Origin of the sequence: Kribbella orskensis (genome assembly GCF_004342085.1) — a bacterium.
GTDB classification, from domain to species: Bacteria; Actinomycetota; Actinomycetes; order Propionibacteriales; family Kribbellaceae; genus Kribbella; species Kribbella orskensis.
Window position 1 is genome coordinate 451,170 of record NZ_SLWM01000006.1, and the last position, 42,916, is coordinate 494,085.

At 68.7% G+C, this 42,916-nt stretch carries 47 protein-coding genes, 2 tRNA genes, 1 pseudogene and 1 other annotated feature (2 of these 51 only partly in view); of the genes and pseudogenes, 34 read left to right on the plus strand and 16 right to left on the minus strand.

Annotated elements, in window-relative coordinates; genetic code table 11:
* On the minus strand, window positions 1-3 hold the beginning of the coding sequence (locus EV644_RS20020; RefSeq protein ID WP_132189802.1) for a nucleoside triphosphate pyrophosphohydrolase. It extends 315 nt beyond the left edge of the window; 3 of the gene's 318 nt are visible here — the first part of the coding sequence; it begins with the start codon at window positions 1-3; its stop codon lies beyond the left edge, outside the window.
* Window positions 1-434, minus strand: partial view of a MarR family winged helix-turn-helix transcriptional regulator gene (locus tag EV644_RS20025; protein ID WP_241998395.1) — the 5' portion only. 1 nt of this gene lie to the left of the window's left edge; the window shows 434 of its 435 coding nt (coding positions 1-434); its start codon is at window positions 432-434; the stop codon is cut by the window's left edge — 2 of its three bases fall inside, at window positions 1-2. The genes EV644_RS20020 and EV644_RS20025 overlap by 4 nt, the downstream gene beginning before the upstream one ends.
* A 92-nt stretch (window positions 435-526) precedes the next feature.
* Between EV644_RS20025 and EV644_RS20030 the strand changes: the two genes are divergently transcribed.
* Entirely contained in the window at window positions 527-1,405 is an 879-nt protein-coding gene (locus tag EV644_RS20030) for an LLM class flavin-dependent oxidoreductase (protein ID WP_132189803.1), read from the plus strand.
* Window positions 1,406-1,432: 27 nt separating this feature from the next.
* On the opposite strand, the gene EV644_RS20035 is transcribed toward EV644_RS20030, so the two are convergent.
* The 3 genes from EV644_RS20035 to EV644_RS20045 form a co-directional block, all read right to left on the minus strand.
* Window positions 1,433-2,323: an aldo/keto reductase gene (locus tag EV644_RS20035; protein WP_305000080.1), complete on the minus strand. Its 891-nt coding sequence runs from the start codon at window positions 2,321-2,323 to the stop codon at window positions 1,433-1,435.
* Between the two features lie 8 nt (window positions 2,324-2,331).
* On the minus strand, window positions 2,332-3,024 hold the full coding sequence (locus EV644_RS20040; protein ID WP_132189804.1) for an RraA family protein: 693 nt from the start codon (window positions 3,022-3,024) through the stop codon (window positions 2,332-2,334).
* Between the two features lie 90 nt (window positions 3,025-3,114).
* Complete coding sequence (locus EV644_RS20045; protein WP_241998396.1) at window positions 3,115-3,660, minus strand: P-loop nucleotide/nucleoside kinase family protein; 546 nt, start codon at window positions 3,658-3,660, stop codon at window positions 3,115-3,117.
* Window positions 3,661-3,739: 79 nt separating this feature from the next.
* Here EV644_RS20045 and EV644_RS20050 point away from each other — a divergent pair, with 79 nt between their 5' ends.
* Window positions 3,740-5,062: a DNA-3-methyladenine glycosylase 2 gene (locus EV644_RS20050; RefSeq protein ID WP_132189805.1), complete on the plus strand. Its 1,323-nt coding sequence runs from the start codon at window positions 3,740-3,742 to the stop codon at window positions 5,060-5,062.
* On the opposite strand, the gene EV644_RS20055 is transcribed toward EV644_RS20050, so the two are convergent.
* Both EV644_RS20055 and EV644_RS20060 read right to left on the minus strand, forming a co-directional pair.
* Window positions 5,044-5,817, minus strand: coding sequence for an isocitrate lyase/PEP mutase family protein (locus EV644_RS20055; protein ID WP_241998398.1), 774 nt, complete (start codon window positions 5,815-5,817; stop codon window positions 5,044-5,046). The two genes, EV644_RS20050 and EV644_RS20055, sit on opposite strands and share 19 nt — an antisense overlap.
* The gene (locus tag EV644_RS20060; RefSeq protein WP_158292883.1) at window positions 5,814-6,110 is read right to left on the minus strand and encodes a putative quinol monooxygenase; all 297 of its coding nucleotides are present in this window, start codon (window positions 6,108-6,110) and stop codon (window positions 5,814-5,816) included. Before EV644_RS20060 ends, EV644_RS20055 begins: the two co-directional genes overlap by 4 nt.
* A 169-nt stretch (window positions 6,111-6,279) precedes the next feature.
* Between EV644_RS20060 and EV644_RS20065 the strand changes: the two genes are divergently transcribed.
* Window positions 6,280-7,074, plus strand: coding sequence for a class I SAM-dependent methyltransferase (locus tag EV644_RS20065; RefSeq protein ID WP_132189807.1), 795 nt, complete (start codon window positions 6,280-6,282; stop codon window positions 7,072-7,074).
* Between the two features lie 35 nt (window positions 7,075-7,109).
* Complete coding sequence (locus EV644_RS20070; protein ID WP_132189808.1) at window positions 7,110-7,910, plus strand: transglutaminase-like domain-containing protein; 801 nt, start codon at window positions 7,110-7,112, stop codon at window positions 7,908-7,910.
* On the opposite strand, the gene EV644_RS20075 is transcribed toward EV644_RS20070, so the two are convergent.
* The 4 genes from EV644_RS20075 to EV644_RS20090 form a co-directional block, all read right to left on the minus strand.
* A complete protein-coding gene (locus EV644_RS20075; protein WP_241998400.1) occupies window positions 7,903-8,328 on the minus strand; it encodes a VOC family protein in 426 nt (141 codons plus the stop codon). The two genes, EV644_RS20070 and EV644_RS20075, sit on opposite strands and share 8 nt — an antisense overlap.
* A gap of 10 nt (window positions 8,329-8,338) precedes the next feature.
* Window positions 8,339-9,190, minus strand: coding sequence for a TrmH family RNA methyltransferase (locus EV644_RS20080; protein WP_132189809.1), 852 nt, complete (start codon window positions 9,188-9,190; stop codon window positions 8,339-8,341).
* Window positions 9,165-10,358, minus strand: a complete 1,194-nt coding sequence (locus EV644_RS44645) for a hypothetical protein (RefSeq protein WP_158292884.1) — start codon at window positions 10,356-10,358, stop codon at window positions 9,165-9,167. The genes EV644_RS20080 and EV644_RS44645 overlap by 26 nt, the downstream gene beginning before the upstream one ends.
* A gap of 69 nt (window positions 10,359-10,427) precedes the next feature.
* Window positions 10,428-10,775: a VOC family protein gene (locus EV644_RS20090; protein ID WP_199239899.1), complete on the minus strand. Its 348-nt coding sequence runs from the start codon at window positions 10,773-10,775 to the stop codon at window positions 10,428-10,430.
* Between the two features lie 177 nt (window positions 10,776-10,952).
* Between EV644_RS20090 and EV644_RS20095 the strand changes: the two genes are divergently transcribed.
* Entirely contained in the window at window positions 10,953-13,214 is a 2,262-nt protein-coding gene (locus EV644_RS20095; protein ID WP_132189811.1) for a glycoside hydrolase family 3 C-terminal domain-containing protein, read from the plus strand.
* Here EV644_RS20095 and EV644_RS20100 read toward each other — a convergent pair.
* Entirely contained in the window at window positions 13,197-14,198 is a 1,002-nt protein-coding gene (locus EV644_RS20100; protein ID WP_132189812.1) for a LacI family DNA-binding transcriptional regulator, read from the minus strand. The two genes, EV644_RS20095 and EV644_RS20100, sit on opposite strands and share 18 nt — an antisense overlap.
* Before the next feature lie 188 nt (window positions 14,199-14,386).
* Here EV644_RS20100 and EV644_RS20105 point away from each other — a divergent pair, with 188 nt between their 5' ends.
* The 3 genes from EV644_RS20105 to EV644_RS20115 all read left to right on the plus strand — a co-directional run bounded on the left by EV644_RS20105 (window position 14,387) and on the right by EV644_RS20115 (window position 18,081).
* On the plus strand, window positions 14,387-16,291 hold the full coding sequence (locus tag EV644_RS20105; RefSeq protein WP_132189813.1) for a glycoside hydrolase family 127 protein: 1,905 nt from the start codon (window positions 14,387-14,389) through the stop codon (window positions 16,289-16,291).
* Between the two features lie 77 nt (window positions 16,292-16,368).
* On the plus strand, window positions 16,369-16,815 hold the full coding sequence (locus tag EV644_RS20110) for an RrF2 family transcriptional regulator (RefSeq protein ID WP_132189814.1): 447 nt from the start codon (window positions 16,369-16,371) through the stop codon (window positions 16,813-16,815).
* A 45-nt stretch (window positions 16,816-16,860) separates the two neighbouring features.
* Window positions 16,861-18,081: a globin domain-containing protein gene (locus tag EV644_RS20115; protein WP_132189815.1), complete on the plus strand. Its 1,221-nt coding sequence runs from the start codon at window positions 16,861-16,863 to the stop codon at window positions 18,079-18,081.
* Between the two features lie 7 nt (window positions 18,082-18,088).
* Here EV644_RS20115 and EV644_RS20120 read toward each other — a convergent pair whose 3' ends face one another.
* Window positions 18,089-19,297, minus strand: coding sequence for a TerC family protein (locus tag EV644_RS20120; protein WP_132189816.1), 1,209 nt, complete (start codon window positions 19,295-19,297; stop codon window positions 18,089-18,091).
* 173 nt (window positions 19,298-19,470) lie between these two features.
* Between EV644_RS20120 and EV644_RS20125 the strand changes: the two genes are divergently transcribed.
* On the plus strand, window positions 19,471-20,082 hold the full coding sequence (locus EV644_RS20125) for a TetR/AcrR family transcriptional regulator (RefSeq protein ID WP_132189817.1): 612 nt from the start codon (window positions 19,471-19,473) through the stop codon (window positions 20,080-20,082).
* A 94-nt stretch (window positions 20,083-20,176) separates the two neighbouring features.
* On the plus strand, window positions 20,177-21,739 hold the full coding sequence (locus tag EV644_RS20130; RefSeq protein WP_132189818.1) for an FAD-dependent monooxygenase: 1,563 nt from the start codon (window positions 20,177-20,179) through the stop codon (window positions 21,737-21,739).
* On the opposite strand, the gene EV644_RS20135 is transcribed toward EV644_RS20130, so the two are convergent.
* Entirely contained in the window at window positions 21,706-22,272 is a 567-nt protein-coding gene (locus EV644_RS20135; protein ID WP_241998401.1) for a helix-turn-helix domain-containing protein, read from the minus strand. The two genes, EV644_RS20130 and EV644_RS20135, sit on opposite strands and share 34 nt — an antisense overlap.
* Window positions 22,273-22,312: 40 nt before the next feature.
* Here EV644_RS20135 and EV644_RS20140 point away from each other — a divergent pair, with 40 nt between their 5' ends.
* The gene (locus EV644_RS20140) at window positions 22,313-22,831 is read left to right on the plus strand and encodes an arsinothricin resistance N-acetyltransferase ArsN1 family B (RefSeq protein WP_199239900.1); all 519 of its coding nucleotides are present in this window, start codon (window positions 22,313-22,315) and stop codon (window positions 22,829-22,831) included.
* 164 nt (window positions 22,832-22,995) lie between these two features.
* Window positions 22,996-23,520 (plus strand): GNAT family N-acetyltransferase, encoded by a 525-nt coding sequence (locus EV644_RS20145; RefSeq protein WP_241998402.1) that lies wholly within the window; start codon window positions 22,996-22,998, stop codon window positions 23,518-23,520.
* A gap of 102 nt (window positions 23,521-23,622) precedes the next feature.
* Here the strand turns inward: EV644_RS20145 and EV644_RS47225 are convergent, their stop codons facing one another.
* A complete protein-coding gene (locus EV644_RS47225) occupies window positions 23,623-24,615 on the minus strand; it encodes a M23 family metallopeptidase (RefSeq protein ID WP_199239901.1) in 993 nt (330 codons plus the stop codon).
* 302 nt (window positions 24,616-24,917) lie between these two features.
* Here EV644_RS47225 and EV644_RS47830 point away from each other — a divergent pair, with 302 nt between their 5' ends.
* From EV644_RS47830 to EV644_RS20245, 22 genes and pseudogenes are all read left to right on the plus strand, one after another.
* Complete coding sequence (locus EV644_RS47830) at window positions 24,918-25,004, plus strand: putative leader peptide (protein ID WP_369410507.1); 87 nt, start codon at window positions 24,918-24,920, stop codon at window positions 25,002-25,004.
* Between the two features lie 120 nt (window positions 25,005-25,124).
* On the plus strand, window positions 25,125-26,120 hold the full coding sequence (locus tag EV644_RS20155) for an amino acid ABC transporter permease (RefSeq protein WP_199239902.1): 996 nt from the start codon (window positions 25,125-25,127) through the stop codon (window positions 26,118-26,120).
* Window positions 26,117-26,881 carry an amino acid ABC transporter ATP-binding protein gene (locus EV644_RS20160; RefSeq protein WP_132189820.1) on the plus strand — a complete coding sequence of 255 codons (765 nt, stop codon included), beginning with the start codon at window positions 26,117-26,119 and terminating at the stop codon, window positions 26,879-26,881. Before EV644_RS20155 ends, EV644_RS20160 begins: the two co-directional genes overlap by 4 nt.
* Window positions 26,881-27,828, plus strand: coding sequence for an ABC transporter substrate-binding protein (locus EV644_RS20165; RefSeq protein WP_132189821.1), 948 nt, complete (start codon window positions 26,881-26,883; stop codon window positions 27,826-27,828). The genes EV644_RS20160 and EV644_RS20165 overlap by 1 nt, the downstream gene beginning before the upstream one ends.
* Before the next feature lie 9 nt (window positions 27,829-27,837).
* Window positions 27,838-28,806 carry a transporter substrate-binding domain-containing protein gene (locus tag EV644_RS20170; protein WP_132189822.1) on the plus strand — a complete coding sequence of 323 codons (969 nt, stop codon included), beginning with the start codon at window positions 27,838-27,840 and terminating at the stop codon, window positions 28,804-28,806.
* A 16-nt stretch (window positions 28,807-28,822) separates the two neighbouring features.
* On the plus strand, window positions 28,823-29,878 hold the full coding sequence (ssuE, locus tag EV644_RS47540; protein WP_132189823.1) for an NADPH-dependent FMN reductase: 1,056 nt from the start codon (window positions 28,823-28,825) through the stop codon (window positions 29,876-29,878).
* Window positions 29,875-30,963, plus strand: a complete 1,089-nt coding sequence (locus tag EV644_RS20180; RefSeq protein ID WP_132189824.1) for an LLM class flavin-dependent oxidoreductase — start codon at window positions 29,875-29,877, stop codon at window positions 30,961-30,963. The genes ssuE and EV644_RS20180 overlap by 4 nt, the downstream gene beginning before the upstream one ends.
* Entirely contained in the window at window positions 30,960-32,279 is a 1,320-nt protein-coding gene (locus EV644_RS20185; protein ID WP_132189825.1) for an NtaA/DmoA family FMN-dependent monooxygenase, read from the plus strand. Before EV644_RS20180 ends, EV644_RS20185 begins: the two co-directional genes overlap by 4 nt.
* 50 nt (window positions 32,280-32,329) lie before the next feature.
* Window positions 32,330-34,201, plus strand: coding sequence for an FAD/NAD(P)-binding protein (locus tag EV644_RS20190; RefSeq protein WP_241998403.1), 1,872 nt, complete (start codon window positions 32,330-32,332; stop codon window positions 34,199-34,201).
* Window positions 34,191-35,303, plus strand: a complete 1,113-nt coding sequence (locus EV644_RS20195) for an LLM class flavin-dependent oxidoreductase (protein ID WP_132189827.1) — start codon at window positions 34,191-34,193, stop codon at window positions 35,301-35,303. Before EV644_RS20190 ends, EV644_RS20195 begins: the two co-directional genes overlap by 11 nt.
* Window positions 35,300-35,635 carry a hypothetical protein gene (locus tag EV644_RS45405; protein WP_199239903.1) on the plus strand — a complete coding sequence of 112 codons (336 nt, stop codon included), beginning with the start codon at window positions 35,300-35,302 and terminating at the stop codon, window positions 35,633-35,635. The genes EV644_RS20195 and EV644_RS45405 overlap by 4 nt, the downstream gene beginning before the upstream one ends.
* Window positions 35,636-35,669: 34 nt before the next feature.
* A complete protein-coding gene (locus EV644_RS45410) occupies window positions 35,670-36,077 on the plus strand; it encodes a DUF1684 domain-containing protein (protein ID WP_199239904.1) in 408 nt (135 codons plus the stop codon).
* The gene (locus EV644_RS20205) at window positions 36,074-36,796 is read left to right on the plus strand and encodes an LLM class flavin-dependent oxidoreductase (RefSeq protein ID WP_199239905.1); all 723 of its coding nucleotides are present in this window, start codon (window positions 36,074-36,076) and stop codon (window positions 36,794-36,796) included. The genes EV644_RS45410 and EV644_RS20205 overlap by 4 nt, the downstream gene beginning before the upstream one ends.
* 20 nt (window positions 36,797-36,816) lie before the next feature.
* The gene (locus EV644_RS45415) at window positions 36,817-37,122 is read left to right on the plus strand and encodes a hypothetical protein (protein ID WP_199239906.1); all 306 of its coding nucleotides are present in this window, start codon (window positions 36,817-36,819) and stop codon (window positions 37,120-37,122) included.
* A gap of 47 nt (window positions 37,123-37,169) precedes the next feature.
* On the plus strand, window positions 37,170-38,114 hold the full coding sequence (locus EV644_RS20210) for an NAD-dependent epimerase/dehydratase family protein (RefSeq protein ID WP_132189828.1): 945 nt from the start codon (window positions 37,170-37,172) through the stop codon (window positions 38,112-38,114).
* Window positions 38,115-38,260: 146 nt separating this feature from the next.
* Window positions 38,261-38,333, plus strand: a tRNA-Thr gene (locus EV644_RS20215).
* Window positions 38,334-38,383: 50 nt separating this feature from the next.
* Window positions 38,384-38,457: transfer RNA gene (locus EV644_RS20220), tRNA-Met, on the plus strand.
* A gap of 68 nt (window positions 38,458-38,525) precedes the next feature.
* Window positions 38,526-38,693, plus strand: coding sequence for a 50S ribosomal protein L33 (gene rpmG / locus EV644_RS20225; RefSeq protein WP_020388160.1), 168 nt, complete (start codon window positions 38,526-38,528; stop codon window positions 38,691-38,693).
* A 375-nt stretch (window positions 38,694-39,068) separates the two neighbouring features.
* Entirely contained in the window at window positions 39,069-39,491 is a 423-nt protein-coding gene (locus tag EV644_RS20230; RefSeq protein WP_132189829.1) for an FAS1-like dehydratase domain-containing protein, read from the plus strand.
* Complete coding sequence (locus tag EV644_RS20235; protein WP_132189830.1) at window positions 39,488-39,895, plus strand: MaoC family dehydratase; 408 nt, start codon at window positions 39,488-39,490, stop codon at window positions 39,893-39,895. Before EV644_RS20230 ends, EV644_RS20235 begins: the two co-directional genes overlap by 4 nt.
* The gene (locus EV644_RS20240; RefSeq protein ID WP_132189831.1) at window positions 39,892-40,965 is read left to right on the plus strand and encodes a UDP-N-acetylmuramate dehydrogenase; all 1,074 of its coding nucleotides are present in this window, start codon (window positions 39,892-39,894) and stop codon (window positions 40,963-40,965) included. The genes EV644_RS20235 and EV644_RS20240 overlap by 4 nt, the downstream gene beginning before the upstream one ends.
* Before the next feature lie 291 nt (window positions 40,966-41,256).
* Window positions 41,257-42,492, plus strand: a pseudogene (locus EV644_RS20245) (IS3 family transposase).
* Window positions 41,535-41,666 (plus strand) — a sequence feature (AL1L pseudoknot). Its footprint overlaps the pseudogene before it by 132 nt.
* Window positions 42,493-42,526: 34 nt before the next feature.
* On the opposite strand, the gene EV644_RS20250 reads toward EV644_RS20245, so the two are convergent.
* Window positions 42,527-42,916, minus strand: a 390-nt coding sequence (locus EV644_RS20250) for a transposase (RefSeq protein ID WP_132189832.1), incomplete at its 5' end; no start/stop codon positions are given.

Genomic DNA, 42,916 nt, shown 5'->3' on the forward strand with positions numbered 1-42,916 from the left:
CAACTCTTTCCTCCATTGGCGGTGATGCCGGTGAGGGCGGTGACCAGGGTGGTGCGGGTTGACGCGGACAGGTCGGAGGTCAGGGCGTCGATGCGGGTGGTGAAGGCGTTGTGGGCTTCGTGGGCGAGGGCCAGGCCCTCGGTGGTGAGGGCGATCTGGCAGGCGCGGCGGTCGGTCGGGTGAGCCGTGCGGGCGACCAGTGAGCGACGTTCCAGGCGGTCGACCATGCTGGTCAGGCTGGAACGTTCGATGCTGAGTATGCGGCTGAGATCGGTCATGCCGAGCGGGCCGCCGAGGAGTACGCAGAGCAGGTGCGCCTGCTGGGGAGTCAGCCCGAGCGGGCGGCTCGTCTCGGCGTACAGGTCCTGGAGGACGTGCATCAGGCTGACCAGGGAGCCGACCAGCTCCGTGTCGCTCGCTGTCTTGGTGGCCACCACCCCACTGTAGTCCGAAGGGCGGAAAGTTTGGTCTCCTGATACTTAGTAGAGCTAGTATTTAGGTCTACGAAGTAAATGGGAGGCAGACGATGAACGTGCGTTTCGGCTACGGCTCACCCAACGGCGTCCGCGACGTCGCGGAGATCCTCGACCTCGCCGTGAAGGCGGACCGGGCCGGGCTCGACGTCTTCTCGGTCTCGGACCATCCGTACCTGGCGGACCACCTCGACGGCTACGCCCTGATCAGCTATGTCCTCGGCCGCACCGAGCGGATCTCCGCGCTTGTGAACGTGACCAATCTCCCGCTCAGACCCGCGCCGATGCTCGCCCGTACTGCGACCTCGCTGACCGCGCTCTCCGGCGGCAGATTCGTCCTCGGCCTGGGTGCGGGTGGTGCCTGGGACCGCATCACCACGATGGGGGTGCCTAGAATCCGCCCCGCCGAGGCGGTCGAGAAGTTCGAGGAGGCGATGGTGCTCATCCACGAACTGTCAGGCGGGGGTCCGGCCGTCACCAACGACACGGTTCGAGGCATCGTCCCCGCGGCCGTCCCGGCCCCATTGATCTGGACAGGCTCGAACGGCCCGAAGTCTCTCGCCGCGACCGGCCGCCAGGCAGACGGCTGGATTCCCGGCCATGCCGCCGACTGGATCAGCGAAGTCTACAGAGACGGCCGCCGCATCATCGACGAGGCCGCGCTGAGCGTCGGCCGCAAACCGTCGGACGTCGCGACGATCTTCAACCTGCCCGGCGTCATCACGTCCCAGCCGCGCAGCCGGGTCCGCGACGCCGACGGCCGCTGGATCGGCGGATCACCGGCGCAGTGGATCGAGGAGCTGACCACCGCCGTCCTCCAGTACGGCGCCGCCGGGTTCACGCTGTTCGCCCGCGGCACCGAGCCGCTCGAGCACACCCTCGACCTCTGGGCCCAGGAGATCGCCCCCGCAGTACGAGCCGCGACTTCGTAACTGCAGCCATGGGGTCTCGCGTCGGGTTCAGGTGAGGGTTGCGAGCTCTTCAGGAGTGAGGGTTAGGGCGCCGGCGGCGATGTTCTCGTCCAAGTGGGCGGGGTTGCCGGTGCCGGGGATGGCCAGGACGTTGGGGGATTGGTGGAGGGTCCAGGCCAGGCGGATCTGCTGGGTGGTGGCGTTGTGGGCTGCGGCGAGCGCCTGTACTGCGGCCGAGGAGGCGGGCATGGCGCCGCGTCCGCCCGAGGCGCCGGCTATTGCGAAGAAGGGGACGTAGGCGATTCCGCGGTCCGCGCAGGTGCGGAGGAAGGTGTCGTCGGAACGGTGGGTGTCCAGGGAGTAGCTGTTCTGGACGCAGACCAACGGGGCGATCGGCTCGGCCTCGTCGAGGTGGTCGGGGCGGACGTTGGAGATCCCGAGGTGGCGGATCAGGCCGGCGTCGCGGAGTTCGGCGAGCCAGCCGAAGCGTTCCGCGATAGAGCCGGAGCCGTCCATGACCCGCAGGTTCACCACGTCGAGGTGGTCGCGGCCCAGCTGACGGAGGTTCTCCTCGACCTGGGTCCGCAGCTCGGCAGCCGTGGTCGCGTTGTAGAACCCGCGCTCCGGGTTGACCCCGGGCCCGACCTTGGTGGTGATCACCAGGTCCTCCGGGTACGGCGCGAGCGCCTCCCGGATCAGCTCGTTCGCGTACCGCGTCGGCCCCTCGTCGCTGATCCCGGGCGTCCCGCCGGGCGTGGCGTAGAACGCGGCGGTGTCGAGGTGGTTCACGCCCAGCTCGACCGCGCGGCGCAGTACGCGGATGGCGACGGAGCGGTCCGGGTTCGCCGTGATGCGCATGGCGCCGAAGCCCATCCGGTTGACGGTGAGGTCGCCTAGCTTCCAGGTACCCGCGGCTGCCGCGGTGATGTCAGAGGGCACTAGTTCGGTCACTCCTCGATCGCGCCGCCGACGCCACGCAGATGCTCGCGGAACGTCAAGGACGGCCGCTTCTTCCGCTCCGCGAGATAGATGTCGAACCGCACCTGCTCGCGCAACGACGTACCGGCGTTGATCTGCGCGGCCTGGCGCCGTTCGGTGTCGCGGATCGACTCGGCGAGGTCGAGCAGTTCGTCGACGCGCGCCGCGGGGATGAAGACGACGCCGTCCTCGTCGCCCACTACTACGTCGTCGGACGTGACGGTCCACTCGCCCACAGTGGCGGACTGCAGCGCATCGGCGGGCAGGGTCCGCATCTCCAGCGGGCCGGTCGGCATGGCGCCCAGGCTGTAGACCGGCAGCCCGATCGCCTGGATGTCGACGGTGTCGCGATGCAGGCCCCAGACGACCAGCCCGGCGAGTCCTGCCGCCTTCGCCTCCAACGTGACCAGATCACCCACGCACGCCTCGTCGCGCCGGCCGCCGTTGTCGACCACGAGCACGTCGCCCGGCAAGGCCGATTCGAATGCCTCGAGGAAGATGTCGACGCTCCCGACATGCTGCGCGGGCAGCACCCGGCCGGCGACCCGCGCGGCGACCACCGGGCGCAGCGAGACCGTACGGACGGGCAACCCAGCCCGCAGGCAGGCGTCGGCGACGTGAGCAGTGGCGAGGTTCCCGAACCGCATCTGAAGATCAGCCATTCCCTGACCATAGTCAGAGAATGGAAACCCCACCACCGGTACGCCGTACTGCGGGTCGCCCGGCGCGACGCAGTACTGCGCTCCGGGTGGTCAGCGGGAGAGGAAGGTGATGATCTCGGGGAGGCCGGGGTGGTAGCCGTCAGTGGTGTCGACGGCGAGTTCGGGGACCGGCAGGGCGACGCGGTTGAAGGCGTCGTGGCGGCGGCGCCAGTTGTCGTTCGGGGTGTGGCCGTCCTCGTGCGCCTTGCGGAGTTCGTTGCCGGCGGCACGTTCGGTGATGCGGGCCTGCGCGACCTCGGCCGAGACGGTGCAATGGACGATGCGGAGCTCGGCGAGGTCCATGAACGGCGTGAGCCGCGGACCCCAGATGTGGTCCTGGAACGCGGCCTCCACTACGACCGTCGTACCCCGGCCGATCAGCAAGCCGATCACGTCGAAGAACGTGGACAGCGTGCGCATCGTCAGCGGATCCGACGGCCCGGGCACGAACCCGGGGTTCGCGTGCACCATGCCTTCCTTGATCTCGTCGCGGCAGATCGCCGGACAGCCGACCGCCGCGGCGACCTGGTGGGCGAGCGTGGTCTTGCCCGTGCCCGGGGGACCGCTGATCACGATGAGCATGGGTTTCGCCGGCACCGGGGCACCCTAGCCTGTAGCTGGTCCCCGTGTCCGGATATGGCTGGACGTGGGGCGAACGGGTTCGCAGGATGAGTCAGTGACCACGTACTCCGCTGTCCGCACCACCGGCATCTACTGCCGGCCCGGCTGCGGCGCGAAGCCCCTCGCGGAGAATGTGCGGACCTTCGAGTTGGCGGCCGCGGCCGAGGCGGCGGGGTATCGCGCGTGTCTGCGGTGCAGGCCGTACCGGGTCGCCGGGACCGTCGCCGACGATGCGCCCGAACTCGTCTGCCGAGCGGTCCAGTTGATCATCGGGGGAGCACTCGACGAGGCGGACGAGTCGGCGCTGGGAGCGCGGTTGGGGTTGTCGGCGCGACATCTGCGGCGGATGTTCAACGATCACCTCGGCGTCACGCCGGACCAGTTCGCGCGGTCGCGGCGGGCGCACTTCGCGCGGCGGTTGCTGGACGACTCGGAGTTGACGATCGCGGATGTCGCCTTCGCTTCCGGGTTCGGGAGTCTGCGGCAGTTCAATCGGGCGATGCGGGAGGTGTTCCGGTCGACGCCGCGCGAACTCCGGGAACGCCGTCGCCGCACCGATCGCCTGGTCGCGGACGGTGGACTCGTACTGCGGATGCCGTTCACCCCGCCGTACGACTGGCACGCGATGGTCGGGTTCCTCGCCGAACGCGCGATTCCAGGCGTGGAGTCGGTGGTGGACGGGGTCTACCGCCGCACGATCGGCCTGGACGGCGAACCGGGTCTGCTCGAGATCGCTCCCGGCGGCACCGACCACCTGCTCCTGCGCGCCCATCTCCCTTACTGGGAAGGCGTCATCCACGTCGTCGAACGAGCCGCTCGCCTGGTCGGCCTGGAAACAGAACCCCTGCTCGCCGCCGCCCAACTCGCTCGCGACCCGGTGATCGGCCCGCTGATCGAAGCCCGCCCGGGCGTCCGCGTCCCCGGCGCCTGGGCCCCCTTCGAGATCGCCGTCCAGGCAGTCATCCGAGACCAATCACCCACAGACGCCGATGAGCTACTCGCCCGCTTGATCCAAGTCGCAGGAACCCGCGTGCCCGGCCTCGACCACGGCCTCACCCACGCCTTCCCGTCCGCGGAAGCCCTGTACTCCGCGCCGCACGGTGCCGGCGACACCGTGCAGGCTCTCGCCGCAGAAGTTGCTGCGGGCAACATCAGGCTAGACGGCGCGGAGGCCCTCGAGGAACTGGTCGCCTCCCTCACCGCGATCCGCGGCATCACCGAACAGGCCGCCCACGAAATCGCCCTCCGCCTGGGTGCCAGAGATGCCTTCCCCCGCACCCCAACCCGGGAGTCCGAATCCTGGCACCCTTGGCGAGCCTTAGCCAGCATCCACCTCCTGACCGCCGATCGTGAGGGCGGTCAGATGAGTGTGGTGTAGGTGCCAGCTGCCAGTAGCTCGCGGGTGGTTGCGGCGGCGAGGTTGTAGGCGGCGGTGGTGATGGCGGGGCCGAGGCTGATTCGGGCTACGCCGAGTGAGGTGAGGTCTCCGACAGTGGGGGCTCCTGGGCCGACCATGATGTTGAGAGGGAGTGGTGATCCAGCCACGAGTTCCTGGATGGTGGGTGGGTCGGTGACGCCTGGTATGAAGAGCACGTCGGCACCCGCCTCGGCGTACAGCTTGGCTCTTTGCAGGGTGCCTGTTCCGTCGCCGAAGAGGTAGGTGTCGGTGCGGGCGTTGATGCAGAGGTCGAGGCCGGCGGCGACGGCCGCCTCGCGGGCGGCGGCGATGCGTTCTGCCTGAGCGGTCGCCTCCAGCAGGGAACCGTTGGAACTGTCCTCCAGATTGATGCCGACAATGCCGATCTCGATGACCTCGGCAACTGTCGACGCCACGTCGGCCGGCGTCGCGCCGTACCCGGCTTCGATGTCGGCGGTGACTGGCACGGAGACGACGGCGACGATGCGTCGCAGGGCGTCGAGCGCGTCGGCACGGCTCAGCCCGCCGCCGTCCTCGACGCCAAGAGCCCACGACACCCCGGCGCTCGTCGTCGCGATCGCTCGAGCACCGGCCGCCTCGATCGCCTTCGCAGAGCCTGCGTCCCACGCGTTCGGCAGTACCAACGGAGCCGATCCGTGGTGCAGAGCCCGGAAGGCGCGAGCCTGCGCCTTCTGGTCGATGGCCGCGCCGCTCACAGGCTGACCAGCAATTCGTGGTCGATCTCGACGAACTCCACGATCAGGTCCGCGAACTGACCCGCGATCAGTTCCTTGTATGCCGCCGATCCCGTGTGCGAGTCGTACGCCGCCTGGTCGGCGAAGTGCTCCACGAACAGCAGGTAGTCGGGGTTCGCCGGATCCCGGTAGACACGGAACGACAGTGTGCCTTCCTCCTGCCCCGGGCCCTGCGGAGCGAAGGCCCGGACGAGTTCCTCCGCGTTTGCCTGGTTGCCGTCCTTGAGCTTGATGGGGAACACCTTTGCGAGCACTTTCTTCCTCCTGGCTGAGTGGTGAGGAATCAAGCGTCACCCGCACCGGCACGCCGGGTCTGGCCACATTCGGCCATCGTGGTTCGTCTCATTATCCAAGATGATATGTCTCATCACGCAAGATCTTGGTCTAGCCTGAAGCGTGTCGACGAGGACGAAGGAGTCCGGGATGAACAACGTGTACACCCACGGCCACCATGAATCGGTACTGCGCTCGCACAGCTGGCGCACCGCGGAGAACTCGGCCGGGTATCTCCTCCCGCAGCTCCGGCCAGGCAGGTCCCTGCTCGACATCGGCGCCGGCCCCGGCACGATCACCGCCGACCTCGCGGCTCTGGTCCAGCCGGGCCGGACGACCGCGCTCGAGGCGAACGAAGCCGCCCTCGACATCACCCGCGCCACCTTCGCCAAGCTCGACATCGAGGTGGACTTCGTCGTCGGCGACGTGCACCGGCTCGAACTCCCGGACGACTCGTACGACGTGGTGCACGCGCACCAGGTCCTGCAGCACGTCGGTGATCCCGTGCAGGCGCTGAAGGAGATGCGCCGGGTCTGCAAGCCCGGCGGGATCGTCGCCGCGCGGGACTCGGACTATCACGCATTCACCTGGTTCCCGGAGTTGCCTGAGCTCGACGAGTGGATGGACCTCTACCAGCGGATGGCGCGGGCGAACGGCGGCGAACCTGACGCAGGCAGGCGCTTGTTGGCGTGGGCACTGGCCGCCGGGTTCGAGAGGGTTGAGACGACGGCGAGCAACTGGACCTTCGCGAACCAGCCGGACCGGGACTGGTGGGGTGGCATGTGGGCCGACCGCATCCTGCAGTCCGACCTCGCCCGCCAGGCGCGCGCCGCCGGCGTACCGGAGGGAGATCTGCAGCGGATCTCCGACGCCTGGCGCACCTGGTCAGCGGCCCCCGACGGCTTCATCTCCTTGCTCCACGGCGAAATCCTGGCGACTGCCTGAACTTTTGTCGGTGGGCCCTGCCTAGCATCGGCGGCATGATCGACTACAGCGTGCCTGGGCCTCTGACCGAACTTCGCCCTGACCAGGTTCACCTGGCCGATAGCCTGCCGACGGACCCGCGCGCTATCTGCAAAGCCGTGCAGAGCTTGGTGATCCAGCCACGCGATGCGCCCGCGGCCGGCATCCCCGACGAGCGCATCCCGGAGAAGAACCTGCGCTCGGCCGCCGCCCTAGTCGACGCCCTGATCGCCCAGGATCCACGACCCTTGAGCGAGGCCCGCACTGCGGAACGCCGCGTGGTCGGGACATGCCGTCACTTCGCGACGCTGGCCACGGCTCTGCTGCGGTTCCGGGGGGTGCCGGCCCGGGCGCGCTGCGGGTTCGGCGCCTACTTCGTGAAAGGGCGGAACCTCGACCATTGGGTGATCGAGTACAGACCGGCCCAGGGCGATCGCTGGATCCGGCTCGACGTCGAGAACCTCGACCGGCACTGGCCCGCACACCTCGACGATCTCCAGCCCGGGGAGTTCCTGACCGGCGGCGAGGCCTGGCAGTGGTACCGGACGGGTGAGGTCGACGGCGACCTCTTCGGCGTCGGGGGACCCGATCCGGTCTGGGGGCCGGGGGAGATCCGTGGCAACGCGATCCGCGATCTCGCCGCGCTGAACAAGGTGGAGATGCTGCCGTGGGACGAGTGGAGCCGGATGGACGACTCCTACCAGGGCAGGACCGGTCCGGACTTCGATGCGCTGATGGACGAGATCGTCGCCACGACCGACCCCGAAAGCCTTTACCGGAAGGAGGATCTGGCCGTACCCGAGGAGCTGATCAACTAGCCAGCACGACGAGGTAGCCGTCCGGGTCGCGAAGCCAGAGTTCGTGGTGGTGCGCGTTCGGGTTGAGGTGCACGCCGGTCTGGATCGTCGCGCCCATTGCCGCCGCCCGAGCAGCCGCCTCCCTGAGCGAGGCTGGCGAGCCGGCCGAGTCGAGGGGGCCGGTCGAGTCGGGGGAGGCGAGACCGAACCACAGGGCGACGCCGTTGCCCAGAGGTTGATCGGGATCGCCGATCGTGCCGTGGTGGTGCTCCGACTCCTTCCGGTGCAGCTGGAGGATCAGCTCTCCGTCGACGACGATCTGCTCGTACTCCGGTCCGCCGTGGCCGCTCGCCGCGCCCAGCAGTTCGCAGTACCAGGCGCTGCTCTTCTCCACGTCGGTCACCGCGATCATGGTTTGGGGTCGCACAGAAACAGTCATGGTGACGACGCTAGGCGCCCGCGCCGCCGCCCGTCTTGGACGAATGGGCACGCTGCCGGGAAACCTCGTAAAGCACAGCAGTCGCGGCGTTGGCCGCGTTGAGCGAGCTCGCCGAGCCGGTCATCGGGATGCGGACCAGGTGATCGGCGAGGTCCTTCCAGGCTGCGCTCAGGCCGGAGGTCTCGTTGCCGATCAGCAGCAACGTCGGGCCGGTCAGGTCGAAGTCGTAGATGTCGGCCTCGCCGTGCTCGTCCGTGCCGACGACCACGATCGGTACGCCGTGCGCGCGCTGCGTCTCGACCCACTCCATCACCTCGTGCTGCGAGGGGACCCGGACCGCGGGCAGCGCGAAGAGTGATCCCGTGCTCGCTCGCACCGACTTCGGGTCGTACACGTCGGCCGCGTGGCCCGTGACGATCAGCCCGTCGGCGCCGAACGCGTCGGCGGACCGGATGATCGAGCCGATGTTGCCCGGCCCGGTCGGCCGGTCGAAGACGACACCGAGGAAGTAGGGCCCGACCTGGATCCGGTTCAGGTCGTCGGCCGGCATCTCGAGTACGGCGACCACCTCGGGCGCGGCCTCCTCCTTCTCGCCCAGTTCCGCGAGCAACTCCGGCGCCATGCTGACCCGCTCGGTCAAGGGCAGTCGCTGCAGCAGATCCTGCGCCCAATGCGACAGCGGCCGCGCGGAACCGTAGATGAACGCGCGGACCGGCCAGCCGTGATCCACCGCGAGGGTGATCGGCCGGACGCCCTGGACCAGGAACTCCCCGGCCCGCTGCCGCTTGTTCCGGTTGGACAGCAACGCCTGCCACACCTGGAACCGGGCATTCCGGCTACTGATCCGCTGCACCGCGGCCATCGGTCCTCCGTGAAGTCAGCCGAACGAACCCCCACACTACGAGGGCCGGCAGCCAGGCGAGGAACAGCCAGGGCACCCGCCACCACCAGCCGACGTCGACGCCCGCCTCAGGTTGCTCCGCTGCGACCAGGGGCCGGGCCGTCGCCGACCATGCCAGGAACGCGTCACCGATCGGCACCAGGCCGAGGGCGTAGCGCTTGCTGTGCAGACCATGCAGAGGTACGCCGAGCAGGTCTCCTTCCCGCGCGAGGACATCCGCCAGCGGATCGTGCTGGACACGCGAGGCTCCCAGCGTGACAGCCGTCGCCGACAAGCTGACCCCGAACACCAACGGCCCCGAGTCGACATCACCCGCGCCGTCCACCCCGTGCGGAAACTCGCGCACGGCCGGCCCCAGCGAGGTCACGAACCTCTCCCGGAAGATCCCGTACTGCGAACGCGCGAAGTCCGGGTCGATCTCCACCAGGAACCGGTGGATCATGCTCTGCGAAGTCGCTCGTGCGCCGGTGGAGACCGGGGTCACCTGATGCGGCATCAACCCGGTCGCCGGGTCCAGCCGGGTCTTCACACCATCCAGCCACCGCGACACCGTCGGCTGGAACCGCGGAGTCACCAGGTGGTCGTGCAGCCGGAGCGACGCGATCGCCACGGTGGAGTCGACCGGCCACGCCTGACCCGGATACGCCTGCAGATAAGGGGTTTCTGAGGTATCGAAGGCCTTCGTGAGTTCCTCGGACTCCCGGGTGAACTCCGTCGGATCCCGCGAGTCCGCAGGCTCGAGCGCCAGGATTCCGCCGCGCAACCAGTTGGTCCACCCGGCGTGGAAGACGCCGTACCGGGGTGTCAGGGCGGCATCGAAAGGAGCTGTTCCGTCGGGGGACTGGATGCGTTGGAGCGCCCAGTTCGCCTCGCGCAGCGCTTCCGGCGCGCGGGCGGGCGAGTCGAGCCCGACCTGAACCCAGGTCAGGCCGTAGAGCACGTTCACGAAGAAATAACCCTCGGGGAAGAGTTGCTGGGCGTCGTGGTCCGCCCCGTCATCGATCGCGGCGCGGAGGAACGCCAACTGCTTCACGGCTCCCTCGCGCGGATCCGGCCGGGGCAGTACCAGGCGCGCGGTACCGGCCACCGCGAACAGCACAGCGAGAACCACCAGCACCTTGCGCAGCATGGTCGGCCCCCGCGGTTCGTCGAAGTACTGCCTCGAAGTACTGCGTTGAACCGTAGAACCCCGCGGAGGTCAGGCGACGGATTCGAGCAGGCCCAGCTGGTTTCCGTCCGCGTCGGTCACGGTGACCAGGCGCTGGCGGCCGCTCGCGACGATCTGGGGGTCGGTGCTGGTGATGCCGTGGGTGGCGAGTTCGGCCAGTGCCGGGTCGAGTTCGTCGACGGTGAAGTTGACCGCGGTCCGGCCGGCCCGGTCCGGGTCCTGGAAGACCTGGACGACGCCGCGGTCGCTCAGGTGCCACTCGGCCAGCGAGTCCATCGGCCGGGTGTCGGCCGGGCGGCCGAAGAACGACTCGTACCAGTCGCACGCCGGACCGAAGTCCGTCACCGGGATCACCGCGAGCACTGCCTTGATCGTCACCGTTCGTCGCCTACTTCCCATCAGGGTCGCCCTGGGCGGCCGACCTCCCCTTCACCCGTCGGTGCCCAGTTCCCTGCTCCGCCACACCGAGCATGCCGAGATGGTTATCTGCATGCCGAGATCGGACAGGGGACTGCGAAGTTCTGCAAATCGCTCCGCGGGAGTACGGTCGCGAGCATGGACGTCGACGCGGTGGTCGCGGGGTTGTCGCTGGCGGAGAAGGCTTCGTTGTGCCGGGGGTCCGGGTTCTGGCATACGCAGGCGATCGAGCGGGCCGGGATCCCGCGGGTGATGGTCACCGACGGGCCGCACGGACTGCGGAAGCAACCCGGTGACGCCGACCACGTGGGGTTGTCCGGCAGCGTCCCCGCGACCTGCTTCCCGACGGCCTCCGCGCTGGCCTCGTCGTTCGACACCGACCTGCTGTACCGCGTGGGCGAGGCGCTGGGCCGCGAGTGCCGGGCCGAGCAGGTCGGAGTACTGCTCGGGCCGGGGGTGAACATCAAGAGGTCGCCGCTCTGCGGGCGCAACTTCGAGTACTTCTCCGAGGATCCGCTGGTCGCCGGAGTGCTCGCCGCCGCGGCGGTGCGCGGAGTACAGAGCCAAGGCGTCGGGACGTCGCTCAAGCATTTCGCGGCCAACAACCAGGAGACCGACCGGCTCCGGGTCAGCGCCGACGTCGACGAGCGCACCCTGCGGGAGATCTACCTGCCCGCGTTCGAACGGGTGGTGACCGAGGCCCAGCCGTGGACCGTGATGTGCTCCTACAACAAGATCAACGGCACGTACGCCTCCCAGCACCACTGGCTGCTCACCGAGGTACTCCGCGACGAGTGGGGCTTCGAAGGCATGGTGGTCTCGGACTGGGGTGCCGTGGCCGACCGGGTGGCCGCGCTGGCTGCCGGACTCGACCTGGAGATGCCGCCGAACCTCCAGACCAGCGACGCGCAGATCATCGAGGCAGTGCAGAGCGGAGCCCTCGACGAGGCCGTGCTCGACACCGCGGTCACCCGGGTGCTCAACCTGGTCGACCGAACCACCACAGACAAAGGTGACCCACTGGACCTCGAGGCGCACCACGCGTTGGCCCGCGCGGCCGCTCGCGACTGCCTCGTGCTCCTCCGCAACGACGACACCATCCTGCCGCTCACGCCCGAACCGGGCAGCACGCTCGCCGTCATCGGCGAGTTCGCCCGGACCCCGCGGTACCAGGGCGCCGGCAGTTCCCAGGTGAACCCGACCAAGGTCGAGACAGCGCTCGACGAACTCACCCGTGCGGCCGAAGGCGTGACGGTCGCGTTCGCGGCGGGCTTCGGCCTCGGCACAACCGCCGACGACGAGTCGCTGGCTCAGGAAGCAGTGGAGCTGGCGAGCCGGGCCCACACGGTTGTCGCCTTCCTAGGGCTCCCGGCGAGCGACGAGTCCGAAGGTTTCGACCGCGACCACCTCGACCTCCCCGCCTCGCAGACCGCCCTGGTCGTCCGGCTGGTGGCGGCGAACCCGCGCCTCGTCGTCGTCCTGGCGAACGGCTCAGCGATCAGGCTGGACGGCTGGGAGCACCACGCCAAGGCCGTGCTCGAGACCTGGCTCGGTGGCCAGGCCGCAGGCGGCGCGATCGCCGACGTCCTGCTCGGTACTGCGAACCCGTCCGGCCGCCTGGCGGAGACCCTCCCGCTGCGATTGGAGGACAATCCGTCATACCTCAACTTCCCCGGCGACTCGGGCCACGTCCGGTACGGCGAGGGCGTGTTCGTGGGTTACCGCGGGTACGACGCACTCGCCCGCGAGGTGAGCTACCCGTTCGGGCACGGCCTCTCGTACACGACCTTCGAGTACGCCGACCTCGTCGTCGAGCAGACCGGCAGCCACGCGGCCGGCGACCTCGCGATCAGCGTGAAGTGCAACGTGACGAACACCGGGCAGCGAGCCGGCAAAGAGGTCGTCCAGCTGTACGTCGGTGCCCCCGACGCATCCGTCGCCCGGCCGATCCGGGAGCTGAAGAGTTTCGCCAAGGTCGACCTCGCGCCGGGCGAGACCACGCAGGTCGAGCTCATGCTGGGAAGCCGCGACCTGTCCTACTGGTCCGAGCTCCACCATCGCTGGGTGCTCGAAGCAGGCCGCTTCGACCTCGCCGTCGGGGCGTCTTCGCGCGACCTGCGCCTCACCACGTCGCTCGACGTCGACACACCGCCGGTGGCCGCGCCGCTCGACGACTCGTCCAGCCTGCAGGAGTGGCTGGCCGACCCGATCGGAGGTCCGTTGCTCTTGGCAAGCATTGGCGCGAGCGACGCCGGTACTCCGAACGGCGTGCTCGGCGACGCGGAACTCCTCCAGGTGATCGGCAACTTCCCGCTCAGACGACTGTGCGCGTTCCCCGGCATGGTCGTCGACAACAAGACGCTAGACGGCCTCCTCGAACAACTAGGTGCCCAGCGTTGACTCCCGGGTGACCAGCCGGGTCGGCATCTCCACCAGGCCAGGGTGCGGGTTGTCGGCGATCGCGTCGAGCAGGAGCTGCGCAGTACGGCGGCCGAGTTCTTCGAGCTCCAGATCGACCGTGGTGAGGGGCGGGCGGCTCGCCAGCGCCATCACGCTCCAGTTGTCGTAACCGGTCACGGCGAGGTCGTCCGGCACGGACCGGCCGAGCTCGCGCAGGCGGTCGCACACCCCGCGGGCGATCTGGTCGCTGCCGCACGAGATCGCGTCCACCTCGTCGCCGCAGCAGCGGAGCAGGACGTCGACCGCGTGGCGGCCCCAGCGTTCGCTCCACTCCCCGTGCATCGGCTCACCCACGAAGGCATCGCCGGCTGACTCGATAGTCGCGGCCGCTCGTGCCCGCGCGCTGTTGTGGGTCGCGGGCCCGGTGACATGGGCGATCCGCCGGCGGCCGAGGCTGAGCAGATGCCGGACCGTGGAGGACGCGCCGCCGTGGTCGTCGACGATCACCGAGGTATCGGCCGGATCGGTCGACGGGCTGAAGGCGTAGACCACGGGGATCGGTACGTCGATCGGCTCGCGCGCCTCGGTCCGCCGGCCGGTGACGATGATCCCGTCGACCCGCCGGGACACCAGTGATCGCAGGTAGTGCTGCTCGCGCAGGGGATCGTCCCGGGTGTCGCACAGCACGAGCGCCATCTCGCCGGCGCTGAGCGCGTCCTCCGCGCCGAGCATGATCGGGATGCTGAACCGGCCCGAGCTGTCGGTGGTGATCAGGCCGACGGTGTAGCTGCGGCCCGACGACAGGGCGCGGCCGCGGCTGTCCGGCGTGAAGCCCAGTTGTTCGGCGGCCCGGCGGACCCGTTCGCGGGTCTCCTCACGGAGCTGGCCGGTGTCGTTCAGCGCCTTCGACGCGGTGCTCGTGGAGACGCCCGCGAGCGCGGCGACATCGGTGATCCGTGGCAGCGACGGTCCGCGCGACGCCATCCGGCACCTCCTCAGCAGGCCTATCTATGGACTTTCCGGACTTTCCGCAGTCAGCTCGTACGGTACCCCAGCCGATCCGGAACTCTCGGCATCTAACCAGCTCCGAGGGGTTGACTAGGCCGGTGAAGCTCTCTACGTTCGATCAGGAAAACGTGTTCCGGATTTCCGCCCCAGTCCAGGAGTCGCTGATGAGCGCCAGCCCGGAAGCAGCCACCACCTCCCTCAGCCCGGCCGCCGCCCGCCGCGGGAGGTGGCAACCGGTCGGTCTCGGACAGGCCCGGATCGGCAGCGGATTCTGGGCCCCGAGGCAGACCCGGAACGGCGATCAGGCGATCCCGTTCGGGCAGCAGCAACTCGAGTCGGCCGGCAACCTGCACAATCTGCGGCTGGCCGCGGGGATCGGCGATGGCGAGGCGATCGGGCCGGTGTTCGCCGACTCCGACGTCTACAAGTGGCTCGAGGCCGTCGCCTGGGAGTACGGCCGGAACCCTTCCGAGGAGCTCCTCGAGCGCCAGCGAGAGCTGACCGCGATCGTCGCGGCCGCGCAACGCGAGGACGGCTACCTCGACTCCGTCGTGCAACTCCGGTACGGCGACGAGGGCCGCTACCAGCAGCTAGTCTGGAGCCACGAGCACTACTGCGCCGGTCACCTGATCCAGGCGGCGCTCGCGCAGGTCCGGTGCACGGGGGATCGCGAACTCCTCGAGGTCGCGATCAAGCTGGCGGACCACCTGGTCGCGTCCTTCGGTGACAGCGACGGCGAGGGTGACGGCAAGACCGTGGATGTCGACGGTCATCCGGTGATCGAGATGGCCCTGGTCGAGCTGTACCGCGAGACCGGCACGAGCGCGTACCTCGAGCTCGCCCGCTGGTTCGTCGAGGCCCGCGGCCACGGCATCATCGCGAACCACGGCCACGAACCGACGTACTTCTCCGACCGGGTTCCCGTGCGAGAAGCCGCCACCGTGGAGGGCCACGCGGTACGGGCGGTCTATCTCGCGGCCGGCGCGACGGATGTGGCGCTGGAGACCGGTGATGCGGAGTTGCTCGAGGCGTTGAAGAGGCAGTTCGCGCACATGTGGTCGACGAAGACCTACGTGACCGGCGGACTCGGCGCGCGGTGGGATGGCGAGGCGTTCGGCGACGAGCACGAGCTGCCGCCGGACCGCGCGTACGCCGAGACGTGCGCCGCGATCGGTGGCATCCAGTGGGCCTGGCGGATGCTGCTGGCGACGGGCGAAGCGCAGTACGCGGATGCCATCGAGCGGATGCTCTACAACGGCTTCCTGGCCGGCGTCTCGTTGGCCGGCAGCGAGTACTTCTACGTGAATCCGCTCCAATTGCGAGGCTCCGCGCATCCCGACAACAACCGCAGTCCCGCCCACGGCCGACGTGGCTGGTTCGACTGCGCATGCTGTCCGCCGAACATCATGCGCACCCTCGCCAGCCTCGACGGCTACCTCGCGAGCACCAGCACCGACAGCGTCCAGCTCCACCAGTACGCCGCGGGCGCGGTGACGGCAGAGCTGCCAGGGCGCGGCTCGATCGGGCTGACGGTGGAGACGGAGTACCCGTGGCAGGGCTCCGTCCGGGTGACCGTCGAGCAGACGGCGGACGGTCCGTGGGCGCTGGAGCTGCGCATCCCGCAGTGGGCCGAAGGGGCAACCGTCGACGGCGCTCCGGTGGCAGCCGGCGAGTACGCGCGGATCGAGCGAGAGTGGCCGGTCGGTGCCGTCGTGGAAGTCCAGCTGCCGATGAAGCCAAGAGCGGTCACGGCTCATCCGAGGGTCGACGCGGTCCGGGGATGCGTCGCGCTGGAACGCGGGCCGCTGGTCTATGCCGTCGAGCAGGTCGACCAGCAGGCGAACGTCGACGACCTGCACCTGCTGACCGACGCGGACGTTGCCGTCAGCCACGACCCGTCGCTACTTGACGGTGTCACCGTGCTGAGGACCAGAGGCAGGACCGACACCGAGGTCGAGGTCGTCGCGGTCCCGTACTACGCCTGGGCGAATCGCGAGATCGGCGCGATGCGCGTCTGGCTCCCGCGCGGCGACGCGGGGCGGTCTGACCGCCCTGCCGTCAAGGGCTAGCCGCCGCTCAGCCTGTGCTGCACCGCACAATCGAATAATTTGGTATTTGAGATGCCGAATTATGTAGGGTCACGAACGTGCAGCTGACCCGATTCACCGACCTGGGGCTTCGCATTCTGATGCGGCTCGCCGTGTCCGAGGCCGATGGCTCGGGGCCGACCACTCAGTCGGTAGCGGATCAGATGGCGGTCAAGTACACCCACGCCGCGAAGGTCGTGTCGCGACTGCAGAGTCTGGGCGTCGTCGAGACCCGTCGCGGTCGCCATGGTGGGCTGAGCCTCACCGAGCACGGCCGCGCCATGCCGATCGGCCGGCTCGTGCGTGAACTCGAGGGCACGTCGGAAGTCATCGAGTGTGAGGGGACGAATCCCTGTCCGCTGCGCCACGCATGCCGGTTGCGGGCGGTGCTGCGCGATGCGCAGGAAGCGTTCTTCAGAGAACTCGATCCGTTCACGGTGACCGATCTCACCCGGCCGCCGACGGCGGGCGTCCTGCTCTCGCTGGCCGACCGCCCCGCCAGTTAGCGCACCCGTCAACCCTTGTCACCCGTCAACCCCTATGGAGGATGCATGTTGTCAGCCCAGTCGACTCAGGTGGTCACGGCCACGCTGCCGGTGATCGGTGCCGCGATCGACGAGATCACGCCGATCTTCTACCGACGGATGTTCGCCGCGCACCCAGACCTCGAACGGGACCTGTTCAACCGCGGCAACCAGGCACAGGGGGACCAGCAGCGTGCACTGGCAGGTGCCATCGCGGCGTACGCCACCCTCTTGGTCAGCGACAACGCCCCGACGCCCAAGGACCTGCTCGCCCGGATCGCGCACAAGCATGCCTCCTTGGGCATCGCCGAGGACCAGTACGCGATCGTGCACAAGCACCTGTTCGACGCCATCGTCGAGGTACTCGGGGACGCGATCACCCCTGAGGTCGCGGCGGCCTGGGACGAGGTGTACTGGCTGATGGCCAATGACCTCATCGCGATCGAGAAGGAGCTGTACGCGGGAGCGGGCGTGCAGCCCGCACAGGTGTGGCGCACGGTGGTCGTGCGAGCGCGGGTCCAGGAGTCGCCGGACACGGTGTCGTTCGTCGTCGCCTCGCCCGACGGGACGGCGCTGCCTGCGGCGCGACCCGGTCAGTACATCTCCGTGGCATGCACGTTGCCCGACGGTGCCCGGCAGATCCGCCAGTACAGCCTCACCCAGGCGCACCGGGCCGATGAGTGGGCGATCAGCGTCAAGGCCATCGCCGCCTCTCACGCCGACGACGGCTCGCCGATTCCGGAGGGCGAGGTGTCCAACTTCTTGCATCGCAGTGTCTTCGAGGGCGACGAGCTCACCGTTTCGCCGCCGTTCGGCGACCTGGTCCTCGACACCTCCGACGCACCGCTGCTGCTGATCTCGGCCGGCATCGGGTCGACCCCGATCATCGGCATGCTGCACTACCTGACCCACACCGCCTCGCCGCGCGACGTCATGGTCCTGCACGCCGATCGCTCCCCGGCCCGGCACGCCCATCGGCAAGAGCTCAAGGAGCTCGTCGACCAACTGCCCGCGGCCACCCTGCACCGGTGGTACGAGGACCTCGGGGTGCGGCCCACGCGCGACGACCTCCTCGCCGGCCTCGTCGACCTCGACGCCGTGGACATCTCCACCGATGCGCAGGTCTACCTCTGCGGACCGCTGCCGTTCATGGAGTCGGTCCACGGCAGCCTGATCGCCCGCGGGCTGCCCGAAGCCAACATCCGCTATGAGGTGTTCGGCCCCGACAAGTGGCTCGCCACCGTCTGAGGGGCGGTCAAAGGCTGGGCCGGATCTCGTGTTCGGGGTGGGCGGCGGCGTGGCTCGCGGCGGCGCGGCGGCAGAGGTCCATCAGTTCGGGTTCGTTCTTGACCTGCTGCCGGGCCCTGGGACCGAGCGCGATGATGTGGTCGCGGGCGCCGAGCAGCCGGCGGAAGATCCGTTCGCGCTCGCCCGGGTCCGCGGTGTACTCGGAGTCGAGGTAGGCGGCCGCGTCCCGGCGGATCTGGGCCATCGCGGTCTGGGTCCGGCCGCGGGTACTGAACAGCGACGCGAGGATCGTGACCAGCAGCACGCCCAGGATGACGACCAGCGACACGCCGGTGCTGATCTCGGCCACGTCGACGGGCTCACCGCCGTTCACGAACGGCAGGTTGTTCTCGTGCAGTGCGTGCAGGATGAGCTTCGCGCCGATGAACGCGAGGATCGCGGCCAGCCCGTAGGACAAGTAGATGAGCCGGTCCAGCAGCCCGTCGAGGAGGAAGTACAACTGGCGCAGGCCGAGCAGGCTGAAGGCGGTCGCGGTGAACACGATGTAGACGTTCTGGGTCAGGCCGAAGATCGCCGGGATGGAGTCCAGCGCGAACAGCAGGTCGGTGCCGCCGATCGCCACCATCACCAGCAGCATCGGCGTCATCACCCGGCGTCCGTCGACGACGGTGAACAACCGGTCGCCGTCGAACTCGTCGGTGGTCCGGAACAGTCGCCGGCTCAGCCGGACCACGAAGTTCTGCGCCGAGTGGGACTCCTCAGTCTCCGGTTTGAGCATGTTGCCGGCGGTGAGCAGCAAGGCCACGCCGAACAGGTAGAACACCCACGAGAACGTGTTCAGCAGCGCCGACCCGAGGAAGATGAACCCGGTCCGGGCGATCAGGGAGAACCCGATGCCGAACAGCAGTACCTTCTGCTGGTCCTCCCGCGGCACCCTGAAGCTGGTCATGATGATCAGGAAGACGAACAGGTTGTCGACCGACAGGGCCTTCTCGGTGATGTAGCCCGCGAAGTACTCCGAGCCCATCGCCGGGCCGCCGATGATCAGCATGCCGAGTCCGAACAGCAGCGCGATCCCGACGTACACGCTGGACCAGATGGCGGCCTCTCTCAGCCGCGGCGTGTGCGCCGGCCGGACATGGAAGAAGTAGTCGAACAGGAGCAGGCCGACGATGGCCGCCACGGTCAGGATCCAGACCAGCGGGGAAACGGTCATAGTCTCGGGTTCCGATCGCGAAGGGGTGGAAGGCGGCGCGAAGTGCCCCGCGCCCTAGCCAACCATGGGCCCTCGGCGGCTGTCGCCGACCGTCTCGAACAAGCCGATGACCTACTGCTGTTTGCCGGATAGGCATATTTGCACTTTGGGCAAGTTTTGCTACGGTGGCCGGTATGGACACGATCGGGCTGCGGGAGCGGAAGAAGCAGGAGACCCGGATCGCGCTGAGCTGGGCGGCGGTCCGGCTGGTGGTCGAGCGGGGTCTGGACAACGTGCGGGTCGAGGACATCGCCGCCGAGGCCGGGGTCTCGTTGCGGACCTTCCGGAACTACTTCTCCAGCAAGGCCGAGGCGATCGCGGCCCGGCACGTCGACCGAACGCTGCGGATCGCGGAGGCGCTGCGGGCGCGTCCGGCCGACGAGCCGCTGTGGCCGGCCATCCGGACCGCGATCGAGACCCAGTTCGCGCTGGGCCAGGAGGGTCATGGCGGGATGGGGAAGCCGGATGAGCAGTGGCTCGCCGGGATCCGGCTGATGGTGACCGAGCCGGCGTTGCAGGGCGAGCTCGTCAAGGCCGGCGCCACCGCCGAGCAGGAGATGGCGGACGCCATCGCCGCCCGGACGGGCACGAGCGGGATCTATCCGAAGCTCGTCGCCGCCGCGGTGGGCGCCGCTGTCGCGGTGGCGATGAATGAGTGGCTGCGCGCCGATCCACCGATGCCCATGGCCGATCTGCTGAGTGACGCCCTCGATCAACTGCAGGCCGGTCTGCCAGAGCCCAGCTAGAGCCCAGCTACAGATCCACCCGGAAGGTGCGGTGAGCGCGCCGCCGGGGTGCTGAGTCACGCCCATTTGTGTTATCGACGGAAGGAACAGGCTGATGCTTACCGAGGTCGTCATCGCGGGTGCCGGACCGAACGGACTGATGCTCGCCTGCGAGCTGAGTCTGGCCGGGGTCCACCCGATCGTGCTGGAGAGGCTGCCGGAGCGCAGCGAGGAGCCGCGAGCCAACGGACTCGTCGGCCAGGTGGTCCGGATGCTCGACCGTCGCGGGCTGTACGAGCGCCTCAAGGGGGACCTCGTGCCGCCGGCTCCGGTGCCGGCCTTCACCTTCGGCGCCTTGCCGCTGGAGCTGAGTGGGTTGGACGACAACCCGCTGTACATACTCGGCGTTCCGCAGCGCCGGATCGAAGAGGTGCTGCAGGAGCGGGCGCTCGAGCTCGGCGTCGAGATCCGCCGCGGGCACGAGCTGACGAACCTGTCTCAGACTCCCGAGGCCGTCACTGTCGAGGTGTCCGGCCCGGACGGTTCGTACGAGTTGCAGGCCCGCTATCTGGTCGGTGCCGACGGTGGTCGCAGTCTGACCCGCAAGCTCGCGGGGATCGACTTCCCGGGCGTGACGACCGACACCATGGTCTCCCGTACTGCGAACGCGGTGGTTCCGCCCGAGCTGGTGGATCCGGCGACGGGCGCGCTGGTGGTACCGGAGTACGGGGTGATTCCGCCGTTCAGGCATCACCGGAACGAGCGTGGCTTGTTCGTGTTCGCGGCGTTCCCCGGGCGGGCTCCATTGGTGAGTACGGGGGAGTGGGATGTACCGGCTGACGGGCCTATGACGTTCGGGGAGATGCGGGAGAGTGTGCGGCGGGTGCTCGGGGTGGACCTGCCGCTGGCGGCGCCGGAAGGGGACGGGCCGCACGTGCTGCGGCGGGTGGTCGGTGGGAACAGCCGGCTGGCCGCGCGGTTCCGGGAGGGGCGGGTGCTGCTGGTCGGCGATGCCGCGCACGTGCACTCGGCGATCGGTGGGCCCGGGCTCAATCTGGGGCTGCAGGACACGATCAACCTCGGCTGGAAGCTCGCCGCCGAGATCCAGGGATGGGCGCCGGACGGGCTGCTCGACAGCTACGAGGCCGAGCGTCGGCCCGTCGGTGAGCGTGTGGTCATGCAGACGCAGGCTCAGTCCGCGCTGATCGCCCCGGGTAGTGAGGTCACCGCCCTCCGCAAACTCTTCCTGGAACTCCTCGCCAAGCCGGACAACACCCGCCACATCGCAGCGCTGATGTCCGGCGCCGACATCCGGTACGCCGATGGTCCACACCCGCTGGTAGGCCAGTGGGCCCCCGACATGGTCCTCACGCTGACCGGTGGAGCTGATTCAGTCCGGCTGGCCGAGCTGACCCGGACCGCTCGACCACTGCTATTCGACTTCACCCCGGATGCGGTGTTCGCCCGCCAGGTCGGTACTGATCGCATCCAGACCATCGCTGCTCAGCCGCAGACGTCCGGTCCGCCGATCGCGTTGCTGCTCCGTCCGGACGGGTATGTCGCCTGGGCTGCTGAGGTCGATGGGCCCGAGGAGCGGGAAGCTCTGCGGATCGCGCTCGCGCGCTGGTTCGGAGTACAGGCTGGTCAGGCGCGGCCTTTGACCAGTGCGACGAGGTAGCGGCAGGGGTCGGCGGTGGGGTTGTTGAAGGTGCAGGGGGCCGGGGCGCCGAGTTGGAGGCAGTCGCCGGTGGCCAGTTGGTGGAGCACGTCGCCCTCCTGGAAGTGGAGCTCGCCTTCGAGAACCCAGATCTGCTGGTACTTGAAGATGTAGGCGTCGGCGGGATACGAGACCGAGGCGCCGGGTGGAAGTTCGACCTCGACCAGTTCGAGCGGTCCCTCGGTGGTGGGGGAGACGGCGCGGCGCCGGTAGCCGGTGGCCGGGTCGGTCCAGGTCGGCTGGTCCCCGGCCCGCCTCAGTAGGTCACCGGCGCCCTCGGCCCGCGCCACCAGCTCCGACAGGGTCAGGCCGAGCGCCCCGGAGAGCCGGCCGAGCAGTACTGCGGTGGGCTGGGCCTCGCCGCGTTCGATCTTGCCGATCATGGCGCGGGAGACGCCGGAGCGCTCGGCCAGGGCGTTCACGGAGAGATCCTGGGCGACCCGTGCGGACTGGAGGGTGGCGGCGAGCGAGGCGGACAGCGGATCTTCCAACATGCTTGCCACTATAGGGGCAAGTCTGGCTACTATCGTAGTCATGAAGATCAGAGATGCCTCGGAACTCGACGCGGAGGCCTGTGCGGCGATCTACGCGCCCTACGTGGAGCAGACCGCGATCAGCTTCGAACTCGACCCACCGACCCCCGCCGAGATGGCGGAACGCATCGCACGCTCGTTGGAGACGCACGCCTGGCTCGTCCTCGAGGACGAAGGCCGCGTCGTCGGCTACGCGTACGCCATGCCGATGAAACCCCGAGCGGCGTACCGGTGGTCGTGCGAGGTCAGCATCTACCTGGAACTCGGCAGACGCCGCACCGGAGGTGGCCGGGCCCTCTACGAAGCCCTCTTCGAGCGCCTGACCGAACGCGGCTACCGCACCGCAGTCGCCGGCATGACCCTCCCGAACGACGCCAGCGTAGGCCTCCACGCCTCCCTGGGCTTCGAACCCATCGGCACCTACCGAAACATCGGCTGGAAACACAACACCTGGCACGACGTCGCCTGGTCCCAACGCCCCCTGGCCACCCCCACCACCCCACCCACAGAACCCCACTAACGCGCGGGCAGCCCTCGCGGCCACGGCCTCGGCCTCACCCTGGTCTCGACCATCGCCGACCTCTACGGCGCCCGCCTAACGGTCACCCCAACCCCACCGGCGGCCTCACCGCGGAACTCAGCGTCAGCTCCTGAATGCACCTGTGCGGGGTGAAGATGGACGACGTGACTGATGACCGCTCTCCTGCCGCAGCCGATTCGCCCGGGAACGTGACTGTTCGGCGGGCTGTGGAGGCTGACGATGCGGCCCTGCTGGAGATCGAGCTGACCGCGTGGGACGGGTCGTCCGGTTTCCCGTCGCTCACCAGCGGCGAGCGGAGCCAGTTCTTCAATGAACGCAGCGGACCCGACGCCCACCTGGTCGCCGAGGCCGATGGCGAGGTGCTCGGCTACCTCCGGCTGCAGGACAAGTACCCGTTCCCCGAGGGCAGCGGCGTACTGGCCATCAACGGCCTGGCCGTCGCCAACAACGCCCGGGGCCGCGGCGTCGGCTCCACCCTGCTCGAAGCCGCCGCCGCCGAAGCCGGACGCCGCGGCGCCCGCAAGATCACCCTCCACGTCCACGCCACCAACGCCCCGGCCCGCCGCCTCTACGAACGCCACGGCTACACCCTCGAAGGCACTCACCACCGCGAGTTCCAGATCGACGGCGAGTACGTCGACGCCCTGGACCTGGCCAAGTTCCTCTGACCCGTACGCCGACCCACGCGGATCGGCCGGCCTCCGAGACAGACAACCGGGTGGCTCCCCTGAGAACGTGGGGAGCCACCCGGTTTGGTGGGGGTACTGGGGTTACGGGTTGATGCCTCGGGCCTCGAGCCAGGGCTCGGGGTCGATGGCGGGGCCGCCGTTGGGGAGTACCTCGAAGTGGAGGTGGGGGCCGGTGGTGTTGCCGGTGACGCCGATGGCGCCGACCTTGGAGCCGGCCGAGACCGAGTCGCCGACGGAGACGTCGAACTCGGACATGTGGCTGTAGGAGGTCACCGTGCCGTTGGCGTGGCGGACCTTCACCTGGCGACCGTAGGCACCCGCGAACTCGGCCTGGATCACCTGGCCGGCCATCACCGAGCGGACCGGCGTACCGATCGGGGCGGCGAAGTCGAGGCCGGTGTGGTTGGCGGCCCAGCGACCGCCGGCCTGGCCGAAGCGCGCGGTCAGGTGGTAGCCGGTGGTCGGGAGGACGATCTTCGGAGCCGCCGCCGCTGCCTTCGCAGCGGCCGCGGCAGCTGCGGCCTTCGCCTTGGCCTTGGCGATCGCCGCGGCTTTCGCGGCCGCGGCTGCCTTGACGGCCGCCGCCCGCTTCTGCGCTTCGAGAGCCTTGGTGGCCGCCAGGGCGAGGGCCCGGCGCTCGGTCAGGGTTGCGGTGGCGGCCAGCTTGGCGGCGCGGATCCGCGCCTGCTCGGTCGCTTGGGCCTTGCGAGTGCCCTCCAGGGTCAGGTCGGTGCGCGACCCGTCCCGCGAGGCCTGCTGGCTGCGCTCGATCCGAGCGGTGGTGAGGGCGTTCTGCTGGGCTGAGGTGGCGCTGGTGGCGGCACCGGAGGGGGAGGAGTTGAGGGCGACAGCGCCCGTGCCGGCGGCCGCGGCCAGCGCGGCCGTCAGGCCGACCAGCTGCGCGGCCTGACGGCCAGTGGGGCGACGGGTGAGGCGGTGCAGGGCCACCCGACGGGAGCCGGGCGAGCGGCGCGGTGTCGCGCGTTCTGCATCCGACACATCGTGGTGAGGGGACACGAGAGCCTTCCAGAGTCGAGTAGCCGCCAGGGTGTGCCCAAGCGGCTCATTGACCATAACGACGCCTTCACAGGCTCCTCAAACGCGGACTGCAACCAGATCACCGAAATCCGTGACGCACGGTGAGGCTCAGGCTGCCCCGTGTTGCTACTCAGGCGTAAACAAGGGGCCGAGATAGTTCAATCCGAGCGTGACTGGGATCACGTGGGTCACGCCTGCCCAGAGGCCCTTCGAAGCGCTATGAGGCGTCCAGCATTTGAGAGGTTTGTCTACTGACTTACTAACCTTTCAATGTCCTCTCATACTGGAATCACCCGGCCCGCCAGAGGCCCGGGAGGCTCGAGAGGAAGGAGACGGCGATGACCGAACCAGCACTCCGCGAACTCGCCTACTACCGTCTCCACATCGATCTGCAGCGGGTCTCCAGCGCACTGTGTCTGCGCTGACCGCCTAGCTAGTCGCATCCCCCTGTCATGACGCCCCGCGAGGGACGTCTGCCGCGCCGTGCCCGAACCGCTTCGTGGCGCCGCGCGTGTCCGGCCTGCCCGCCGCCCGGGAGAGAACCTGTGTCCACCACCTCACCGCCCTCGGCCCCCACCGAGGACCCGCCCCAGACCCCATCCTCCACCCCTACTACCGGACTGTCCGACGCGGATCTTCCGGTAGTCGGTCACCGTCACCCCTGGCGCTGGGTCGGCGTCGCCGTCGTTCTCGTGCTGCTGGCGATGTTCGCGCATGGCCTGGTCACCAACCCCGGCTGGGACTGGCCGACGTTCTTCCAGTACTTCACCACCCGGACGATCTTCTCCGCGCTCGGTGTCACGCTGCAGTTGACCCTGTACGGAACGGTGCTGGGCTTCGTCCTCGGCGGCGTGATCGCGTCGATGCGGTTGTCGAGCAGCCCGTTCCTGCAAGTGGTTGCCTGGGGCTACATCTGGGCCTTCCGCTCGATCCCGTTGATCGTGCAGCTGCTGTTCTGGTTCAATCTCGCCTACCTGTACCAGGAGCTGAGCCTGGGCATCCCGTTCGGTCCGGAGTTCGTGCACTTCAGCACGAACAACCTGTTCGGCCCGCTCGGCGCCGCAGTACTGGGGTTGGCCCTGCACCAGGCCGCGTACGCCGCGGAGATCATCCGCGGCGGCATCATCTCCGTCGACCAGGGGCAGCTCGAAGCCGCCGCCGCGCTGGGGATCCCGCGCCTGCGGCAGTTCTTCAGGATCGTGCTGCCGCAGGCGATGCGGTCGATCCTGCCGAACGGCGCGAACGAGGTGATCAGCCTGTTCAAGGGCACCTCGATCGTCTCGGTGATGGCGATCCCGGAGCTCTTCTACCAGGTCCAGGTGATCTACGGCCGCAACAGCCGCGTCGTACCGCTGCTGATGGTGGCCACGGTCTGGTACATCGTGCTGACCACCCTCCTGTCGATCGCCCAGTTCTATCTGGAGCGGTACTTCGCCCGCGGTACCAGCCGCGAGCTGCCTCCGACCCCGATCCAGCGCGTACGCCGGAGTTGGCGCGGGTTGCAGGCCAGAGCGGCGGCCGGGTCCGGAGCAGCCACATGAGCGCGGTGATGCTCGACCTTCGGGGTGTGCACAAGTCCTTCGGCACGCTGGAGGTCCTCAAGGGAGTGGACCTGGAAGTCCGGGCCGGCACGGTGACGGTGATCCTCGGGCCGTCCGGCTCGGGCAAGTCGACGCTGCTGCGGTCGATCAACCATCTGGAGAAGGTGGATCGCGGGCTGGTCCGGATCGACGGCGAGCTGATCGGCTACCGGCGGCGCGGCGACAAGCTCTACGAACTGCGCGAGCGGGAGATCCTGCGCCAGCGGTCCCAGGTCGGCTTCGTCTTCCAGAACTTCAACCTGTTCGGCCATCTGACGGCACTCCAGAACGTCGTCGAGGCGCCGGTGTCCGCCCAACGCCGCAAGCGCAGCGAGGTCGAGCCGGTCGCCCGGGAGTTGCTGGAGCGCGTCGGTGTCGACGACAAGGCCGACGTCTATCCCCGGCAACTGTCGGGCGGTCAGCAGCAACGCGTCGCCATCGCCAGGGCCCTCGCACTGCGGCCGAAGGTGCTGCTGTTCGACGAGCCGACCAGCGCGCTCGACCCGGAACTCGTCGGCGAGGTGCTGGACGTGATCAAGGAACTCGCCCGCGAGGGCTCGACCATGGTCGTCGTCACCCACGAGATCGGCTTCGCCCGGGAGATCGCCGACACCGTGGTGTTCATGGACGGCGGCCGGATCGTCGAAGCAGGCCCGCCGGCGGCGGTGCTCGACCACCCCACCCACGAGCGCACCCGCGCCTTCATCTCCAAGGTCCTGTGATGAGAAGACTCCTGATCGCCTTCGCTCTGGCGCCCCTGCTTCTTGCGGGGTGCGGTGCGGACCCGGCCGACACCGAGAACACCAGCGCCCAGTTGGGCGTGAACACCTCAGCAGAACAGAACAGAGTGACCACCACCAAGAACGACGCGGCGGCCGCGCTACTGCCGGCGAAGATCCGCGAGCGCGGCACGCTGATCGTCGGAGCCGGCTTCGGCAGCGGCAACCCGCCGCTCGGCTTCATCGCCGACGACAACAAGACCCCGATCGGCCTCGAGGTCGACCTCGCGTACCTCGTCTCCGAGGCGCTCGGGCTGAGGCCGGAGATCCAGGTGACCAGCTGGGAGAACCTGTTCATCGGTCTGGACTCGGCCAAGTACGACGCGGGGTTCTCCAACATCACCGTGACCGAGAAGCGCAAGCAGAAGTACGACTTCGCCACCTACCGCAAGGACGACATCGCGTTCGAGGCGAAGAAGGGCTCGACCTGGAAGATCGCCGAGGGCAAGGACGTCGCGGGCAAGACGATCGCGGTCGGCTCGGGCACCAACCAGGAGAAGATCCTGGTCGACTGGAACGAGGCCAACGTCAAGGCCGGGTTGCCCGCGGCAACGATCAAGTACTTCCAGAGTCAGCCCGACACCTACCTGGCACTGAGCTCCGGCCGGATCGACGCCTACCTCGGCCCGAACCCGTCGATCGCGTACCACGTCCGGACCGGCGGGCAGACCGAGACGATCGGGAAGTTCTCCGGCGCCGGGCCGACGCTGCAGGGCCTGATCGCCGCGACCACCAAGAAGGACAACGGCCTCGTGCAGGCCTACCAGGCAGCGCTGAACGCGGTCATCGCCGACGGCAGCTACGCCAAGGTGCTCGATCGCTGGAACGTGTCCACCGAAGCGGTCGAGAAGTCCGAGCTCAACCCACCCGGCCTCCCGTTGACGAGCTGAGGAGAACTCATGAGATCCAGGAATGCACTCGCCGTTCTCGGCGTCGCCGTAGGGCTGCTCGTGGCTGGTTGTGCCGATCCGGTCGCGGAAGCGCCGAAGGGCGGCGACGCCTCGGCCGTCTCGTTCGACACCTCGGCCGGGCAGCAGCACATCACCTCCGCCAAGGTGGACAGCCTCGTCGCGGAACTGCCGGCCGCAGTACGGGCGAACGGGAAGCTCGTGGTCGGCAGCGGTTCGGCCGGTGGTGGGCAGCCGCCACTGGCGTTCACCGCGGACGACAACAAGACCCCGATCGGCGTCGAGGTCGACATCGCCTACCTGGTCGCGAGCGTGCTCGGCCTGCAGGTGGAGGTCCAGACCACCAGCTGGGAGAACCTCTTCCTCGGACTGGACTCCGGCAAGTACCAGGTCGGCATCTCCAACATCGGCGTCTCCGAGTTGCGCAAGGAGAAGTACGACTTCGCCACCTACCGGCTCGGCCTGCACGCGTGGGAGGCGAAGAAGGGATCAGGGCTGAAGGTCAACGGCCCAGCGGACATCGCGGGTAAGACCGTGGCGGTCAGCTCCGGGACCTTGCAGGAGGCGATCCTGCTCGACTGGAACAAGCAGAACCTGGCCGCCGGCCGCGCCGCCGCGACACCGAAGTACTACCAGTCGGCCACCGACTACTACCTCGCGCTGGAGTCCGGCCGGATCGACCTGTACCTCGGCCCGAACCCGACCGCGACGTACCACGTGGCGACCGCGGGCAAGACCGAGATCGTCGGCACCGTCTCGTCGAGCTACCCGGTCCAGGGACTCGTCGGTGTCACCACCAAGAAGGGCAACGGCCTGGCCGAGCCACTGGCGGCCGCCCTGAACGCGGCGATCGCCGACGGCAGCTACGCCAGGGTCCTCGACAAGTGGCACCTGCAGGCCGAGGCCGTGCCGAAGTCCCTGGTGAACCCGCCGGGGCTGCCCAAAGACAAGCAGAAGTGAGAGGAGCAAGGGGCTTATGGCAACCATTGTGACCATCTCCAGCAGTCCGTCGGACATCTCCCGCACGGACGCGGTGCTCTCCTACGTGACGAAACGTCTGCTCAGCCACGGCCACCGGGTCACGCCGATCGTGCTGCGCGACCTCCCCGCGGAGCCGCTGCTGCGCAGCCGGGCGGACGACCCGGCGATCGCGGCCGTAGTGGAGCTGCTCGCCGAGGCCGACGCCGTCGTCGTGACCACCCCGGTCTACAAGGCGGCGTATGCCGGCCTGCTGAAGGTGTTCCTCGACCTGCTCCCGCAGTACGCGCTGCGGGGCAAGACGGTGTTGCCGCTGGCAACGGGCGGTACGCCGGCGCACGTGCTGGTGATCGACTACGCGCTGCGGCCGGTGCTCACGAGTCTCGGCGCCGACTCGATCGGCCAGGGCTGGTTCGTCCTGTCGTCGCACATCCGCCTGTACGACGGGGGTGGGCTGCTGCTGGACCCGGCCGCGTCGGTGCCGCTGTATGAGGTGACCGAGGCGTTCCTGTCCACAGTGGAAGGCGGCAAGCCGGTGCAGAACGTGCCGCTCCAGACGGCCGCACTCGAGATCGTGCGGGCGAGACCCGAGGACCCGGAGGCGGCGCCGCTGCTCGCCGACCTGGTGGTCGAGTACAGCACCCGCTACGGACGCACCAACGAGAACACCCAGCTCACCGAGGTCCCCGCCTCGGACTTCCACACCGAGCGCGGCGGCGCCTTCGTGCTGCTGCGCCACGGCGACGAGACCGTGGCCGGCGGCGCGATCCGCCGGTACGACGACCAGACCGCGGAGGTGAAGCGGATGTGGACCTCACACCTTTATCGGCGCAAGGGACTCGGTCGCCGGGTGCTGGAGGAACTGGAAGCCGCGGCGGCCGACCTCGGGTACCGCAAGCTCTACCTGACCACCGGTCCCCGTCAACCGGAAGCGGCCGCGCTCTATCTCGCCGTCGGGTTCCAACCGCAGTTCGACGTCGAGGCCGACCCGGAGTCGATCGGGCCGCTGCCGTTCACCAAGGACCTCACGCTCAGCTGGCAGGTGGCGTCATGAGCCGCCGCTTGATCACGGCGATCGACATCGACGGCGCCGGCGGTCATCCGGCCGCGTGGCGGGGTGCTGAGGTCGACCCGGCAGCAATCCTCACCGGCGAACTCGCACTCCGAGCCGTGCAACGCGCCGAGGCGGCGGGCGTCGACTTCGCGACCTTCGTGGACACGTTGGAGGCACCGGTCGACGAGCCGGAGCGGGTGAGTGCCCGGCTGGACGCACTCGGTCTCGCCGCCCGCATCGCACCCGCGACCGACCGGATCGGACTGGTGCCGACGCTCACTGTCACGCACACCGAGCCGTTCCACGTCCAGGCGTCGGTTGCGACGCTCGACTACGTCTCCTCCGGTCGGGCCGGGTGGCTGGCCGAGGTGTCGTCCTCCGAGGAGGCCGCCGCGGTGATCGGCCGCCGTGCGCCCGCTGCGGCCGCCGAGACCTGGCGAGAGGCCCGGTACGTCGTCGACGTCAGCCGGCGGCTCTGGGACTCGTGGGAGGACGACGCGATCATCCGCGACGCGGCGACCGGACGGTTCGTCGATCGCGACCGGATCCACTACGTCGACTACGAGAGCCCTTCGTTCAGCATCAAGGGCCCGTCGATCGTGCCGCGGCCGCCGCAGGGGCACCCGCTCACGGTCGTTCGGGTCAGCTCGCCGGAGGCCTTGCAGGCTGCCGCCGACGCCGACGTGGTGCTGCTCCCGGGCAGCGCGGAGCTAGCGGAGCAACTGGCCGCCGTGCGGGAGGCCGCGTCCACCACGCCAAAGGTCCTCCTCTCCGTCAGCGTCCTGCTCGACGAGGACACCGCGTCCGCAGTACGGCGGGCTGATGGGGCTGAGGAGGTCGACCACATCGGCGGGGTGCAGCGGCTCGCGGACCTGATCGGGGAGTGGGCGGCACAAGGTGTCGACGGGATCCACCTCCGCCCGGCGTCGCTCGAGCTCGACGTACCGGTGATCGCCGAGCGGCTGCTGCCGTTGTTGCGCGAGCGGAAGTTGATCGGGCCGGCGACGAGTCGCCCGACGACCCTGCGGAACCGGCTCGGGCTGCAGCGGCCTACCAATCGCTGTGCCGTGGGGAGCAAGGCATGACGCACAAGCGGATCCACCTGGCCGCGCACTTCCCGGGCGTCAACAACACCACCGTGTGGTCCGACCCGGAGTCGGGCTCGCAGATCGACTTCGCCTCGTTCAAGCATCTGGCGGAGACGGCGGAGCGCGGCACGTTCGACTTCTTCTTCCTGGCCGAGGGGCTGCGACTGCGGGAGGTGAAGGGTCGGATCCACGATCTCGACGTGGTCGGGCGGCCCGAGTCGCTGACGGTTCTCAGCGCGCTGGCCGCGGTCACCACGCACCTCGGTCTCGCGGCGACGGTCAACTCGACCTTCAACGAGCCGTACGAACTGGCCAAGCGGCTGGCCACCCTGGATCACCTCAGCGGCGGCCGCGCGGCTTGGAACGTGGTCACCTCGTGGGACGCGTTCACCGGTGAGAACTTCCGCCGGGGCGGTTATCTCGACAAGGCCGACCGCTACGTCCGGGCGGAGGAGTCGCTCCGGCTGGTACGGAAGCTGTGGGACTCCTGGAGCGAGGACGACCTGGTCCTGGCTCAGGCGGTGGGCGTCTTCGCTCGTGAAGGCGCTGGGGTCTTCACGGACGAAGGCGCGCACTTCTCCATCCACGGCCGCTTCGGCCTGCCGCGTTCGCCGCAGGGTCATCCGGTGGTGATCCAGGCCGGTGACAGCGACCAGGGCAGGGACTTCGCCGCGGGCAGTGCGGACGTCATCTTCAGCCGGCACGGTGCCTTCGAGGCGGGGCAGACCTTCTACAAGGACGTGAAGTCGCGGCTGCCACGGTACGGCAGGTCCGAGGACTCGCTGAAGATCATGCCGGCCGTCACGGTCGTGGTCGCCGACACCGATGCGGAAGCGGCAGACAAGGCGCGCCATATCCGCGAGCAGCAGGTCTCCGGACCCACGGCGATCGTGCTGGCCGAACTGCTCTGGGGCCGGGACCTGTCGTCCTACGATCCGGACGGTCCGTTGCCCGCAGAGGATCCGGTGGTCGGCTCCGGCGTCACGAAGGGCCGGGTCGGCTACAACGATCCCGGGCCGATCGTCGCGGAGTGGCGGGCGCAGGCGGAGGCGCACGGCTGGTCCTTGCGCGAGACGGTGATCAACCAGCAGAACCGGCAGACCTTCATCGGTTCGCCCTCGACGATCGCGGCCGCGATGGACCGCCACGTCCAGGAGGACGCCGCCGACGGCTTCGTCCTGGTCCCACACCTGACTCCCGGCGGCCTGGACGACTTCGTCGACCGCGTCGTCCCGCTGCTCCGCGACCGCGGCTCCTTCCGTTCGGAGTACACCGGTACGACGCTCCGCCACCACCTGGGCCTGACGACATGACAACCGCCGGTCCTCCGGGGCGCCTCCACCTGGTTGCCGATAGCGACGAGGTGGTAGCGCCTGCCACGGTGGTCTTCGTCGGCGGGGGACCGCGCACGGTCGGGCTGCTCGAACGGTTCGCCGCGAGTGCGCCCGAGCTCCTGGGCGACCGCGAGGTGCACATCCACGTGGTGGATCCCTATCCGGCCGGCGGTGGCCGGATCTGGCGCCGGAACCAGTCGCGGCTGCTCTGGATGAACTCGATGGCGTCCGACGTCACGATCTTCACCGACGAGTCGGTCGAGTGCGACGGCCCGATCGTGCCCGGTCCGGACCTCGCCACCTGGGCCAACGGGGCGGGGGCCATCCGGCTGGAAGAGGCCGGGCTGGAAACTGCCGGACCGATGGACTTCCCGCCTCGCCTGCTGCAGGCCGAGTACCTCTCCTGGGTCTGGGAGCGGGTGGTCCGCTCGCTGCCCGCCACTGTGACCACTCACCTGGAGCGAGCTGTCGACGTCAGCTCCACCAACCTCGTCGTCCTCGAGTCGGGCGAGCAGATCCAGGCCGACCTGGTGGTGCTCGCCCTCGGCTACCTCGATCGCGAGCCGACCATCGAGCAGGCGGCGTGGGCGGAGGCATCGGCCGGGGCGGGGCTCACCTACATCGGACCCGGCTACACGGCCGACGTCGACCTGAGCGGGCTGCAGCCGAAGGAACCGGTGATCGTCCGCGGGTTCGGCCAGGCGTTCATCGACCTGATGGTGCTGCTCACCGAGGCCCGCGGCGGCTGGTACGACGAATGCGACGGCATCCTCACCTACCACCCGTCCGGCCAGGAACCAGTCCTGTACGTCGGGTCGCGCCGAGGCGTTCCGTACCACGCCAAGCTCGGGTACACCGTCGCCGGAACCACTCCTGTTCCCACCCGCTACCTGACCGTGGCCGCGCTGGACGAGCTCGGCGACGGGGTGCTCGACTTCCAGTCGCGGGTGCGGCCGTTGATCGACAAGGAGTTGACATTCGCCCACTACCAGCAGCTGTTCCAGGCCCATCCGGAACGGACCAGGTGGACGTGGCAACAGTTCGCCGAGGTGCTCGATCGGACGTTGCCGACGGCGCCTGAGTTCGTCGCCGCGGTGAACGAGGCGGTGCCGTCGCCGGCGGACCGGTTCGTTCTGGCTGAGGTGGACCGCCCGCTTGCCGACCGGTTCTTCGATGACTCGGCGGCGCTGGAGAAGGTGTTGGTCGGGTTGATCGAGACAGACCTGCTGCGCCGCGCGGACCCGGAGTACTCGGCTGATCTGGCGGTGTTCAACGCCTTGCTGAGTGTCTACAGCGTGCTGTCGGTGGCGATCACGGCCGGGCGGCTGTCCGACGAGGACCGGGTCCGGCACGTCGAGACGGAGTGGCACGGGTTCTTCTCGTTCGTGGCGAGCGGACCGCCGCCGCGCCGGCTGGAGGAGCTGCTCGCGCTGCACCGGGCCGGGATCGTACAGTTCGCCGGACCCGACCTGACTGTTGCGCTGGGCAAGGATCGGTTCGTTGCCTCCAGTCCCGCGGTGCCCGGCGCGATCGAGGCGCGCGCGTTCGTCGAGGCCAGGTTGCCGCGCCCGGATGTGCTGGCCGCCAGCGATCCGCTGGTGCGCGGGTTGCTCGCGTCGGGCCTGCTGGCCGCGGACCACCTGGTCGCGGCGGACGGCAGCAGCCTCGGCGGTGGCCAGCTGAAGGCGGATGCGGACTGCCGGGCTATCAAGGCCGACGGCACGGTGCATCAGTCGCTGTTCCTGCTGGGTCCGTCGGTGTCCGGCTCGGCCGGCTCGTCGGGGTTCTCCCGGCCGTACTTCAACGGTCCGGGCTTCCGCCAGAACGACGCGGTGGCCCGCCGCCTCCTGCAGTTGCTGGCCGTTCACTCGCAGAAAGAAGGTCGACGTCATGCCAGTTGAGTTCCTAGGGATCGCCGGAACGAATCCGGCCAGTGAGGTCACGCCGCGCCCCGGCGGACCTCTGGATCTGGAGTACACGACCAAGTTGGCCAGGGCGCACGAGGACAACGGGTGGGACCGGATCCTCTTCGCCTACCACTCGGGATCACCCGATCCCGCCCAGGTCGCCGCCTATGTGGCCGGCAAGACCGACCGGATCAACCTGGTCGTCGCGCACCGGCCGAACGTCGCGTATCCCACCCTGACCGCGAAGACCTTCGCGACGCTGGACCACCTCAGCGGCGGGCGGTTCGAAGTACACGTCATCACGGGTGGATCGACGGCCGACCAGGCGGCCGAGGGGGACTTCCTCGCCAAGGACGACCGGTACGGGCGGACGCGGGAGTTCATCCAGATCCTGAAGCAGGCGTGGACGTCGGACGAGCGGTTCGACTTCAACGGTGAGCACTACCGGTTCGAGCAGTTCGTGGCCGACATCAAGCCATTGCAGCAGCCGCGGCCGCGGATCTCCTTCGGTGGGTCGTCCGCGGCGGCCTATGCGGTCGGTGCGGCCGAGGCGGACATCTTCGCGCTGTGGGGCGAGCCGCTCGCCGGTACGAAGGAGCAGCTGGCCACGATCGACGCGGAGGCTGCCAAGGCCGGCCGCCAGGATCGGCCGGTCATCCAGATCGCGTTCCGGCCGATCCTGGCGCCGACCGAGGAGCTCGCCTGGGAGAAGGCGGAGAGCATCCTCGGCCGGATCAAGGCCGCGCAGAGCGCACCGGTGAAGGGCCGCTTCCGGGATCCGAAGAAGACACCCGAGAACGCCGGCTCGCGTCGGCTGCTCGCCGCCGTCGAGGCCGGTGAGCGGCACGACCGTGCGCTGTGGACCGCGCCGACCGGCCTGACCGGGGGAGGCGGCAACTCCACCGCGCTCGTCGGTACGCCGGAGACGGTGGCCGCCGCGTTGCTCGACTACTACGACCTAGGGGTCCGGATCTTCTCCGCCCGTGGCTACGACATCTACGACGACGCGATCGACTTCGGCCGCTACGTCATCCCGCTAGTGCGCGCGGAGGTCGCGCGCCGGGAGAACGCCAAGCGAGAGGAGCTGGCCTCATGACCGCCATCACTGAGCGGGAACTGGACTGGCAGACCTGGCACGCCCAGCGCGAGGCAGACCTCGACACCGACTACCGCTGGCTGACCGTGGTCGCCTTCAACTGGCTGCCGGTTGAGCCTGCGGAGATCCCAGGACTGCCCGGCAATTGGTGGGCTCAGGACGGGCTGGCGCACGTGAGATCCGCCTCCGGGCTGACGCTCAACGGCGAGCCTCTGACCGGTACGACGTCCGCGAGCGTGCCGGAGGCGGGATCACTCAGTTGGCTGCTGCACGGCGACAAGCTGGTGGAGCTGGTACTGCGGGGCGGGCCGCTACGCGATCCGGCAGCGTGACCCGCGCGTAGCCACCCGGGTCGGCTTCAGCGGTGTGCCCACCTTCGACGTGGACCCGGCTTGGAAGGTCACGGGCCACTACACGCGGTATGAGGAGCCGCAGCGGGTCGAGGTGAGTACAGCCCGGGCTGACTTGCGGCAGCACGTGACTGCCGTCGGTACGGTCCACCTCGCGCTCGGCGACTCGGCGTACGAGCTGGTGGCGACTGCTGCAGGTGGCGGGCGGCTGTCACTGTCCTTCTACGACGAGACGAACGGGGTGGAGACGGCTCCCTGGCGGACGGTGACAACTGAACCGCTGGACGGCTGGACGGTCGCGGTGGACTTCAACCGGGCCATCAACCTGCCGTTCGCCTTCACGGACTACGGGACCTGCCCGGCGCCGGTGGTGGGCAACCGGCTCGGGCTGGCCGTGACTGCCGGGGAGAAGGCACCCCGGTGAAGTTCTGTACGTACACGCTGATCGACAACTCTCCGGACCCGATCAGCGGCCGGCAGCTGACGACGTACGAGCGGTTCCAGCACGTGGTCCGGCAGGCGCAGTGGGCGGAGGAGCTCGGCTTCGACGGGTACGGGGTCGGGGAGCGGCATGCGCAAAGGTTCATCTCCTCGTCGCCGCCGGTGGTGCTGGCTTACATCGCGGCGGCTACCACCCGCATCCGGCTGCTCACCACTGTCACCGTGCTGTCGCTGCTGGACCCGGTGCGAGTGGCCGAGGACTACGCGACGTTGGACCAACTGTCGGGCGGGCGGCTGGAGATCATCATCGGCAAGGGGAACGACCCGGACCAGAACGCCCTGTTCGGCTACGACCTCGACGGGCAGTGGGACCGGAACCGGGAGAAGTACGAGCTTCTCCGGCGGCCACTGCTGGAGACCGGCGTGACCTGGTCGGGCAGCTACCGTCCGGACCTCGTGGACGCGACGACCCAGCCGCGGCCCTTCCAGCAGCCGGGAATCCCGATCTGGCACGGTTCTGCCTCGTCCACCGAGTCCACGGAGCTGGCTGCCAAGTGGGGTGAGCCGCTGTTCTCGGCGAACGGCTTCCACCCGATGGAGAAGTACGCGGGGCTGATCCGGCACTACCGGGAGCGCTGGGCGGCGTACGGGCGGGATCCGGTGGATGCGGTCGTTGGGGCCGGTTCAACGGGCTCTACCTGAAGAAGAGCTCGCAGGACGCGGTGGAGGGCTATCGGCCGATCTTCGACGCCTTCATGGACTCGCCGGGCGCTCGGCACAACCAGTTGCCGTTCAAGACGCTCGAGGAGTTCCTGGAGCAGGGTTCGGTCCTGGTCGGGTCGCCGGAGCAGGTGATCGACAAGTTCGGCCGCTACCAGGAGGCCTTCGGGCATGAGCTGTCCGGCGTCGCCCTGGAGGTCGCGGGGCTGCCGGACGAGGAGAACCGGGCCAGCGTCGAGACCTTCGTCACAGAAGTACTCCCGGTACTCCGGGCCGCCTACCCGAGCCGGGTGTGGGCTTCTGCCTAGCGCAGACGGGTCTTGAGCGATACCGCGCGCTCCCGTAGGACGGGGTCATGCGGATCGCGATCCTGGGCGGGACCCAGTTCATTGGCAGGGCCATCACCTCGCGGCTGGCGGAGGAGAGCCACGAGCTTCTGGTGGTTCATCGGGGCGAGCATGAACCGCCTGATCTTCCTGACGTGCGGCACGCGCACGTGGATCGGCATGACGGCCCTGCCCTGCGCGAGGCAGTCGCCGGCTTCCAGGCGGAGGCTGCTGTCGACGTATCCGGGATGAACGCCCGCGCGGCTGAGGCGGCGCTCGACGCGTTCGGGCCGGAGGTGAAGTTGGTGGCGATCTCCAGCGGGGACGTCTACCGGGCCTATGACGCTCTACATGCCGGCTGGACGAGCGACGCCCTGCCGTTGACGGAGGACTCGCCACTGCGCGAGCGACGGTTCGTGGACGGACCGGAGTGCGAGAACCTCGAGATGGAGGAGCGGTATCTGCCCCGCGGGGCGACCGTGCTCCGGCTCGGGGCGGTCTACGGGGAGCATGACTATCAGCGCCGGTTCGAGTTCGTACTGCGACGGGTGCGCGCCGGGCGGAAGCGGATCCCGGTGGGCTCCGGGCAGTTCCTCTTCAGCCGCGTGTACGTCGGGGACGTGGCGGCGGCCGTCTCCCTCGCCCTGGCGGGGGATCACCGGGGTGAGGCGTTCAACGTGGTCGAGCGGGCCACCGCGCCGTACCGGCTGTTCGCCGAGCAGATCCTGGCGGCGGCGGATGCGCCGGACGTGGAGCTCGTCCGGGTCTCCGACGAGAGGCTGCCGGCCGATCTCGAGCTGACCGGAGTACTGAGTCAGCATCTGCTGATGGATCCGGGCAAGGCGCGGACCGTGCTCGGCTGGGAGCCGGTGGATCCGGCCGCCGGCCTGCTGGAATCGGTGCGGTGGCACCTCGCGAATCCGCCGGCGGATGCCTCGGACGACTTCACCGCGGACGACGCCGCGCTGGAGTGAGAAGGGGTGCCGATCTGGTCCGGAAATTGGTCGGAAGCACTCCTGGGAACCGGTATGCTTCTCGGGTTGGTTGAGGGACCTTGCCAGGGGTGCCGCTCTCGATTTCACATCAGGGCAGCAGACCGTGTAATCTCTCTCCTCGGCCCGCCCCTTTAGCTCAGTCGGCAGAGCGTCTCCATGGTAAGGAGAAGGTCTACGGTTCGATTCCGTAAAGGGGCTCTGAGAAACGCTGCACCACCCGGTCCGCCGGGTGGGGTGACGGACTCTCTGGCGGGGTAGCTCAGGTGGTTAGAGCACACGGCTCATAATCGTGGTGTCGCGGGTTCGACTCCCGCCCCCGCTACCGACCGACGTAGTAATTTCGAGAGTGCGATCACCCAAGTTGCGCACTCCTGACAAGAAGAGGCACCAGTGGCCAAGGCAAGCGACGTCCGCCCGAAGATCACGCTGGCGTGCACGGTGTGCAAGGAGCGCAACTACATCACCAAGAAGAACCGGCGTAACGACCCGGATCGTCTTGAGCTGAAGAAGTACTGCGCCCGTTGCAACGACCACACCGACCACCGCGAGACCCGCTGACCTCAGCAGTCTTCCGGGAGGGCCGCTTCGAAACCCGAAGCGGCCCTTTCGCTGCGCCTGAAAACAGCCTCTTTCAGACGGTGAGGATGGGTTTGCCGCCTTCGTAGGCGGTGAGGCGGTCGGCTCGCGAGGTCAGGCAGCAGGAGCCGCAGACCGTGCCGCAGCCCTTGTCGCTCGTGTAGTAGAGGCAGCAGGTGTTGCGGAGCTAGACGAGCTTTCCGGCGGCCTCAGTGACCTCGCCCAGAGAAGGTGCTCAGCCAACACCACGTGGTACAGGGTCTGGCCGTCACACATCCACCTTCCTGTGATCCCCCAGGTGATCAGCGAGTGGGTGGCGGCACTAGCCGTCATAGTCTGCCAGTAGGGTTACTGGATATGACGATCGACGCCACGATGGTCGGCCGGAGCTATGCGGCCGCCGAGTCCTACCAGGTCGGCCGGGAGAAGATCCGGGAGTTCGCCGACGCGATCGGGGACCCCAACCCGGCGTACCGGGGTGATGACGCGATCGCGCCGCCCACCTTCGCTTTCATGGTCGCCAACCCGGCGCTGTTGGAGTTGCTCGCCGACGACGAGCTCGGGCTGCGGCTGGACCGGATCGTGCACGGTGCGCAGAAGTTCAGCTACACCCGCCCGATCAAGGCCGGCGACGACATCGCCGCGACCGCCACCATCACCACCGTGCGCAAGGCCGGTGACGTCGAGGTGATCATGTACGAGACCGCGCTGACCACCGTCGACGGCGACCCGATCGCCACCTCCACGTCGACCATCTCGCACAACCGGGCGGAGTCATGAGCAGCGTCGAGGTCGGCACCGAGCTGCCGCCGCTGACCGTCACCCTGCGCCGCGAGGACCTGGTCCGGTACGCCGGGGCCAGCGGCGACTTCAACCCGATCCACTGGAACGACCGGATGGCCGCGTCCCTCGGGCTGCCCGGCGTGATCGCGCACGGCATGCTCACGATGGCGTCCGCGGCCCGGGTGGTGACGGACTGGCTGGACGATCCCGCCGACCTGCTCGAGTACGGCGTACGGTTCACCAAGCCGGTGGTCGTTCCGGACGACGACAAGGGCGCGACGGTCACCTTCTCGGCCAAGGTGGACAAGGTCGCCGACGGCACCGCGGAGATCGACATCACCGCGCTCGCCGGCGAGGAGAAGGTCCTCGGCCGGGCCAGGGCGGTCGTGCGCGTCTCGTGAGTACTCCGCAGCCCCCCGCCGCGCCGGCCGGCGACACCGCCACCGTCTCCTCCGACGTCCGGCTGGCGGACTTCACCACTCTCCGGATCGGCGGCCCCGCGGACCGGCTGGTCGAGGTGACCACGGAGCCGGACCTGATCGACGCGATCCGCGAAGCGGATGCGGCGGCCCAGCCGGTGCTGCTGCTGTCCGGCGGGAGCAACGTGGTGATCGGCGACGAAGGTTTCCGCGGCACGGCGATCAAGATCGCGACCCGCGGGATCCGGGTCGACGCGGACGCGTGCTCCGGCGCGATGATCCACGTCGCCGCCGGTGAGGACTGGGACGCCGTAGTGCAGCGCGCGATCGCCGAGGAATGGGTCGGCCTGGAGTCGATGTCCGGGATCCCCGGGCTGGCCGGGTCGACGCCGGTGCAGAACGTGGGCGCCTATGGGCACGAGGTGGCGGAGACGATCGCCTCCGTGCGGGTCTGGGACCGGGTCGACAACGCCGTCCGGACGATCTTCGCCGCCGACTGCGGATTTACCTACCGGAACTCGCGGTTCAAGGCCGACCCCGCGCGGTACGCCGTACTGGAGGTCGCCTTCCAGCTTCCGCTCGGGGACCTGTCCGCGCCGATCGGGTACGCCGAACTGGCCCGGGTGCTCGGCGTCGAGCCGGGCTCGCGAGCGCCGATGACCGAGGTACGGGAAGCCGTGCTCGGGTTGCGCCGCAGCAAGGGCATGGTGCTGGACGAGGCGGACCACGACACCTGGAGCGCCGGATCCTTCTTCACGAACCCCCTGCTCGACACGCCGGCCGAAGTACCGGCGGGTGCTCCTCAGTGGCCCCAGCCGGACGGCCGCGTGAAGACCAGCGCGGCCTGGCTGATCGAGCACGCCGGCGTCGCCAAGGGCTATTCGATCGGCAACGCTGCCGTCTCCTCCAAGCACACCCTCGCCCTCACCAACCGCGGCGACGCCACCGCCAAGGAACTCCTGGCCCTGGCCACCCACGTCCGCACCCAGGTCCACCAGGCCTTCAACATCACCCTCATCAACGAACCAGTCCTGGTGAACTGCAGCCTCTAGCTGGGGACCTTGAACAAGAGGTGGGGACCGCAGACAAGAAATTACGTGTCCGAGGTCCCGTCTTGGTGTCCCCACCCTCCACAACCATCGCTGACACTGCGCGGCCGGGAGCGTCAGCCAATGGCTGGTCCGAGTGCGGCTACGCGTACCGAGTGACAGACATCCCTGGTGTTAGGGGTGTCAAGCGGTGGTGGTTTGGGTGCGGTGGGCCCAGGCGGTGTGGGGGTTGTGGTGGGCAGGTGAGCCGCCCCGGAGTGTCTGGAGACTTCATTCGTTGGAAGGATGAAGTCCATGTCACGTCCGTCGTCTTATTCGCCCGAGATCCGTGAACGTGCGGTCCGGATGGTCGCTGAGTCCAAGGCCGACTACGGTTCGGAGTTCGAGGCGATCAAGTCGATCGCGTTGAAGCTGGGGATCGGCTCGGCCGAGACGCTGCGTAAGTGGGTCCGTCGTGCCGAGATCGACGCTGGGCAGCGGCCCGGGGTCACTACCTCGGAGTCGGAGGCGTTGAAGGCGTTGAAGCGGGAGAACGCCGAGCTGCGGCGGGCGAACGAGATCTTGAAGTCGGCAGCAACTTTCTTCGCGGCGGAGCTCGACCGCCCACATCAGTGATCGTGGTGTTCATCAGCGATCACAGGGGACAGTTCGGGGTCGAGCCGATCTGCAGGGTGCTCACCGAGCACGGCTGCAAGATCGCCCCGTCGACGTTCTACGACAACCTCAATCGTCGACCCAGTAAGCAGGAACTCCGCGACACTGACCTGACCGCGGTGATCGAACAGGCACGCGAGAAGCGGTTCGTGGAACTGTTCGGAGCCCGCAAAATGTGGCTCCATCTCCGCGGGCTGGGCCACGATGTCGCTCGCTGCACCGTGGAGCGGCTGATGGCCCAGCTGGGCATCAGTGGCGTGGTCCGCGGCACGACGCCGCGGACCACCATCGCCGACGAGAAAGCCGCCCGGCCGGCCGACCTGGTCGACCGCAACTTCGTCGCCTCGGCACCGAACCGGCTCTGGGTGGCCGACTTCACCTACGTAGCGACCTGGACCGGCATGGTCTACGTCGCGTTCATCATCGACGTGTTCTCCCGCCGGATCGTCGGCTGGAGGGCCGCCACCGAGATGACCACCCCGCTGGTCCTGGACGCCCTCGAGATGGCGTTGTGGACCCGCCGAAAAGACGGCATCACCGACCTGACCAGGCTGGTGCACCACACCGACGCCTAAGCAATACACCTCGATTGCCTTCACCCAACGCCTCACCGACGCCGGCATCGACGCATCGGTCGGGTCCGTCGGCGACGCCTACGACAATGCCCTGGCCGAGACCCACATGGGCCTGTTCAAGTCCGAACTGATCCACTCCTACGGCCCCTGGAAGGGCCTAAACGACGTCGAGGCAGCAACTCTGGACTGGGTCCACTGGTTCAACACCGCCCGACCCCACGAGTCGATCCAGGACCTCACACCCATCCAGGCCGAGCAGACTCACTACACTCACCGAACCCGCGTCGCCGAAGCCGGTTGACACCAAACGAAGCCTCCGGACTCGCCGGGGCGGCTCAGTGGGTTTTGAGGCAGCCGTGGAGGATGCCGACGAAGCGGTTGGCGATCTGGCGCAGCGCTGCGTGGTGGCCGAGGCCGCGGCCGCGGAGTTGGTTGTAGTAGGTCTTGATGTGGGGGTCGTGCAGGGTGGCGGCGCTGGCTTGCAGGTCGAGGGCGTTGACGAGCCGGTTGTTGTGGATGAACCGGGCGTGCACGGTTTTCTGTTTCCCGGATTGGCGGGTGATGGGTGAGGTGCCGGCGTAGTTCTTGCGGGCTTTGGAGTCGGTGTAGCGGCCGGGCGCGTCGCCGAAGTCTGCGAGGACCCGGGCGCCGAGGGTCTTTCCGAGGCCGGGCAGGCTGCGGTAGATCTCAACGTCCGGGTGCCGGCCAAAATAGGCCTCGACCCC

What these genes read in the sequence shown, in the direction of transcription:
- EV644_RS20075 (WP_241998400.1), bottom strand. Translation starts at nt 8,328, where the DNA reads ATGACTGTTTCTGTGCGACCCCAAACCATGATCGCGGTGACCGACGTG.
- EV644_RS47830 (WP_369410507.1), top strand. Translation starts at nt 24,918, where the DNA reads ATGACCGAACCAGCACTCCGCGAACTCGCCTACTACCGTCTCCACATC.
- EV644_RS45405 (WP_199239903.1), top strand. Translation starts at nt 35,300, where the DNA reads ATGACCGCCATCACTGAGCGGGAACTGGACTGGCAGACCTGGCACGCC.
- EV644_RS20040 (WP_132189804.1), bottom strand. Translation starts at nt 3,024, where the DNA reads ATGGCTGATCTTCAGATGCGGTTCGGGAACCTCGCCACTGCTCACGTC.
- EV644_RS20170 (WP_132189822.1), top strand. Translation starts at nt 27,838, where the DNA reads ATGAGATCCAGGAATGCACTCGCCGTTCTCGGCGTCGCCGTAGGGCTG.
- EV644_RS20105 (WP_132189813.1), top strand. Translation starts at nt 14,387, where the DNA reads ATGAGCGCCAGCCCGGAAGCAGCCACCACCTCCCTCAGCCCGGCCGCC.
- EV644_RS20235 (WP_132189830.1), top strand. Translation starts at nt 39,488, where the DNA reads ATGAGCAGCGTCGAGGTCGGCACCGAGCTGCCGCCGCTGACCGTCACC.
- EV644_RS20130 (WP_132189818.1), top strand. Translation starts at nt 20,177, where the DNA reads ATGCTTACCGAGGTCGTCATCGCGGGTGCCGGACCGAACGGACTGATG.
- EV644_RS20165 (WP_132189821.1), top strand. Translation starts at nt 26,881, where the DNA reads ATGAGAAGACTCCTGATCGCCTTCGCTCTGGCGCCCCTGCTTCTTGCG.
- EV644_RS20030 (WP_132189803.1), top strand. Translation starts at nt 527, where the DNA reads ATGAACGTGCGTTTCGGCTACGGCTCACCCAACGGCGTCCGCGACGTC.
- EV644_RS20065 (WP_132189807.1), top strand. Translation starts at nt 6,280, where the DNA reads ATGAACAACGTGTACACCCACGGCCACCATGAATCGGTACTGCGCTCG.
- EV644_RS20185 (WP_132189825.1), top strand. Translation starts at nt 30,960, where the DNA reads ATGACGCACAAGCGGATCCACCTGGCCGCGCACTTCCCGGGCGTCAAC.
- EV644_RS20160 (WP_132189820.1), top strand. Translation starts at nt 26,117, where the DNA reads ATGAGCGCGGTGATGCTCGACCTTCGGGGTGTGCACAAGTCCTTCGGC.
- EV644_RS20100 (WP_132189812.1), bottom strand. Translation starts at nt 14,198, where the DNA reads ATGGCGTCGCGCGGACCGTCGCTGCCACGGATCACCGATGTCGCCGCG.
- EV644_RS20115 (WP_132189815.1), top strand. Translation starts at nt 16,861, where the DNA reads ATGTTGTCAGCCCAGTCGACTCAGGTGGTCACGGCCACGCTGCCGGTG.
- EV644_RS20125 (WP_132189817.1), top strand. Translation starts at nt 19,471, where the DNA reads ATGGACACGATCGGGCTGCGGGAGCGGAAGAAGCAGGAGACCCGGATC.
- EV644_RS20135 (WP_241998401.1), bottom strand. Translation starts at nt 22,272, where the DNA reads ATGTTGGAAGATCCGCTGTCCGCCTCGCTCGCCGCCACCCTCCAGTCC.
- EV644_RS20070 (WP_132189808.1), top strand. Translation starts at nt 7,110, where the DNA reads ATGATCGACTACAGCGTGCCTGGGCCTCTGACCGAACTTCGCCCTGAC.
- EV644_RS20120 (WP_132189816.1), bottom strand. Translation starts at nt 19,297, where the DNA reads ATGACCGTTTCCCCGCTGGTCTGGATCCTGACCGTGGCGGCCATCGTC.
- EV644_RS20180 (WP_132189824.1), top strand. Translation starts at nt 29,875, where the DNA reads ATGAGCCGCCGCTTGATCACGGCGATCGACATCGACGGCGCCGGCGGT.
- EV644_RS20140 (WP_199239900.1), top strand. Translation starts at nt 22,313, where the DNA reads ATGAAGATCAGAGATGCCTCGGAACTCGACGCGGAGGCCTGTGCGGCG.
- EV644_RS20095 (WP_132189811.1), top strand. Translation starts at nt 10,953, where the DNA reads ATGGACGTCGACGCGGTGGTCGCGGGGTTGTCGCTGGCGGAGAAGGCT.
- ssuE (WP_132189823.1), top strand. Translation starts at nt 28,823, where the DNA reads ATGGCAACCATTGTGACCATCTCCAGCAGTCCGTCGGACATCTCCCGC.
- EV644_RS44645 (WP_158292884.1), bottom strand. Translation starts at nt 10,358, where the DNA reads ATGCTGCGCAAGGTGCTGGTGGTTCTCGCTGTGCTGTTCGCGGTGGCC.
- EV644_RS20230 (WP_132189829.1), top strand. Translation starts at nt 39,069, where the DNA reads ATGACGATCGACGCCACGATGGTCGGCCGGAGCTATGCGGCCGCCGAG.
- EV644_RS20080 (WP_132189809.1), bottom strand. Translation starts at nt 9,190, where the DNA reads ATGGCCGCGGTGCAGCGGATCAGTAGCCGGAATGCCCGGTTCCAGGTG.
- EV644_RS20195 (WP_132189827.1), top strand. Translation starts at nt 34,191, where the DNA reads ATGCCAGTTGAGTTCCTAGGGATCGCCGGAACGAATCCGGCCAGTGAG.
- EV644_RS20210 (WP_132189828.1), top strand. Translation starts at nt 37,170, where the DNA reads ATGCGGATCGCGATCCTGGGCGGGACCCAGTTCATTGGCAGGGCCATC.
- EV644_RS47225 (WP_199239901.1), bottom strand. Translation starts at nt 24,615, where the DNA reads ATGGTCAATGAGCCGCTTGGGCACACCCTGGCGGCTACTCGACTCTGG.